The sequence below is a fragment of the Candidatus Pelagibacter sp. HIMB1695 genome (assembly GCF_052047655.1).
Taxonomy (GTDB): domain Bacteria; phylum Pseudomonadota; class Alphaproteobacteria; order Pelagibacterales; family Pelagibacteraceae; genus Pelagibacter.
The window spans coordinates 343263-400933 of record NZ_JBNAJT010000001.1 but is presented as its reverse complement, the minus strand read 5'-3'; the positions used below and the strand labels follow the sequence as shown (position 1 = coordinate 400933).

Here is a 57671-nt window from a genome sequence, read left to right as displayed (position 1 = left end):
TTTAAGACTTTTCAAGCATTTTACAAAGCTGGAGTAAAAATTGCTATGGGAACAGATATGGGTTTTGAACCAGATATTGGATCTAACGCTGATGAACTAAAAATTTATGTTGATCTAGGTATGAAGCCAATGGATGCAATTATGACAACGACTAAAAATGCTGCTGAAGCACTTCATATCGATGATGAGCTAGGTACCCTTGATGAAGGAAAATTAGCTGACATCGTTTTGGTTAAAGGTAATCCGGCAGAAAATATCGAAGTTTTAGGAAAACGTGAAAATATTTTAATGGTATTAAAAGAAGGAAAAATTTGCGTTGATAGATCCGAAGGAAACGATGTTAAACCATTCCCAACCGACTATAGGGAATGGAAAGTAATGGATTAAAATTGCCAAAAAGAATTCCAACTTCAATCATTACTGGTTTTTTGGGTAGTGGTAAGACAACGATTTTAAACGATATAATAAATTATAAAGAGTTTAAAAATACACTTTTAATAATTAATGAATTTGGCAAAATAAGTATTGATCATCATTTAATTAAAAAAAAAAGTGATGATAAAATAGTCCTAAATAACGGATGTTTATGCTGCTCATTTTCAGGAGATTTAGTAAAGACTCTAGATGATACTTTAAAGCTTAAGAAAAAATTTGATAGAATTATAATTGAAACAAGTGGATTGGCTGATCCAATACCTATTGTTCAGACTATAGTCTCAGATCAAATAATTTCTGAAAAAATAAAATTTAAATCATTGATTACTGTTGTTGATACTGTAAATTTTCAAAATGATTTACATAATCATTTAGAAAATTTTAAACAAATTACTTCAGCAGATATAATTTTACTAAGCAAAACAGATATTAGTGAAAATGATAAAAAAAAAGAAGTCATTAAAGAATTAAAAAAATTAAATCTACATGCAGAAATTTTAGACAAAAACTTACTCAAATTAAATGAAATAAAAAAATTATTTACAAATTTTAATATTAAAAAATTGACAATTCAAAAAATAGACAACACTTTGAAAAACAAACCAAATTTTTTACACAAAAAAAATTTTGTTAATGAAACAAAAAAAGTTAAGTCAATATCTGTTAATATTAAACATAATATAACCAAAGATGGACTTAAATTGTGGCTTAATGCGCTAGCAAGATTTAAAAGTAATAACCTTTTAAGAATGAAAGGTATTATTAAAGTAGAAAAAAAGGTTCTTTTAATTAATGCTGTACAAAAAGTATTTCATGAACCAATAAAATTAGATAAGTGGCCATTTGATGATAGGCAATCAAAAATTGTATTTATTACTAAAAATTTAGATGATGAAGATTTAAAAAAAACTATAAATGTTCTTAATTTTAAAAAAGAGAGTAAAAATAAAATAAATAAACTTTCTTTTTCACAAAAAGATTATTCAAATTTTGTTAATGCAATGTCAAAATTTGATGCCCTTACCACGTTAGATCGTTAATTAGAAAAATTAGAAATTTCGTAAAAAGCTCTAATAGAAATAATAATTAAAACAATTCCAAATATTTTATTTAATAATTCTTTTTTAATTTTAGAGGTAGTAATTGCTCCAATACGAGCCATAATAAATGTTGATGGTATAAAAATTACTAAACTTAAATAATTAATATATCCCAAAGTATAAGGTTCATTTATTTCTGCAAAAAAACTTCCACTAATTATCATTGATATAAAACCAGTGAATGAAATTATTATTCCAAAATGTGCAGAGGTTCCAATAGCTATCTTTATTGAGTAATTATAAAATTTCATAATTGGAACCATGATTGAAGCACCTCCAATTCCTAAAGGAACTGATATGAATCCTGTAATTAATCCAAATATAATCTTAAAAAAATTTGATATTTCTTTTTTTTCTTTCTCTAATTTTTCTTTCTTAATCAGAATAAATATGCCTGATATAAGTGTATAGCATGCAAATATTGTTAATAAATTAATAGTATTTATTATTGAGGTGAATATAGCTCCAAAAAAAATTCCAATTACAATAAAAAAACTACAAAATTTAAAAAAACTTTTATCTAAATTTCCTGACTTATAATGTGTGTAAGCTGAAATAATTGATGTGGGAAATATTATTGCTAAAGAAGTTCCCACTGCTAAGTGCATTAAAATTTCATTACTATAATCCATTAATTTGAAAACGTAAAACAATGCAGGAACTATTATCATTCCACCTCCAGCTCCCAACAGACCAGCAAAAAATCCTGACAAACATCCAAAAAAAGTAAGTAGTAAAATTATATGAATATCAAACATCTAGTTGAAAAATTTTAATTTAAAAGTTTAATTTTGATAAAATGAAAGAGTGACTTATTTTTAAAGTCATTAATAAATATTTAAATGTTGATTAGTCAACTATACCATATTGACATTTTCTATCAACAATATTTAATTATATTTAAAACTTAACTAGGAGAAAAAAAGTCATGTTTAAAACTTTATTTAAGAAAATAACTTTGATTATTTCAGCAATGTCACTTTTGATAAGTTCATCATTAGCTGCTGATTTTCCAAAAGGACCTGTTGAATTAATTGTTCCATGGAAAGCTGGAGGTGGTACGGACAGAAGTGCTAGAATATTTGCACCGTTTTTAGCTGAAGAGCTAGGGGTGCCTGTAAATGTAGTAAACATCGCTGGTGGTGGCGGTTGGGTAGCTTGGGGTCAAATGGCTCAATGGGATCCAAAAAAAGATGATCATAAAATTGGTTTAGTAAATTTACCACATGTATTTGCTTATCTAGATCCAAAAATGAAAAGAACAGAAACTGTTGGAGACTTTAATTTTATTGGAGGTCAAACTTATGATCCATGTTTATGGTTGGTAAGAGCTGATGATGAAAGGTTTACTGGCGGTCTTAAAGATGTACTTGCTTATACCGAAAAAAATCCAAATAAACTTTTAGTAAGTACAACAGCAATTGGATCTGATGATTATCAAGGTTTAGCTTTTGCTGAAAAAAAACTTGCAGGATTTAAAGTTGGAAAAGTTTATGCAAATAATGATGCTAAAAAAGTTCAAGAATTGTTAGCGGGAACTACAGATATGATAGCTGGAAATGTATCTTATTATGTAAATTATATTAGAGAAGGTAAAATGAGACCTGTTGCAGTTTTAGATACTGTAAGATCTGAATATTTACCATCTGTTCCAACATTTGGAGAAGTTACTGGAGTAGAAAACTTAGGCTTTGCAGCAAGAACTTTAATAGCTGCTAATGGGTTGCCTCAGGATAAATATGATGTGTTCAAGAACGCAATTAATAAAGCTCAAGCTAATCCAGGCTATCAGTTAGCAGAAATGTCTAAATCAAGTAGAATTTGGACTGCTGCTGGAGGTGATTTGAAAAACTTTATAACTAATACTGAAGAAATGGTAAAAGTTGTAGAGTATTGGAATCAATAATTTATAAAACAATATTAAGAGGCTAACAAAAAAAATGTTAGCCTCTTACATAATTCCAAATGATAAATATTTATTTTTTAAGAAATATTTTTATTTTCTTAGTATCATTAGCAGTAATTTTTATTTCGACTGAATACACTGATTATGCAAATTTACTTCCAACTTTTTGTGCAATTTTAATTATTATTTTTACTATATTAGATTATTTTCAAAATAAAGAGGTTTATAAATCAAAAAAAAAAATTTTAATTAATTTTAGACCTTACGTTATTTTATTTATTTCTTTTTTATATGTTTTTTCTATCTTATTTTTAGGTTTTTTTGTTTCAACAATATTATTTTTTATTGTTTCAAGTTATTATTTAGGAGTTAAGAATTTTAAACACATCTTTGTTACATTAGTTATACTAATTCCATTCATGTATATTTTTTTTAGTTTATTTTTAAAGACTAATTTGCCTAAAGGATTGTTGATTTAATGTATATTTTTGAAGCATTAAGTTATTTTGGGAATTTGTTTTCAATAAGTGTTTTGTTTTGTCTTTTTTTAGGTGTTTTAATTGGCTTGGTAATTGGAGCTATTCCTGGCTTAAGTCCACCAATGGCCATTGCTCTACTTATACCAGTTTCGTTCAACTTCCCACCGACCGAAGCTCTTATACTTATGGTCTCTTGTTATGCTGCCGGCATGTACGGTGGATCTTTCTCAGCTATTTTAATAAGAGCACCAGGTACCTCTGCATCTGCTGCGACAGCAATTGAAGGTTATGAGTTAACAAAACAAGGAAAAGCAATACAAGCAATTAGAATTTCGACTTTTGCAAGTGTTTTAGGTGGATTGATAAGTGGTTTGGTTTTACTTTTATTGGCACCTCCATTAGCTGAGGTAGCTTTATTGTTTGGTCCTGCAGAATATTTTCTGATGGCTGTTTTAGGTTTAACTGCTATCGCATCAATATCATTTGGACATATATTCAAAGGTTTAATTGCAGGTTTCTTTGGAATTTTTTTATCTACAGTTGGAATTGATCTTTATTCTGGTATACCAAGGTTTTCATTCGGATCAGCTACTTTATCCTCAGGTATAGGAATAATGCCTGCAATAGTTGGATTGTTTGCTTTTGCCCAAGGTCTTGAATTATCTTTATCTAAAGCAGAAGATACCATTGGAGGTAACTCCAAATTAAGTTGGAATATTTGGCCTAAATTTGAAGAAATAAAAAAAGTTAAAAATTCATTATTTAGAGGTTGGGGTTGTGGTTTAGTCTTAGGAATAATTCCTGCAGCAGGTGGAAGTATTGCTCAGTGGATAGCCTATGCATGGGAAATACAAAAAAGCAAATTAGGAGATAAATTTGGTAAAGGAGAGATTAAAGGATTAGCTGCTACCGAGGGTTCAAATAACGGCTCAACAGGCACTTCTTTAATACCTATGTTTACACTTGGTATACCTGGGGGTATTTCTGCTGCAGTAATACTCGGCGCTCTTGTTATACACGGATTACAACCAGGTTTAAGTTTATTTAAAAATAATCCACAAGTAGTTTATACAGTCATGTGGGGTTTTTTAGCTGCTAATATATTAATGGGTTTTATTGCAGCTATAATGGCAAGAGGCATGGCCCACCTAACAATTATGCCTAAGGGGCTTTTGGCTCCTTTAATAATTATTTTTTCTATAGTTGGGACTTATGTGAACACAAATAACATCGCTGATGTTTGGATAATGATGGGTTTTGGAGTTTTAGGTTATTTGATGACTAAATATAATTTTTCTACGGGTGCTGCTTTATTGGGCTTGATTTTAGGTCCTATTGCAGAGAATGGTCTAAGAGATTTAATGGTAGTTTCAAGAGGAGACCCAATACTTTATACATTACAACGTCCTCTGTCTGTAAGTCTAATTTTATTGACTTGTATTATTGTGTTTTATTCATCAAAACAATTTAATTGGGAAAATAAAAATAAAAAAATAATAAAAAAATGACAGAAAAAATTTTTAGTAAATTAAAAATTAATGAGGTTACATTTAAAAATAAATTTGTTGTTTCACCTATGTGTCAATATTCATCAAAAGACGGCAATCCAATAAATTGGCATTACAAGCATTTAGAAAATTTAGCAAATTCAGGAGCTGGATTGTTGATGATAGAAGCAACAGCAGTTGAAAAAAAAGGAAAAATAACTCATTCTGATATGTGTTTAGAAAACAGCAATAATTTAAAAAACTTAAAAAAATTAGTCTCTCATGTTCAAAAAAACTCAGATATTAAAATTGGTCTTCAAATTTCACATTCTGGAAGAAAAGGTTCCACAGAATTGCCATGGATTAAGCCAAATTCAACTTTAAAAAAAAAATCTTGGAAAACTTTATCTCCCTCACCAATCAAAAGAGAATACGATTGGCCAACTCCAAAAGAAATGAATCTTATAGATATAAAAACTGTCAAAAGAAAATTTTCAATTACTTCCAAATTAGCAAAAAAATTAAATATTGATTGTTTAGAATTACACATGGCGCATGGATATTTGTTGCATCAATTTTTTTCCCCAATTTCAAATAAAAGAAACGATAAATATGGTGGAAACTTAAAAAATAGATGTCGATTTTTAATCGAAGTAGCAGAAGTAGTTAGAAAAAATTGGCCAAAAAATAAAGTCTTAGGTGCAAGGATAACTGGAGTGGATTGGATTAAAAAAGGCATAAACTTAAAACACTCAATTTATTTAACTAAACAGTTAAAAAAAATTGGATTTGATTATGTTTGTGTTTCTAGCGGTGGATTGATTTCAAAAACAGACTTTAAACCAAAACCAAATTTTAATTATGCTTTAGCAAAAAAAATTAAAAAAAGCTGCAAAATAAAAGTTAGGGTTGGTGGTATGCTAGATGATATTAACTTTGCAAAAAAAATAATTAACAACAACGATGTAGATTTAATTTCTAATGCAAGAAAGTATATTTATGAACCAAACTTTATTCTTAAAGAATTATCAAAATTAAATCCAAAAAATAAAATCGTTCCAAATCAATACAGAAGATGTTATAAAATATAAATCATGAAAACAGTATTAATCACAGGTGCTAATAGAGGAATTGGACTTGCTACTTCTAAATTATTAAAAAAAAGAAAATATAATATTATTGGAGTTGCAAGATCTAAAGTTAAAAACTTTCCTGGTAAATTTATTGAATGTGACTTATCAAATGAAAATGAAATTGAAACATTAATTAAAAAAGTAAGCAAACTTAATGTTACATGCATTGTTAATAACGCTGGAGCATCTTTTGGCCAATCGATTGATAATTTGGATTTAAAAACTTTTGATAAATCAATTAAATTAAATTTGAGACCTGCAATCCAACTATCTTTAGGTTTAGTTAAATATATGAAAAAAAGAAAATTTGGTAGAATTGTAAATGTAGCAAGTAGAGCGGCTTTAGGTAGAGAGCTTAGAACAAGTTATTCCTCGGCAAAAGCAGGTTTATATGGTTTTGCTAGAACCTGGGCGTTAGAGCTTGCTAAATATAACATCACTATTAACACGGTTTCTCCTGGACCTATTCTAACTGAATTGCAAATTAAAAATAATAGTCAAAATAAATCTTATCAAAGAAAATACATGACTCAAAATCCAATGAGAAGATTTGGTAAACCGGAAGAAGTAGCTAGCGCAATATCTTTTTTTATTTCTGATGAGGCGTCATTTATAACTGGTCAAACACTATATGTTTGTGGTGGTATGAGTGTTGGCCATGCTCCTATCTAATCTAGAGTTAAAGCTCTAATAATCATTATAATACTTCCAGAAAGCATAAAAAATTCTATTAAAGTTTGATGTACTTTTTTGCCAATTTTATCTACAATTTTTTTTCCAACATAAGTTCCAAAAAGACACATTATGCCCAAAAAACTTCCAATTGTGAAAATTTCTAAATCAATTACACCTAATTTATAAAAGTGAATAGATCTGACTATAATTGTAATTAAATCTGCAACAGAACTTGAGGCTACTAAATTAGACCCAGTTAATCCACTAGCAGACAATCCTGTAAGTATCATCAATCCAGGTCCTAAAATGACACCTAATGACAAACCTGTAAAAATTGCGTAAAGAGCTAACAGCTGATTATTTAAATATATATTTAAATTTAAAAAAAATTTTCTTAATATAACTAAAGCAAATATCGAAAAACCAACAATCAAGGTTAAAGTTTTTGTAGATGCTACTGAAAAAAAATAAGTACTAAAATATAAACCAGGTGCTGCAAAAGCAGAAAAGTAAAGAGATTTTCTCCAGTTTATATGCTCCCAGTATAAAATTATTCTCCAAAAATTTATATAAAAGGTAAGGATTGTTACAATGGGCACAATTTTTTTAACACCAACCATAGGCATCAAAACAACTCCAATTAATATTCCAGCTCCATATCCAGACATTCCGGCTACAATTGAGCCTATTAATGTTAAAACTATAATTAAAATTAGACCAATCGTATCAAAAGAGGATATAAAATTTTGAAGTATTATTAAAATTTCCTGCATGCAAATAAAAGGTAATTATAATATTTAAATAAAATATAGGAATTAATTAAATATTGTTAACTAGTCAACATAATATATAAAATTATTTAAAAATACTATGGAAAAAAAAATTTTTGAGAATTTATCCAAAATTTGCAAAACAATAAACTATATAGATGATGAGTCTGATATAATAAAATACAGTAAAGATTGGCGTAGAAGAGTTAATGAAAAGGCTTTATGTGTTGTATTCCCCAAAAATGAAAATGAAATTTCCAAAATTTTAAAATTTTGTTTCGATAATGAACTAAAAGTTATTCCCCAAGGTGGGAATACAAATCTTGTAGCAAGTGCATCTCCATCAAAAGAAAAAGAGGAAATAATAATTAACTTGGAAAAAATGAATCAAATTCATCATATTGATACTATAAACAAATGTGTTGTGGTAGATTCAGGAGTTGTAGTTGATGATTTAAATTCAAACCTTGAAAAAAAAGATTTTTTGTTCCCACTAGAAATGGCTTCAACAGGATCTAGCCAAGTGGGTGGTGTAATATCTACTAATGCAGGTGGTATTAATGTTTTACACTATGGTTCAGTAAGAAATAATTTGCTTGCTTTAGATGTAGTTTTATCAAATGGCGAGATTTTAAGACTTGGTTCAAAAGTTGGCAAAGATAATACTGGATATAATTTAAAAGATTTATTTTGTGGTTCTGAAGGCACATTGGGAATTATCACAAAGGCAACTTTAAAAATTTATCCTAAATCTCAAAATTATTTTACTTTCATGGCTTCATTTGAAAATTTAAAAAATATTATTAATTTTTATGAATTTATATCTCAACAAATTAGATTTCCTATTACAGGATTTGAAATGATACCTCAAATTTCATTTGATTTATGTATCAAACATAAATTTATGAAAAAAAGTTTTTTTCAAGAAACAAAAAATTATTATGCTTTAGTTAAAATTCAATTACATCATTTAGATGAAGCAATAATTGATTTATTAGAGGAAAAATTGTCTGAATGTTCAAATCTTTATAGTGAAATAATAATTGCTCAAAATGAAAAGCAAAATAAAGAATTTTGGAAATTTAGAGAAGATTTGACAGAAGCGCAAAAGTTAGAAGGTAAATTAATTGGTTTTGACGTCTCAATACCATTAGATAAGTTAGATTATTTTTTTACAGAGGGAAAAAAATATATAGATGATATATTAAAAGATATTAAATTCCATACTTTTGGACATTTAGGTGACTGCAATATCCATTATAATTTAATTGAACCTGATAATTTAAAAAATAATTTTTATGATTATGAGATTAAAATTAAACATGTAGTAAATAAGCTTATTAAAAATGTTACAGGATCTATCAGTGCTGAACACGGAATTGGTTTACTTAAGAGAGATGATTTTTTAAAAACTAAAAAAAATTTGGAAATTGAGTTAATGAGGAGTATAAAGAGAGTAATGGATCCAAAAGGTATTCTTAATCAAAATAAAATTTTTAGAAATTAAAATGGAAAATATATTCAAAAAAAAATTATTAGAAAAAAAGCAACAGATAGGATTGTGGTCAAATTTATGTAGCGAAATAACCGCTGATATAATTGCAGGAGCTGGATATGATTGGATTTTGCTAGACATGGAACACTCTGCAAATGACACTAAAAGCGTATTATCTCAAGCACAAGCTATCCAGGCTAAAAACAAATCAGAAGTGTTGGTAAGACCTCCTTGGAATGACCCAGTTAAGATTAAACCGTTACTAGATTATGGTTTTAATTCTTTAGTAATTCCAATGGTTAATAATCAAGAGGATGCACAAAAGGCTGTAATGGCATGTCATTATCCTCCTAAGGGAATTAGGGGAGTTGCTATGTCACAAAGAGGTAATGATTATACAAGAGATAAAAACTATTTTAAAAATATAGAAGAAAATATATGTCTTATTCCACAATTGGAGACAGTTAATTCAATTAAAAATATATCAAGTATATCAGCTGTAGAAGGTGTAACGGCATTATTTATAGGGCCTGCAGATTTATCAGCTGACATGGGAATACTTGGTCAATTTGATAACAAAGAACTATGGTTATTAATAGAAAAAGCAGTGTCTGAAATAAAAAAAAACAATAAATCAGTAGGAACTTTGATTGGTAGAAAAGATTTAGTGCAAAGATCAATAGATATAGGTTTTGATTTTGTAGCATGTGGTACTGATTCAAACTTACTAGCTAAAGGATCAGATGATCTATTAAGTGTTTTTAAAAAATAAATTTTTTAATTAAATTATATTTTCTAAATTGTGCAACTAATTAACGATACTTCATGTGCTTGGATTAATGATTTAGAAGCAAGGACAGAAATAAAAATTTTAAATAAAAACACTAATTGTGATTGGTTAATAATAGGAGCAGGTTATACGGGTTTATCAGCAGCAAGGAAATTAGGTCAATTAAATCCAAATCAAAGAATTATAATAGTTGATGCTCAACTAGCAGGCGAGGGTGCTAGTGGAAGAAATTCAGGTTATTTGGTTGATACAACTTTGAATGATGGTTTTACATCAAATAAAGAACTGCAAAATTATAAAAAGAAAGCTGATATTTATTCATTAGGAATAAATGTAGTAAAAAAATTTATTAAAGAACATCAAGTAGATTGTGATTGGAATGAAAGTGGTAAATATTTTGCTTCCTCAAAAATTGAAGATAAAAAAATTTTAAATAATTTTTCTAATACATTATCAAAATTAGGTTTCAAACATAGCCTGTTGGGTAACAAGGAACTGTCTAAAAAATTAGGAACAAATTTTTATAATATTGGACTTTATACAAAAGGTGGTATTTTATTGCATCCAGGAAAATTAGTTAGAGCAATGATCGATGCTTTACCTTCCAATGTTTTTTTGTATGAAAATTCTTGTTTATTAAATTGGTCTAAAAATAAAGATTTTATTTCTTGTGATTTCAAAAATGGAATAATTAAAACAAAAAATATTATTTTTGCTACGAATGGTTTCTTAAAATCATTAGGTATAAAATCAAATTATAATTTTCCTATTACTTTAACTGCCAGCATGACAAGAAAATTATCTGATAAAGAATTTAAATCTATTGGAGAACCAAAAGAATGGGGCGTACTACCAGTAAGACCAATGGGTGCAACAATTAGAATGACAAAAGATAGAAGAATTTTGATAAGAAATACTGCGGAAGTTCACAATCCATTTAGCATGTCAAATTCCACTCTTAAAAAAAGGTCTTTAAATCAGAAAATTGGAATTCAAAAAAGATTTCCACAATTACCTAATGATATAATTAAATCATCTTGGTCTGGAATTGTATCAAGAACAAGGAATAGTTCTCAAATATTTGAAAAAATTGATAGTAATATATTTGCCGCTGGTTGTTATAACGGTTCAGGTATTGGTGTAGGAACTTTATTCGGTGAACAAATTGCTCTTAAGGCAATTGGTGAAAATAGTTTAGAAATAGAGACTATAGAAAAAAGAAATAAACCAACTTGGTTACCTCCTGAACCATTTTTAAGCTTGGGAGTTAAATCAAGACTTATTTACGAACGTTTTAGAGCAAAATATGAAATTTAAATTATATTCGCCTTTACAGATCCAAGCTTTTCAATCTTTGCAGAATATATTCCTTTTTTAATTATTGGAACAACTCCAACTGTAGATCCTGTAAAAACATAAAAATCTTTGTCTAAAGTAATTTTATCTTTTTTAACTTTATTTAAAACAAATCTTAATGAATTTATTGGATTTACATAAACAGCATTTGTGTTTCCATCTACACTTTGCTTAGCTTTTTTATTTGAAATATTTGTTTTTAAATTACCTATGTTAATTTTTTTAAATTTTTTCTTTTGACCAATTAAAAATTTAATATTACCTCCAAAGTCACTACTTAAATCTCCAAAAGAAGTAATACCTTTTCTTTTTTGCCTATATCCAACTACTTCGATACAGGGTGCCATGTGTGAAATATATTTAGTTACATTACTATTTGTGAGCTTACCTTTTGAAGTGAAAAAAGTTTTTTTGATTAAATAACAAACTTCAAGTTCAATCCCTAAAGTATATTTATTTATTTTTACTTTCTTTCCACTTTTTATTAAGTTTTTTTTGAAAACAGATGCAATAAAAGGCTCTTTTTCTTTTAATTTTTTCATTAACGGAATGCCAGTTCCACCAGCTTTAAAACCTATTGTTGGATCTTTTATTTTGCTTTCACATAATTTTCTAAATTTGTCCGCCTCAGTAATTTTTTTGGTAAATCTACTAGGTATAGGAGAGATAATTTTATTATTAAGAAAAGCATTAACTAATTTATCTGAAATTTTATCTTTAAGTGTTTTTGTCATAAGAATTTTTAATTTATTTTTTTGATGTTTGATTAATAACAAATATTCCTGAAGTTGTAATTATTATTGCACCTATAATAGTAAATAAATCTGGAACATCATTATAGAAGAAAAATCCAAAAATTATTGCCCAAAAAATTAATGTATAATGAAATGGTTGTATTATGCTAGCTCTTGCGTTTTTCAAAGCTAATATTTGAAAATAAATACCTAATGAAAAAAACAGACCAATTGGTACAAATAAGTATAGAGATGTAACATCTACTGGTTGCCAAAAACTAAATGCCAATATTGAAGTTATAAAAATTCCAACTAAAGAAGAATAGAATAAAGATACTTCTGGCGCATCATACTCAGTAATTTTTTTTGTAGCTATTTGATAAAGACCTAGAAAAAATGCAGCTAATAATGGAATGAAAGAATTGATATTAAATACATCAGATGCAGGTCTAATTATTATCAATACTCCTATAAAACCAATAAAGATTGCTACCCATGTTTTGATTGAAACTTTTTCATTCAAAATGAATACTGACAAAGCAACTATAATGATAGGAGCTAACGCACCTATACTATGTGCATTTGCTAAAGATAAATATTTAAATGATAAGACAAAAAAACCAGACTCTAAAATTGATAATAAACTTCTGACAATTTGAAGCTTTAAATTATTTGATTTATAAAAATTATTATTTTTAGCTCTTTTTGCTTCTATCAAACTTAACAATATTACAAACGTATATTTAATAAATAACAATTGAAATATAGAGTAGTGTATTACGGCAGTTTTTTGAATTGCATCTAAAATTGAAAATGAAAAGTAAGCAATTATTCCAAAAATAATTCCTATTGTTTCTTTTGATTTATAATTCATTTTTATTTTGTAAAAATTATTTTAAGACAGACATTGGATCCAATCTTGTTTGAAACCAATTTATTCTAAAATCTAAATGAGGTCCCGTAGATCTTCCTGTTGATCCTACTGTTCCAATAATATCACCTTGATTTATTAAATCACCTATAGAAACCAAAACACTTTCTAGGTGAGAATAAATAGTAGAAATCCCATGACCATGATCCATAATTACTGTTCCTCCAGTATAGTACAAGTCATCTTCTGCCATTGTAACTACTCCTGATGCAGAAGATTTTATCATCGTTCCTTGTTTAGCTGCTATATCGATACCGTAATGTGGCCATCTAGGTTTACCATTTAAAATTCTTTGACTGCCATAAACGCCGCTAATTATACCTTCAACAGGCATTATAAATTTTTGCTTAAAAAACTGTAATTCAGAATTAATTGCTCTTGCTTCACCAATTGTATTATTTTCTTTTTTAATTCTTTTATAGACTGACTCGGGTGGGGTTACTTTGCTTTCTTCTAATCCATCTATTCTTTGAATATTGTATTTTCTTTTTAAAACTTTTTTGGTTATTGTAGATTTTTTTTCATCAAAGATTTTTGTAAATGTAAGATCATATTTTTGATCTCTATCAATACCAAAAACGAAAAAACCATCCTTTGATACTCTTACTTCTTTTTTTCCAACAATTATCTTTGCACCAGGATTTGTTTTTCCTAAGATAAAATGGCCTTGTAAGAATTTACCTTGAAATTCTATTGCGTTTGCAGTTGAAAAAAAAAAGAAAAATATTAAAAAAAATCTATTTATTACTGAGCTGTCCATCCACCATCTATTATAATTGATGTTCCAGTTATCATTGAGGAAGCAGGTGAGGCTAAGAAACAAACTGTTGTTGCTACATCACTTTCAGTTGCTGCTTTTCCCATTGGAATATTTCCAAGTGCTAGTTTTTTAAATTTTTTATTTTTAAAGAAATTTTTAACCATTGGAGTTTCAACAAACGTAGGAGCTACTGTGTTAACTCTTATATTCCTTTTAGCTAACTCTACACCCATACCTTTTGTCAAACCTTCAATCCCAAATTTAGTCATATTATAAACATTTCTCCCACCCATACCGACATGACCTAATTGAGAAGACATATTAATAATAGAGCCATGTCTCTTTTTATTTTTAAGCATTTTCTTAACTACTAATTGTGCAACATTAAATGCAGCTTTTAGATTTAAATCTACCAAGTAGTTCATACTTTTTTGTTTAATTTTTTCAAAAGGTTCAGGAATATTAGTTCCAGCATTGTTTACCAACACATCAATAATTTTGATTTTTTCTAATTTTGACTTTAGATCTTCATAATTCATTACATCACAAGGAACTTTAATTACTTTGCCTTTAATTTTTTTAATATCTTTTTCTAATTTATTTAAATCAGATGGAGTTCTGCTTAATGCTATTACAGTTGCCCCAGCTTCTGCGAGTGCAATAGAACAGGCTCTGCCCAATCCTTTTCCAGCACCAGTAACTAGCGCGTACTTATTTTTAAGATTAATTTTTTGAAGATACATTAAAAGAATATTATTTTAATATCTGTATAAATCAACTCAACAGCTACTATTAATATTGCCAATAACCCAACCCATGCAATCCATTTGTATTTTTTTATCCATCCAGAAATTAATGTTGCAGCAGTTGCCATTAAAACAATCGATAGAACCAATCCAAATACAAGTAATCCATAATGATCACCTGCAGCACCAGCAACCCCTAAAACATTATCTAAACTCATTGTAAAATCAGCAATTAAAACAGTCCAAATTGCTTTTAAAAAACTTGAGTTGTCTACTTTAATGTCTTCTTCTGAGTCCGATCCTTTAATTACATCAACATAGAGTTTGTAGACAATATAAAGAAGTAAAATTCCACCAATAAGTCTTAGTCCAGTAATTTGTAGCAAATAAGCTGTTAGTAAAGTTAATATTATCCTTAATATTACTGCACCACCAATTCCCCAAAATATAACTTTCTTCCTTTGTTCAACTGGAAATTTAGAAGCTACCATTCCAATTATAATGGCATTGTCACCAGCTAGTACTAAATCAATAAAAATTATTTGTGTTAAAATAGCAATTTGTTCAGGAGTAAAAAATTCAGCAAACATTATTGTTCTAGTATCATGTCAGCACCTTTTTCTGCAATCATAATCGTAGGTGCGTTAGTATTTCCTGAAGTAATGTTAGGCATTATTGATGCATCAATAACTCTAAGATTTTTTATTCCTCTTACTTTTAATTTTTCATCAACTACAGACATATCATCTTGTCCCATCTTACATGTACCAACAGGATGAAAGATCGTTTGTGCAAAGTTTGATGCTTCTTTTACTAATTCTTCATCATCATCAATATGGATACCAGGTCTATATTCTTCAGGTGTATATTTCTTAAAAGTTTCAGACTCCATTATAATTTTTCTGGTCAATTTTAATCCTTTGGCAGCAATCATTCTATCGTGATCAGTTGATAGGTAATTTTGTTTTATTTTTGCGTAAACGCGTGAATCTTTATCAATAATACTTACGTGACCTCTACTTGTAGGTCTTATATTTGAAACAGTTGGAGTGAATGCGTGAAAATCGTGATTTTTTGTAGCTCCCAATGTATCCATACTCATTGGTTGAACGTGCCATTGTAAATCAGGTAATTCTAAAGAAGGATCACTTTTTGCAAACATACAAAGCTGACTCGCTCCCATAGTCATTGGACCACTTCTTTTAAAAACATATTCTAATCCGATTAGTAAATTTCCAAACAAGCTATTAATTTTTTTGTTAAGAGATTTTAAACCATTAATTTTATAAATAGGTCTTAACATTAGATGATCGTGTAGATTTTCACCGACACCATTTAAATTATGAACCATATCAATTCCTAAATTTTTTAGTTTTTCTGGATTTCCAATTCCTGATACTTGCAATATTTGAGGAGAACCAATTGCTCCTGAAGAAACTATAACTTCTCTGTTTGCTTCAGCTGTTTTCAGTTCATTATCTTGCCAGTATTCGACTGATTTTGCCTTTTTATTTTCAAAGTTAATTTTATTAACATGAGCGTGAGTAATAATTTTTAAATTTTTTCTATGCTTAACAGGATTTAGATATCCAACAGCAGTACTGCATCTAAATCCATCTTTTTCTGTTACCTGAAAATAACCACAGCCATGATTATCACCTGTGTTAAAATCTTTTGTTTTAGGTATACCAAATTCCTTAGCAGCATTTTGAAACTCATCTAATAAAGGAAGTTGTATTCTTTGATCTGAGACAGAGAGAGGTCCGCCAACTCCATGATATTCACTTTTACCTCTTTCTTGATTTTCAGCTTTTATAAAATAGGGCAGAACATCATCCCAACCCCAACCAGTATTTCCAAGCTGTCTCCAAATATCATAATCTCTGTGTTGTCCTCGTATATATAAAAGTCCATTAATAGAAGAACTTCCTCCTAAAGTTTTTCCACGGGGATAACGTATTGAAATATTATTCATACTTTCGTCTGGTTCTGTCTTGTAACACCAGTCAGTATTAGGATTGTGCATCGTTTTAAAATAACCAACTGGTATATGGATCCATGGATAATTATCTTTACCTCCAGCTTCGACCAAAAGGACTTTGTGTGAAGGGTTTTCTGATAATCTATTTGCTAAAACACAGCCTGCAGATCCAGCTCCTAATATAATGAAATCAAAATTATTCATAAATTAGAACTCTTATAAATTAAAAAAATTATATTTCTAACAAATCTGTTAAAAATTTTAAAATATACCAATATTAACACTTGTTTTAGTTTTCATTATTTGACAGAGTTTCCACTTTAAAAATAAAGAGAGGGAAACAAATGAAAAAAATCATTTCAATGTTATTTGCAGTTGCCATGGTGTTTGGATTTATTTCAAATGCTAATGCTGCAAAAACACTAAAATGTCAGACAGTTCTTAACACAAAAGCTGATGAAGTTAAGATGTTAAAGGACTTTACTGACACAGTAACAGCGTTAACTGGTGGATCTCTTAAGTTTGAAATTATGCCAGCAGGAGCTGTTGTTGGTGTAAAAGAAACTTTAGATGCAGTTGACAAAGGCCTAATCGATTGTGGTTTCGCTTGGACTCACTATTGGTCAGGTGACCATCCTGCAGCTATGCTATTTGGATCTCCAGTAGCTGGTGGTGGTGTTGGTATTGACAACATTGCATTCTTATCATGGTTCCAGTATGGCGGTGGAAAAGAGCTATACGACAGACTATGGAAAGAAATGGGAAGAGATATCAAAGGATTTATGATTCAACCAGTTGGGCCAGAAGCTTTAGGTTGGTTTCCAAAACCAATTAAAGATATGGCTGACTTTAGAAGATATAAGTTCAGAACTCCTCCAGGAATTCCAGGACAAACATATAAAGACATCGGTATCGCATCTGTAGCTATGGGTGGTGGAGATATTCTACCAGCTTTAGAAGCAGGAACAATTGATGCTGCTGAATGGTGTTGTCCAAAACCAGACTTAACGTTTGGTTTCCAAAAAGTATTAAAGCACTACTACCTACAAGGTTTACACCAAGTAGTCGTAAATGCTGACTTTTATATCACTGGAAAAACGTACAATGCTATGAGCGATCATGAGAAGAAGTCTCTTGAAGTTGCAGCTAATGCATCATTAGCTAAATCTTTAAGTTACAGAATCTATGAAAATGGTAAAGCTTTAAGAGAGCTTACAGAAGTTCATGGAGTTAAATTAGAGGATACACCTTCTGATTACTTCACAGAATACATGGCTGCAGCTAAGAAAAGTTTAGAAACAAACGCTGCAAACAATGCATTCTTTGCAGAAGTATGGGACTCTATGAAAGAATTTGCTGATATAGCAGTTCCTTTCTGGAGTGGTGCTCAAATGTCTAATGCGAAGCTAGGAATGGCTCACGCAGCAACATTAAAGTAATCCAATAATTAATCTATAATTCAATTAGAGCGGACTTAATTGTCCGCTCTAATTTTTCTAACAAAATTTTTATGGCTGAAGAACCAACTAAACTAGATATATCAGATGAAATGATAGCCGAAAGGCGAGGTGGTTCAGGAAAGATGCCAAATGAAATGCCATCATGGATGGCTAGCTCTATTGTAAATATTGATAAATTTAGCAAATGGATAGGTAATGTTGTTTGCTGGATACTGATGCCGCTTATTTTTGCTATGACTTATGAAGTTTTGGCAAGAAAACTTTTTCATGCACCTACAATATGGGCTTACGACATAAGTCGATTTTTATATGGCGCACTATTTATGTTAGGTGCGGGTTACGCACTTTCAAAAGGTGTTCATATCAGAGCAGACTTTTTATACAGAAATTTCAAAACAAAAAACCAAGGAATAATTGATTTTTGGTTATATTTATTATTTTATTTTCCAGGACTAATCGTCTTTCTTTATATGACAATTGGTTATGTAGGTGAATCTATTCAAAGAGGTGAAAGAGGAATGGATACTACATGGATGCCTTACATGTGGCCGATCAAGAGTTGTTTATTGGTTGGTATAGTATTTTTATTAATACAAGGTATCTCAGAGTTATTAAAAAGTTATTGGGCCGCTACTAGAGGAAAATGGCCAGGAGAAGATGAATAATGTTAGCTGAATTTATAGATCCAGCATACTTAGGTTTTATTTTAGTAGGAGTAATGCTTTTTGCGATTTTCGTAGGATTTCCTATTTCATTTACACTTATATTTTTAGGTTTTGTATTTGGATATTTAGGCTTTGGAAAATTGGTCTTTTATTTAATGACACTCCAGTTTTCGATGGTCATGACCGAACAAACCCTCGCCGCCGTACCGCTCTTTGTCTTTATGGGTATTATGATGGAGCAGGCAGGTTTGATGGAAAGATTATTCTCATCATTTCAAATGATGTTAGCAAGAGTTAGGGGCGCATTATATTATGCTGTTCTTTTTGTTTCAGTTATTTTTGCTGCAGCAACAGGAATTGTTGGTGCTTCAGTAACCATACTCGGTATCATGGCAGCAAAATCAATGAATAGATCTGGCTATGACGTTAGACTTGCTGCAGGAACAATAACAGCAGGCGGTACTTTAGGAATTCTAATTCCACCAAGCATCATGCTAGTTGTAATGGGGCCAATTATGGAAATTCCAGTTATTGATTTATTTGCGGCTGCTATAATTCCAGGAATTCTTCTTGCAAGTTTATACGCTGGTTACACAACAATAAGATGCATGATCAATCCTAAATTGGGACCTGTAATTCCTGAAGAGATGAGAGCTGCCAGTATGAAAGAAGTTTGGATTGAATTCTTTTTAGGTTTAGTTCCACCAGCAGCTTTAGTTTTCGCAGCATTAGGAAGTATCCTTTTTGGTTTTGCAACTCCAACAGAAGCAGCTGGTTGTGGTGCAATGGGAGCATTATTACTTTCTTTAGCATACAAAAAATTAACTCTTTCAAAACTACAAGAGGCTCTTGTTAAAACTTTAGAGATTACCGCATTAATAATGGTTTTAGTTGCTGCATCAAACTTTTTTGGTGCTGTTTTTGCAAGATTAGGTACTCCAACTTTATTAACTGAATTTTTGTTAGGTTTAGAAATGAACAAATATTTAATATTAGCGATTGTTATGGTTGCAATATTTTTATTGGGTTGGCCTTTAGAGTGGGTACCAATTGTAATGATTATTGTGCCAATTATTTTACCATTGATTGAAGCTCTTGGCTTTAATCTTACTTGGTTTGCAATATTAGTTGCCGTTAATCTCCAGACCGCCTGGCTGTCTCCTCCAGTGGCATTGTCTGCGTATTTTTTAAAAGGGGTAGTGCCTGAATGGGATTTAAAAGATATTTATTATGGAATGATGCAATTCATGGTTCTTCAAATAATCGGTTTAGTTCTAATCATAATATTTCCAAAAATTGCACTATGGTTACCAACTCTCTTATATGGACAGTAGAAATTATTAGTTTAAAGTAATTTTTAGTGAATCAACCAAAAGTTAAATACTCACTCTCAAATTGGGATCTAGTTTCAGTAAATCCAAATTATAAAACTTGGAATTGGAAAGACCTTTTTTGTTACTGGGGAGTAAATGTACAAAGTGTAATTGGTTTTTCCCTGATTGCCTCTCTTTATATAATGTATGACCTTAATTCTTTTGTGGTTTTACTTGGAACTTTATTAGGCTCATTTTTTGTTTATTTATTTGCTAATTTTATAGGAAAACCTTCGCAAAAATTTGGATTACCTTTTGTGGTTTTGTTGAGATCTTCTTTGGGAGTTAATGGAGCTAAATTTTTTGGATTAATTAGAAGTTTGGTTGGAATTTTCCTATTTGGAATTCAAACCTATTTTTTATCAAAAATTTTAACTTATCTTATTAGAATATTGCTTTTTACAATTGATGAATCTTTATTAGTTCAAGATATATTTATTTTTTACTTTTATGGCCTAAATATAATTGATTGGTCGTCTATTATAATTGTAATTATTTTGCAAACATTATTGTTTAGTATTGGTGCTCAATATAATAAGAAAATTATTAATTTTTCAGCAATTAGTGTTTATGTAGGGATTGTTCTTTTTTTCTTTCTTGTTTTATTAAGTGATGTCAAATTAACATCAAAAGCATTTGTAAATATTTTAAATACCAAAAACTTTTTAGATTTTAATAATTTAGCGCCACTGTTAACTGTAGCAGGAACTGTCTTTGCTTATTTTTCAATATTAATAATTAGTTTTGGAGATATTTCTAGGAATGTTAAAAATACTAAGGAGCTAGATAAAGGGAATTTGAGTTTACTAATTAATTTAATTTTTTTCTCTTTTTTTTCTATTTTTATTGTTGCTGGATCAGATGCACTTCTAAATCAAAAATTTTCAGATATAGACAGAATTTTTACAAATCCTACTGATATAATAGGCAAATATGACAATATTCAAATAACTACATTAGTACTTTTTTTTATCGTAATTGCTTCAGCATCTACGAACTTAGTAGCTAATTATATTCCATCTCAATATTCACTAATTAATTTTGTTCCAAGTAAATTATCTTTAAGAAGTGTAAGTTATATAATTTCTTTCCTAGGTTTGTTGGTTGCTATTTTTTGGCTTACAATTTTAAGTAAAATAGGTATTTTATCTTTTATAGATACATTTGGTGCATTTTTTGGACCATTGTTTGGAGTGATGGTTGCTGACTATTATTTGATTAAAAACCAAAACTTGAGTAACAAAGATTTGTATTCAGTAGAAAAAGAAAGTAGTTACTATTATACAAGAGGGTGGCATATCAAAGGTGTTTACTCAGTATTTCTAGGTTTTATTTTTTCAGCATCAACAATTTGGAACACAAATTTAATGTTTTTACAGTCTTATGCGTGGTTAATTGGTGCATTTGTAGCCTGGATAACGTATTACTTATTGTCAAAAAAATAATATGAAAGCTTTAGTATATACTGGAACACAAGAACTAGTTTACAGGGAAGAACCTAATCCAATTGAAGTTACAGGTGAAAGCATTTTAAAAATTCATGCTTCAGGAATATGTGGTTCGGACATGCACGCGTATCATGGACATGATGAGAGAAGAATTCCTCCGTTAATATTAGGCCATGAGGTTAGTGGTGAAGTTCAAAATGGTAAATTTAAAGGTAAAGACGTTGTTTTAAATCCTCTAATAACTTGTGGTAAATGTGAATACTGTACAAGTGCAAGAGAACATCTTTGCCCTCATAGAATTATATTAGGAATGAGCAAACCAATTGAAAGACAAGGCGTTTTTGCAGAGTTTGTATCAACACCTGATAAAAATATTTATGAAATCCCAGATGGATTAGATAAAAATGAAGCACCAGTAGCAGAGCCAACTGCAGTTTCTCTACATGCAGTATTAATTGGTGAACAATCTTTAAAAAAACCTTTGTCTGAGTGTAAAATTTTAATCCAAGGTGGTGGTGCAATTGGATTATTATGTGGTTTAATTTTATCTAAAATTAAAAATAGTAAAAATATAATTCTCTCTGATCCTAATAAATTGAGATTGAATGAGTGCTCAAAATATTTAGATGCAAAATATGTTGCACCAGACCATAACGAAATAGAAAGTAATAAGTTTGATATTGTATTTGATACAGTGGGCTTAGAAATTTCAAGACAACAGGCTATTGAAGTAGTTAAGCCGGGCGGTTCAATTATTCACATAGGCTTAACTCAGCCGGCTGGAACCTTTAATTTTAGAAAAATGACACTTCAAGAGGTGACCGTTATAGGAACTTATTGTTATACAAATAAGGATTTTGAGCAAACTTTAGCAATATTAGCTAATAAAGAGATAGGTTCTCTAGATTGGATTGAATTTAGAGATTTAAAAAATGGTGGTGATGCTTTTAAACAAATTCATGATGGCACATGTGTTGCACCTAAAATTATACTGATACCTTAAAATTGGGATTTAATTTTATAGCTCTAGAACTACCCATTTTGAGGTCATTAGACATAATTGGTGCAGATATCATTATTGACCAATAAATTAAAAGTAAAAAAATTGAAATTGTCTTCATATCAATTACATAAAAATTAATTCTGATTTTTGCATGTTTAAATCTTGTCAAAATAATGTATTAAGAACTTAAATTATGAAAATATTTTTTAAACTCATTTCAATTTTTTTAATTTCAATCAGCTCAGTTGTTGCAAATGAAGTTTTAGTATTTGAGTTTACAGAAGCAGAACTTTCAGATTTAACTGTCAGAAAAGTAAGAGGAGCAAAGAACGAGACAAGCTATACTGTTGGTAAGAATGAAAATGGAAATTTCCTAAAGGCGGTTGCTGATAATGCAGCATCTGGTCTTGGAAAAGAAGTTAAAATTGATCTTAACAAGACACCTTTTATAAATATTACGTGGAAAATTGAGAAAGATTTATCAGGAATTAAGGAAGACACTAAAAAAGGGCATGATTTTGCTGCTAGAGTTTTTGCGGTAAAAAAAACAGGTGCAACACCATTATCTAACAGAGCGGTTAACTATGTGTTTTCAAGCAACAGTGATGTTGGACAAAGTTGGCCAAGTCCTTACACAAAAAAATCTATAGATAATGTAATGGCAACAACAAAAACTAATTTAAATGAATGGGTAACAGTTAAATCAAATGTAAAAGAAGATTTTAAGAGATTCCACGATTTAGATTTAGATGAATTAGATGGCTTAGCAGTTATGGCAGATACAGATAACTCTAAAATGAAATCTATAGCCTATTTTCAGAACATTTATTTTTCAGCAAATTAATTAAAGTTTGGTATATTTTTTTAGCCCTATACTCAGAAATGATAGTATGATTGCTACAATTACGTCCTCTGTTGGTGTAGCATTAGGGACACCAAAGTTCCATAAAATTACTCCAATCAACCAAATTATATAAACTTTCATTGATGTTATTATATCTTAGTTTGTATAAAAATTTCTCATTATTTGATATTAATGAACGATGCATAAAACTTTTAGCCATAATGTTAAAATTTACTATGAAGATACCGATTCTGGAGGAGTAGTTTATTATGCAAATTATTTAAAATACTTTGAAAGAGCTAGAACAGAAGCATTATTAGCCATTGGTTTAAGTAATTTGAAAATTAAAGATGAGTTTAATTCTTTAATAATCGTCAAGTCATGCAATATTGAATATAAAAAATCAGCATACTTAGAAGATAATTTAACAATAAAATCTTTTATTTCTTCTTTGTCAAAAACCTCTTTTGTAATGGATCAGTCAATTTACAGAAATGATTTATTAATTGTGTATGCAAAAATACATTTAGTATTTGTAAATACAATCGGAAAACCTACAAAAATTCCTGAGATAGTTTTAAATAGCTTTGAGCCTTATATTTTAAAATCTAAATAGCTGTTACTCTTTTTATTTTTTTGAAAAAATTAACTATCATTTTTTCAGATATTAATTTTGTATTTACATTTCTAGGACTTGGATGATAACAAGCGTATAATCTGATTTTGTTTGATAAATCATAATATTTCCCGTGCTTAAAAATATACTTTCCATTTAATTTATTTTTACTTTTGTAATATTTAATACAATTATCAAAAGCAACTTTACCTAAAGCAACAATTGTTTGGATTTTGCTTAAAGTTTCAATCTCATTTTGAAAATGATTTGAGCAATTTGATAATTCTTCATTTGTTGGTTTGTCACTAGGAGGAACACATTTCAGTATATTGGTTATAAAAGTTGATTTTAATTCCAATCCATCATTTAAATTTTCTGAATAAGGTAGATTAGAAATTTTTGCTTTTTTTAAACAAGAAAACAAGAAATCACTTGATTTGTCTCCAGTGAAAGGTCTTCCTGTTCTGGTTCCTCCATGAGCTGCTGGTGCTAATCCTAAAATTAATAATTTTGAATTTGCCTTACCAAATCCAGGAACTGGTTTACCCCAATAAGTTTCGTTAATATTTTGTTTTCGTTTTACAGTAGATATTTTTTTAATAAAATTAATTAATCTAGGACATTTTCTACATTTAATAATTTTCTTATTAAGTTTTTTTAATTTATTATTCATCTATGAAAATTTTAAAATATTTTTTAATTATATTTATATTTTTAAGTTCTCCAATTAAAGCAGATTCAAATGAAGCTATGATTGGTGAGCTTCAAAAAGGTGGTAAATTAATATTTATTCGTCATGCTTATGCACCGGGAGGAGGGGATCCTTCTAATTTTGATGTCAATAATTGTGAAACCCAAAGAAACTTAAATGACGAGGGAAGAGTACAATCAAAAAAAATTGGAAATTTTTTTTTACAAAATGATATTTTAATAAACAAAATTTACTCTAGCGAATGGTGCAGATGCAAAGAAACTGCAGAAATAGCCTTTAAAAATTATGAAACAAAAAATTTTTTGAATTCATTTTTTAGTGCAAAATTTGCTAAAAATAGAAAACAACAAGTTATTGATTTTAATAAATTCTTAAACACGTGGGATCAAAAACAAAATATAATTTTTGTAACACATTACGTGGTAATATCTGAGCTTTTAAACTACGCACCATCATCAGGTGAGATTGTTATTTCAGATAAAAATTTAAAAGTAATTGATACTTTAGAAATAGAATATTAAATTAGAATTTATGTCTTCAAAAAGAGCTATGCGACAAGCACAAAAACAAGCATTCGCTAAACATAGATCTAATATTTCAAATAGTAGATTTAATTTTAAAAAAAAAAATTTAGATAAACTTAAAGAAAATAAAAAAAAGAAAACCTAACTTTGGTTTGCAAATTTTTCTATTTTTTTACATGTAGAAATTTTTGAAATCCCTTCGATATCGTTCATAACACTTTTAATAAAAATCTCAGGCTTGTTCTTTTCAATTAATATTTGAGTATAAAATTGAGGATAACCATGTTTTAAAGTAAAAATTTTACCATCCTCTTCATAAATATTTCTTACATAGGAGTTTGATTTTTTTACACTTAAATCAGTAATTCTATATTTTTGATAAGTTTTTTCTGCATAAACATAATTTCTAGTCATAATTAATTCATTAAGATTAAATATGTATTCATTTTTTAAATATTTATCTTCTTTATGATCACATTTACTTAAAATTATAATTTCTGAAAATGAATGATTTATAAATGAGAAAGAAAATAAAATGAGAGAAAAAAAAAATAATTTATTTTTTTTCATTTTTTTCAGAAAAAAATAATCCAATTAAAAAAAGTGCTGTCCACCCAATACCCAGTAATGCTTTAGGGCTAGTCTCAGCGCTCCACATATCTAAAACTAAAGCACCAAAGATTAGTCCTATAATATAAATTATAACTACAATTGTTGATTTACTCATTTTTAAGATTTTTTTTGAATAGAGATATTCCGTTATTTATTTTATGCTTATAAGACTCGTTAAAACTATCTAATTGCCAACCAGTTAATCTTTTTCTGATACTTTCTAAATTATTTTGTTTCCATTCATCTGTAGTTTCTTCATGTTTCCACAGTTTTTTTTCATCATTATTTCTTCCACATCCATAACAATAACCTGTTGAGGGATCTGTTTTGCAAATACTAATACAAGGCGAAATAATCATATTATTTATATTTTTATATCCTTTTACACTATTATTCGGATTGGACAAATGAGCTCAATAATATATAAAGCACCTAATTTAACTGGGGCGATGGCGGAATTGGTAGACGCGCTGGTCTTAGGAACCAGTCGAGCAATCGGTGAAGGTTCGAGTCCTTTTCGCCCTACCATTAAATGATTATGAAAGTTACTGTAGAAAATAAAAAAGGTTTAAATAAAGATCTAAAAATTTTTATCGATAAAGAGACTATGAACTCTTATATGGATGAAAAATATGATGAGATTAAAGGAACAGTAAATTTAAAAGGTTTTCGACCAGGAAAAGTACCAAAAGAAATTTTAAAAAGACAATTCGGCAAAGCTGTATTTGGTGAAGTATTAGACAAAGTTTTAAAAGATACATCTACAAAAGCGTTAGAAGAAAACAAAATTAAACCAGCGGGTCAGCCAAAATTAGATCTAAAGACATATGGTGAAGATAAAGAATTAGAATATGTTTTATCAGTTACAGAATTACCTAAAGTAGAGATTAAATCATTAGAAAACATTAAATTTGATGAATACACAGTTAAAATTGATGATAGTGAGACAGATAAAAGAATAAAAGAAATTGCTAAGAACCAACCAAATTTCAAGGAAGGTGCTCCTGATACAAAAGCAAAAGAAGGTGATCTAGTTGCATTAGATTACAAAGCAACAATTGATGGAAAAGAATTTAAAGGAAGTGAAGGAAAAAATACACAGCTTACATTAGGTAAAGATTTATTTTTGAAAGGTTTTGATAAGCAGCTAATTGGTGTTAAAAAAGATGATGAGAAAGTTGTTGAAGCAACACTTCCAGAAAATTATCCTGAAAAAGAATTAGTTAATAAAAAAGCTAAATTTAATTGTAAAATTTTATCAGTTAAACAACCACAAGAGGTGAAAATAGATGACGATTTTGCAAAAAATTTAGGAGCTAAAGATTTGAAAGATCTTAAAGCTTTAATTTCAAAACAAATAAATGATGAATATAGAAATTCTTTAGATCAACTTTCAAAAAATCAAATTTTAAAAGAAATTGAAAAAATTAAAGTTGAAGAAGTTCCAGGAAACTTAATTGAGGAAGAAGTCAAAATTCTTTCACAAGGTATGTCAGAGGATGAGGCTAAAAAGAATAAGAAATCTTTTGAGGAAAAGGCAAAAACAAGAATTAAGACTGGATTAATCTTAAATGAATTTGGTGAAAAAAATCAAATCAAAGTTAGTGAACAAGAAATTCAAGCAGAAGTTCAAAAACAATTAAGAATGATGCCAGGACAAGAGAAAATGGTTATGGATTTTTATCAAAAAAATCCATCTGCTTTGGCAAGTCTAAGAGGGACAGTCTACGAAGAGAAAATTTTAAATCTTATAAAAGAAAAAGGTAAACCAAATAAAAAAGAAATTTCAAAAGATGAGGCGGAAAAAATCTTAAAAGAAGCTCATAAACGTGATCACGATCATGACCATGATCATTCACATGATCACGAACCAAAAAAAGAAACAAAAAAGAAACCTGCAGCAAAAGCTTCAGAGAAAAAAAAACCTTCTGCAAAAACAGCAAAAGCAAAACCAGCCGCTAAAAAAACAAAAAAAGTTAGCAAAAAGTAATCACAAGTTGTATAAGTAGAAAGAATCAACTTATGACAACAAAATTATCAGAACATATGAGCAATCTAGTGCCGATGGTTGTAGAGCAATCAAGCAAAGGTGAGAGAGCTTATGATATTTATTCAAGACTTTTAAAGGAAAGAATAATTTTTTTAACGGGTCAGATAAATGACAATATTGCATCCTTAGTAACAGCTCAGTTATTATTTTTAGAAGCTGAAGATCCTAAAAAAGAAATTTATTTATATATCAATAGTCCTGGTGGACTGGTTACAGCTGGTCTAGGTATTTACGATACTATGCAATATGTAAAACCTGACATATCAACTTTATGTATTGGCCAAGCTGCATCAATGGGATCATTTTTGTTGGCTGCAGGAACTAAGGGCAAAAGGTTTTCGTTACCAAACTCAAGAATAATGGTGCATCAACCCTCTGCAGGTTTTCAAGGACAAGCTACAGATATAGAAATTCATGCCAATGAAGTCTTGTCATTAAAGAAAAGATTAAATGAAATTTATTCAAAACATACAGGTAAAACTGTTGATGAAATAAAATCTGCTTTAGAAAGAGATAATTTCATGACTGCTGATGTCGCAAAATCATTTGGTCTTATTGACGAAGTAGTAGAAAAAAGATCATAATACACAATATATTGATAACTTACTAATCCAAACTTGATTAGTATGAGTCATTTATAATAAAGTCATGAAATTGATTCGTTTAAAAAATTATGAGTACAAATAATAAAAATATTCTTTACTGTTCTTTTTGCGGAAAGAGCCAACACGAGGTTAGAAAATTAATTGCAGGTCCAACTGTATTTATTTGTGATGAGTGTGTTGAGCTTTGTATGGATATTATAAAAGAGGAAAGCAAAGATACTTTTGTTAAACATCAAGACGGCCTTCCTTCACCAAAAGAAATTTGTACAGTGCTAGATGATTATGTAATTGGTCAGGCGCATGCCAAGAAAGTTCTGTCAGTAGCTGTACATAATCACTACAAAAGACTTAATTATGAAAACAAAACTAGTAAGAATGTAGAATTATCTAAATCCAATATTTTATTAGTTGGCCCAACTGGTTGTGGTAAAACTTTATTAGCACAAACTCTTGCTAGAATTTTAGATGTTCCATTTACAATGGCAGACGCAACAACTTTGACAGAAGCAGGATATGTTGGTGAGGATGTTGAAAATATAATTTTAAAATTACTTCAAGCTTCAGATTATAATGTTGAAAAAGCACAACGTGGAATAGTTTATATCGATGAGGTTGATAAGATTAGTAGAAAATCTGAGAATCCATCCATTACAAGAGATGTATCTGGAGAAGGAGTTCAGCAAGCTTTATTAAAAATAATGGAAGGAACTGTTGCAAGTGTTCCACCTCAAGGAGGTAGAAAACATCCTCAACAAGAGTTTTTACAAGTGGACACAACAAATATTCTTTTTATTTGTGGAGGTGCTTTTGCTGGATTAGACAAGATTATTTCTCAAAGAGACAAAGGTACTTCAATTGGTTTTGGAGCAGACGTAAAAAACACTCAAGACAAGAAAACAGGAGAGTGGATGAAGGGACTAGAACCTGAGGATTTATTAAAATTTGGATTGATACCAGAGTTTATTGGAAGACTACCAATGATAGCAACTCTTGAGGATTTAGATGAAAAATCATTGATCAAAATTTTACAAGAACCTAAAAATTCTTTAACTAAACAGTATCAAGAACTATTTAAGTTAGATGGAGCGAAATTAACATTTAAAGAAAATGCTCTTAAAGAAATAGCTCAAAAAGCAATTAGCAAAAAAACAGGTGCAAGAGGTTTGAGATCAATATTAGAAAATATATTATTAAAAACTATGTATGATCTCCCAAGTCAAGACAACATTGAAGAAGTAATTGTTGATGCAGCAGCAGCAAAAGGTCAATCACAACCAATTTTAGTTCATTCTAAAGGCGAAAATAAATCTAAGTCTGGCAAAACATCAGCGGCTTAATACCCTTAATAAGTAACAAAAACCTATTGCAATATAATATATAATATCCATATTAACCCTATGGACGTTAAAATATCATTGCCGTTGTTACCTTTAAGAGACATTGTAGTCTTCCCAAGCATGGTAATACCTCTCTTTGTAGGAAGAGACAAATCTATTTCTGCACTTAATGAGGTGATGAAAAAAGATAAGAAGATTATTCTTGTAACTCAAAAAAATTCAGAGATCGATGATCCTAAAAAAACAGACGTATTTATGTATGGTTGTGAGGGAAGTATCCTACAATTATTAAAATTACCAGATGGAACTGTAAAAGTTTTAGTAGAAGGAATTAAAAGAGTTAAAATTTTAGACTTTAAAGATAATGAGAAATTTATTACGTGTGACTATACATATTTCAATGACATCTTACCAAAAGATGAGGATTTATTTCCTTTAGCTGCTACTGCTTTAAGAAGATTAGAGAAATTAACTTCAATAAACAAGAAAATTTCGAACGAAACAATAAATACAATTAAGCAGTTAAAAGATCCTTCTCAAATAGCTGATAATATTGCTTCACATATCACAGCTACAATTTCAGAAAAACAACAAATTTTTGAAACAGTTGATGTTAAAAAGAGATTAAACGCCATAATTAAAATTATGGAGAATGAAACAAGTATAATTGGTGTAGAAAAAAGAATCCGAGGACGAGTTAAAACTCAAATGGAGAAAACTCAGAGAGAATACTATTTAAACGAACAGCTTAAAGCTATTCAGAAAGAACTTGGTGAGATTGAAGACGGCAAAGACGAAACTACAAGTCTAAATAAAGCTATCACAAAAGCAAAAATGCCAAAAGAAGTTGAAAAGAAATGTCTACAAGAGCTTAAAAAATTGAAGAACATGAGCCCAATGTCAGCTGAAGCTACTGTGGTTAGAAACTACCTTGATTGGATGACGGAACTACCTTGGCACAAGAAAAGTGAAGTTGATATCGATTTAACGAAGGCATTAAATATTCTTGATAAAGATCATTTTGGACTAGAGAAAGTTAAAGAAAGAATAATAGAATTTTTAGCTGTTCAAAAAAGAATGGAAAAAATTAAAGGCCCAATATTATGTTTAGTTGGTCCTCCTGGTGTTGGTAAAACATCTTTAGGTAAATCTATCGCAAAAGCAACTAACAGAGAATTTGTTAGAATGTCCGTAGGTGGGATGAGAGACGAAGCAGAAATAAGAGGGCATAGAAGAACTTATATCGGATCATTACCAGGTAAAATAATTCAAATGATGAAAAAAGCTGGAACAAAAAATCCTCTAATTTTATTAGATGAGATAGATAAAATTGGAAATGATTATAGAGGTGATCCGTCCTCAGCATTATTAGAAGCGCTAGACCCAGAACAAAATACAACTTTTAACGATCACTATTTAGAAGTTGATTATGATTTATCTGATGTAATGTTTGTAACAACGGCAAATACTTTAAATATATTGCCTCCATTATTGGACAGAATGGAAGTAATTAGATTAGCTGGTTATACTGAGGATGAAAAAATTAGTATAGCTAATAAATATCTACTTCCTAAACAAATTAAAGATAATGGTGTTAAAGAAAAAGAAATGAAATTGGAAGACGACATCATAAAAGAAGTAATTAGAGGATACACAAAAGAGTCAGGAGTTAGAAATTTAGAAAGAGAAATTTCTAAACTTGCTAGAAAAGTTGTTAAGAAAATTGTGGCGGGTGAGGAAAAAGAAGTTCAAATTAATAATAAAAACTTATCTGATTTTCTTGGTGTAGCTAAATTTAAATTTGGAGAATTAGAATCTGAAAATAGAGTAGGTATTGTAACTGGACTTGCTTGGACTGAGTATGGTGGGGAAATTTTAAAAATTGAAACAGTAACTATGCCTGGCAAAGGAAGAATGCAGATTACTGGTAAGCTAGGTGATGTGATGCAAGAGTCTGTAAAAGCTGCAAAATCTTTTGTTAGATCAAAATGTTTAGAGTATGGAATTATTCCACCTCTATTTGAGAAAAAAGATTTTCACATTCATGTACCTGAAGGAGCAACACCAAAAGATGGTCCATCTGCCGGAATAGGAATGGTTACTTCAATTGTTTCATCGATTACAAATATACCTGTAAGAAGAGATGTTGCGATGACTGGTGAGGTAACATTAACAGGTCAGGTATTGCCAATAGGCGGTCTTAAAGAAAAATTATTAGCTGCTCATAGGGCTGGAATTAAAGAAGTTTTGATTCCAAAAGAAAATGAAAAAGATTTAGTGGATATGCCTAAAAAAATTATAGATGATATTAAAATTACGCCAGTTGAATATGCAGACCAGGTAATTAAAATTGCTTTAACTAAAGAACTTAAACCTACGGAATGGGTTGAGGTAGATTTAGCTAAAAAAGATGATAAATCTCAAGCTAGTATTCAATAATAATTAATTTACTTTATTTAAGTGTTGATGTAATAAGTAGCTCTGTTTTGGGGCGGTTAGCTCAGTTGGTAGAGCATCTCGTTTACACCGAGGGGGTCAAAGGTTCGAGTCCTTTACTGCCCACCAAACAAATTAAGTGGGGGTGTAGCTCAGTTGGTTAGAGCGATCGCCTGTCACGCGATAGGTCGAGGGTTCGAGTCCCTTCACTCCCGCCACTTTTTACCCAATAAACTGTCTGTTAATATTAATAAAATGTGACTTATCTTCCCTTCAACATCAGATAAAAACTGATATATAGATTTTCATGTTATCTGAATTTTTAAAAGATTACCTACCGATTATTCTATTTTTAGTTATTGCTCTTGGTTTGAGTGTTGCTTTTGTAGTGTTAAATTTTTTACTTTCTCCAAAAAAACCTGATCCAGAAAAGTTGTCTGCGTATGAATGTGGTTTCGAACCATTTCAAGACTCTAGAATGGAGTTTGATGTAAGATTTTACTTAGTTGCAATTCTATTTATTATATTTGATCTTGAAATTGCCTTTTTATTTCCATGGGCAATATCATTAGGAAACATTGGTCTATTAGGTTTTTCATCAATGATGATTTTTCTATTCATACTAACAGTTGGTTTTATTTATGAATGGAAAAAAGGTGCTCTAGATTGGGAATAAAATTAATTTAATGAACGATAAAATAGAACAAGTTCCTGAAGAGTTTAAACAACTTGCTAAAGATTTTAGTAAAAATGGTTTTATAACGACATCGTTGGATAATTTAATTAATTGGTCCAGATCTGGCTCTTTGCATTGGATGACTTTTGGTCTTGCATGCTGTGCAGTTGAAATGATGCAAACAGCAATGCCAAGATATGACTTAGAAAGATTTGGAGCTGCTCCGCGTGGATCACCAAGACAATCAGATGTGATGATTGTTGCCGGAACATTGACCAACAAAATGGCACCAGCATTAAGAAAGGTCTATGATCAAATGCCAGAACCTAGATATGTAATTTCTATGGGTAGCTGTGCTAATGGTGGAGGTTATTATCATTATTCATATTCAGTTGTTAGAGGGTGTGATCGTATAGTTCCAGTTGACGTTTATGTTCCAGGATGCCCTCCTTCTGCGGAGGCATTATTATATGGAATTTTGCAATTACAAAAAAAAATTAGAAAAAAAGGATCTTTTATAAGATAGTCATGAATAGTTTAGAGGATCTAGAAAAAAAAATTAATTCTGAATTAACTACGAAAATTAATAATTCAGAAATAAAACATAATCAAATTTATCTAGAAACAGATAAAGATGATTTTTTAGATGTAATTTTATTCTTAAAAACTAATCTTGATACAAAATTTCGGCAGTTAATAGATATTACTGTTGTGGATTATCCTGAAAATAATCAAAGATTTCAAGTAGTTTACTTATTTTTAAGTCATGAATTTAATCAAAGACTAGTTCTAAAATACTCCATTTCTGAAAATGAAGTTATACCTTCTTTAACAAGTGTTTTTCCTGCAGCAAATTGGATGGAAAGAGAAGTTTTTGACATGTATGGTGTAAATTTCAAAGATCATCCCGATTTAAGAAGAATACTTACAGATTATGGATTCGAAGGACATCCTTTAAGAAAAGATTTTCCTTTAACTGGTCATTCTGAAGTTAGATATAGCGAAGATCAAAAAAAAGTTATTAGCGAACCAGTTAAACTAGAGCAAAATTATAGAAATTTTGATTATGAGAGTCCTTGGGAAGGAACAAAATACATTAAAGAAGAAATTGAAAATAATGACAAAAAAAATTAAAAATTTAAATCTAAATTTTGGTCCTCAACATCCAGCAGCTCACGGTGTATTAAGATTAATATTAGAATTAGACGGTGAGGTTGTTGAAAAAGCAGACCCACATATAGGTTTGCTTCACAGAGGCACTGAAAAATTAATTGAAAACAAAACATATATGCAGGCTGTTCCTTATTTTGACCGTTTGGATTACGTAGCTCCAATGAATCAAGAACATGCCTTTGCTCTTGCTGTAGAAAAAATTCTTAAAATAGATGTGCCGATCAGAGCTCAGTATATAAGGGTTATTTTTTGTGAAATAGGACGAATATTAAGTCATATTCTTAACGTAACAACTCAAGCACTTGATGTTGGCGCTTTAACTCCATCACTTTGGGGTTTTGAAGAACGAGAAACATTAATGACATTTTACGAACGAGCTTCTGGATCAAGATTACACGCCAACTACTTTAGAGCAGGAGGTGTTCACCAAGATTTACCAAAAGGTTTAGAGGAAGATATCTCAAACTTTTGCGATACATTTCCAAAAGTGATTAATGATTTGGAAAGTCTTTTAACAGACAATAGAATTTTCAAACAAAGAAATGTTGATATTGGAATTGTAAGTAAAGAGGATGCTTTAGATTATTCTTTTTCAGGAGTTATGATTAGAGGATCAGGAGTACCTTGGGATTTAAGAAAGTCTCAACCTTATGATTGTTATGAAGATTTAGATTTTAAAATACCAGTTGGAAAAAATGGTGATTGTTACGATAGATATTTATGCAGAATTGAAGAGATGAAAGAGAGTGTTTCTATTATCAAACAGTGTTTATCTAAAATGGAAAAAGGTCCAATTAAATCATTAGATGGTAAAATTAGTCCACCATCAAAAAAAGATATTAAACAATCAATGGAAGCGTTAATTCATCATTTTAAATTATTTACAGAGGGATATAGAGTACCTAAGGATGAAATTTATACAGCTGTTGAAGCACCAAAGGGAGAATTTGGAGTATATTTAATTTCTGATGGTTCGAGCAAACCCTACAAATGCAAGATTAGAGCACCAGGATTTTCACATTTGCAATCAATGGATTATTTAATTAAAGGACACATGTTAGCAGATGTACCAGCTGTTCTAGGTTCATTAGATATTGTTTTTGGTGAGGTGGATAGATGAGTTTAAGGAAACCAGCAAAAGATCAACCAGAAAGTTTTGAATTTAATGCTTCATCTTTAGATGCAGCAAATAATATTGTTGCTAAATATCCAAAAGGAAAACAACAAAGTGCTGTGATGGCCTTACTTTATATTGCTCAAAGACAAAATAATAATTGGATACCATTAGCTGCAATGAAGTATATCGCTAAGTTTTTAAACATGCCTTATATAAAAGTTTATGAGGTAGCTACTTTCTACACAATGTACAATTTATCACCTGTTGGAAAATATTTTGTTCAAGTATGTACCACAACACCATGTATGATTAGAGGTGCAAATAAATTGGTTGAAGCTTGTAAGGAAAAAATTTCTGAAAATGAATGTGAATTATCAAGCGATAAGAGTTGTTCATGGATGGAAGTTGAATGCTTAGGTGCTTGCGTGACTGCTCCTATGATGCAAATTAATGATGATTATTACGAAGATCTTGATAAAGAAAAAACATCTGAGATTTTGGATAAAATTTTAAATGGAGAAACTCCAAAACCAGGTTCATACAGAGGAAGAATTAATAATGAGCCAGAGAACAATAGAAAAACATTAACGGATTTAAAAAATGCTTAAAGATCAAGATAGAATTTTTCAAAATTTATATAATGATAAAGGCTCTGATGTAGCAGCGTCACAATCAAGAGGTGATTGGGTAAATACTAAAGAAATTACTGAAAAAGGAAGAGATTGGATTATTAATGAAATTAAAGAATCTCAGCTTAGAGGTCGAGGTGGAGCAGGATTTCCTACAGGTTTAAAGTGGTCATTTGCACCAAAAGAAGTTGGATCAAGACCACATTATTTGGTTATTAATGGTGATGAGTCCGAACCAGGCACTTGTAAAGATAGAGATATTTTAAGATTTGAACCTCATAAATTAATAGAGGGTTGTCTAATAGCATCATACGCAGTTCAAGCACACGTCTGCTACATATATATTAGAGGAGAATATTTTGTTGATGGTCAAAAACTCCAAGCTGCAATTGATGAGGCTTATGAGAAAAAACTATTAGGAAAAAATGCAGCTGGAACTGGGTGGGATTTAGATATTTATATCCACTATGGAGCAGGAGCGTATATTTGTGGTGAAGAAACAGCATTACTTGAAAGTTTAGAGGGTAAAAAAGGTCAACCAAGATTAAAACCACCTTTTCCAGCTTTGATTGGTTTATATGGATGCCCAACTATAATTAATAATGTTGAAACGATTGCTGTGGTGCCAACTATTCTAAGAAGAGGAGCTAAATGGTTTGCTTCTTTAGGAAGAGAAAAAAATACTGGTACTAAAATTTTCTGTATTTCTGGAAACGTTAATAATCCTTGTAATGTAGAAGAGGAAATGAGTATTCCATTAAAAGAATTAATAGAAGTTCACGCTGGTGGAGTGATTGGTGGATGGGATAATTTACAAGCTGTAATACCAGGTGGATCTTCTATGCCTCTAATTCCAAAAGATAGATGTGAAACATTAAAGATGGATTTTGATGCGTGTGTCGAAGAAAAAAGTGGATTAGGAACTGCAGGAATAGTGGTTATCAATAAAGATCAAGACATTATTAAATGTATGGCGAGAATTGCGAGATTTTACAAACATGAAAGTTGTGGACAATGTACACCTTGCAGAGAAGGTTCTGGGTGGATGTGGCGGATGCTTGAGCGTATGGCAAAAGGCGATGCAACTAAAGATGAAGTTGACATGTTAGGAGATGTAACAACCCAAATCGCTGGTCATACAATTTGTGCGTTTGGTGAAGGTTCTTCATGGCCAGTTCAAGGTTTGTTAAGACATTTTAAAAAAGAAATTCAAGAAAGAAACAATTTGGACCCAATTGTTCAGAAAAAAAATAATATACCTTATTTGGTTGATCAACATTTATTAGATAAAAAAAATGCTTAAATTAAAAGTAAATGACATTGATGTAGAAGTTGAAGAAGGACTAACAGTTCTTCAAGCCTGTGAAAAAGCAGGAGTTGAGATACCTAGATTTTGTTATCATGAAAAATTATCTATAGCTGGAAATTGTAGAATGTGTTTGGTGGAAATGGAGAAATCACCGAAACCCATTGCATCATGCGCAATGCCCGCTGCCGAAGGAATGAACATTAAAACAAACACAAGTTTAGTTGAAAAGGCTAGAAAAGGTGTAATGGAATTTTTACTAGCAAATCATCCTCTAGATTGTCCTGTATGTGACCAAGGTGGTGAGTGTGATCTTCAAGATCAATCAATGTTTTATGGGGTAGATAAATCAAGATTTAAAGAAAACAAAAGAGTAGTTCCTGAAAAAAATATGGGACCATTAATCAAAACTCAAATGACAAGATGTATACATTGTACAAGATGTGTGCGATTTGCCACTGAAGTTGCAGGAGTCCCAGAACTTGGTGCTATAGGTAGGGGTGAGGATATGCAAATTACAACATATCTTGAGCAATCAATGCAATCAGAATTATCTGCCAATGTAGTTGATTTATGTCCTGTTGGAGCTTTGACATCAAAACCTTATGTTTTTGAAGCGAGACCATGGGAATTAAAAAAGACTGAAACAATTGATGTTATGGATGCAATCGGTTCAAACATTAGAGTTGATACATACGATTGGGAAGTAAAAAGAGTTCTTCCAATAATTAATGAAGATATTAACGAAGAATGGATTTCAGATAAAACTAGATATGCGTGTGATGGCTTACTTCATCAAAGATTGGATACCCCATATATTAAATACAATGGTAAATTTGAGAAAGCTACGTGGCAAGAAGTTTATAAAATAATAAAATCTAAATTAGAAAATACATCAAAAGAAAAAGTATCTGGTTTTGTTGGAGATTTAACAAACATGGAAACTGCGTACATTTTTAAAGAATTTTTTGACCGAACACTTGAAACTGATAATTATGAATCAAGATCAGATAATAGATATATTAATATTTCAAAAAGAGAAAATTATTTGTTTAATTCCTCAATTAACGGAATTGAAGATGCTGATTTAATTTTATTGTTAGGCGCCAATCCTAGGTATGAAGCCACAATTTTAAATGCAAGAATTAGAAAATCTTATCTAAATAATAGTACGAGAATTGTATCATTAAATGATTGTGGAGATCTAACTTATCCTTATGAAAGCTTAGATGGACAAACTAAAACAATAAAAGAAATTATAGATGACACACATAAACTTTCAAAAGAAATAGAAAAAGCAAAAAAACCAATGATAATTATTGGTGAGTCTTTATTAAGATTAGAAAATGCACAATATTTATTTGATAATTTAAAAGATTTTTTGAATAAAAAAAACAAGTTCTCAGAAGAGTGGAATCCTTTGAATGTTTTATCATGTGACGCAGCAACTGTAGGAAATTTTGATTTAGGAGTTTTAAATAATAAAACAAATTTAATAGAAGATTTAAAATCAAATAAATTTGAAATAGTGTTTTTAATAGGTCAAGATAATTTAAATTTTGTTAAAAAAAATGAATTTGTTATTTATCAAGGGAGCCATGGTGACAAAGGGGCAGAGTGTGCAGATATAATTTTACCTGGCTCAGCTTATACAGAACAAGACGGTTATTATACAAATTTAGAGGGAAAAATTCAAAAAGCATTTAAGGCTTCTTATCCACCTGGAGATGCAAAAGAAGATTGGCAGATAATAAATGAACTAGCTGAATTCATGAATAATAGAAAATTGTTTAACGATAAAGAAGAGCTAGATAGCAGCATGTTAAATTATTTAAAATTGCAAAGTGAAAAACAAACTGAACAAAATAATAACAACTTGAATTCTGATTTTAATAATGAAAATTTAAAAATTGAAATTAAAGATTATTATTTTTCTAATGTTGTTGCTAAATCATCAAAAACAATGATCGAGTGCAATAATGCAAAAATGAATTTAAAATCAACAGGCACAGAAGGTTAAGATGGAATATTTGAATATAGTCTTTCAAGAGGTATACAAAATTCTATTTTTGTTAGTTCCAGTTTTGGTTTCTGTAGCTATGATTGTTTGGCTAGATAGACGAGTTTGGGCTTTTGTCCAAAAAAGACAAGGACCTAATGTAGTTGGACCATTTGGATTACTTCAATCATTAGCTGATGCGTTGAAATATATTTTTAAAGAAATAATCATCCCATCAAGCTCAAACAAAGTAATCTTCATATTAGCACCTATCGTTACTATGACATTAGCTTTGATAGCTTGGGCTGTTATACCATTTAGTGCAACACAGGTCTTAGCTGATATTAATGTCGGTATACTTTATCTATTTGCTGTTTCATCGCTAGGTGTTTATGGAATAATTATGGGAGGATGGGCTTCAAACTCTAAATATCCTTTCCTAGGTGCAATTAGATCTGCGGCTCAAATGGTATCATATGAAGTTTCTATTGGAGTTATTATCATCAATGTATTGTTGTGCGTAGGCTCATTGAATTTGAATGACATCGTAATTGCTCAACAAAATCTATGGTTTGTAATTCCGTTATTTCCAATGTTTGTAATATTTTTTATCTCTGCTTTAGCTGAAACTAATAGACCACCTTTTGATTTACCTGAAGCTGAAGCAGAATTAGTTGCTGGATACCAGACAGAATATTCAGGAATGATGTATGCAATGTTTTGGTTAGGTGAGTATGCAAACATCTTATTGATGTGTGCTATGGGAGCTGTATTATTCTTAGGTGGTTGGTTATCTCCAATAGATATTTATCCATTTACTTTAATTCCAGGTGCAATTTGGTTAATTTTAAAAATTTTACTTTTATTTTTCTTATTTGCTTTAGTAAAAGCAATTGTACCAAGATATAGATATGACCAATTAATGAGATTAGGTTGGAAAGTATTTCTTCCTTTGTCATTAACTTGGGTTGTTTTAACTGCGAGTTATTTATTTTACTTTAACCTTTTACCAACAAACTAATTATGAATTTATCTAGATTTTTTAAAACTATTTTCATGGTTGATTTTGTAGGCGGCTTGTTCATTGCAATAAAAGAATTGTTTAAACCAAAAAAAACAATCAATTATCCTTTTGAAAAAGGAAAAATTAGCCCAAGATTTAGAGGTGAGCACGCTTTAAGAAGATATCCAAATGGAGAAGAAAGATGTATAGCATGCAAACTTTGTGAAGCTGTATGTCCAGCTCAAGCAATTACAATTGAATCTGCTCAAAGAGAAGATGGCAGTAGAAAAACTACTCGTTATGACATTGATATGATGAAATGCATTTATTGTGGTCTATGTGAAGAAGCTTGCCCTGTTGATGCTATAGTCCAAGGTCCAAATTTTGAATTTTCGACTGAGACAAGAGAAGAATTATATTACACAAAAGAGAAATTATTAGATAACGGTGACAGATGGGAGAATATTCTAGACGCTAATATTAAAGCGGATAGTTCACATAGATAAATGATTGCTCACGCTATTTTCTTCTACACTTTTTCTATAATTGCAGTTGTGTCTGCAATAATGGTTACAGTATCTAAAAATACTGTCCACTCAGTTTTCTTTTTAATATTAGATTTTATCAGTATTTCTTGTCTATTTATTATGATTGGTGCCGAGTTTTTGGGGATGATAATGTTAATTGTTTACGTTGGAGCCGTAGCAGTTTTATTTCTTTTTGTTGTAATGATGCTAAATGTTGCTCAACAAAAAAATCAATGGTTTGCCTCTGCTGCTAGCTCAAAACATATTCCTGTTGGATTAATTATTAGTACAATCATTTTCTTTGAACTAATTATTGTAATTGGTGGATGGAAATACAAACCAGAGATTTTTGATATTAACAATTCATCAAAAGTTTCAGACTTAAGTAACACACACTCATTAGGTCAAATATTATACACTGATTACATACATGTATTTCAAATTAGTGGTATGATTTTGTTAGTTGCAATGGTTGGAGCAATCGTTCTGACTTTTAGACAAAGGTCAAACGTCAAAAGACAAAGTTATATAAAACAAATTTCTCGTGAAAGAGCTGAAGGAGTAAGTGTTGTAGAAGTTGCTTCTAACAAAGGAGTTAAAATAGATGACTGAGATAGGTTTAGGACACTATTTAACTTTAGGCGCTGTTATATTTTCAATAGGAGTTATTGGAATTTTTCTTAATAGAAAAAATATTATTGTTATATTGATGAGTATTGAGTTGATTTTATTAGCTGTAAATATCAATTTAGTTGCTTTTTCAATTTTTCTCGGAGATTTAGCTGGTCAAGTATTTACCTTATTTATTTTAACTGTAGCAGCTGCAGAAGCTGCGATCGGTTTAGCTATAATCGTTGTTTACTATAGAAACTCTGGAACTATCAGAGTTGAAGAAATTGATGAGTTAAAAGGATAATAATGGAACTTTCAATTTTATTTCTTCCACTAATAGCCTCAATTATTTCAGGTTTTTTTGGGCGTTACATTGGTGATAGAAATTCTGAAATAGTAACTAGTGCATTAGTTTCTATATCTGCAATTTTATCAATAATTGTATTGTATCAGGTAATTGTTAATCAATATGAGGAAAATATTGTTATAGCAACTTGGATTAATTCAGGTTCACTTGATGTTAATTGGTCAATGTTAATTGATCCTCTATCAGCTGTGATGTTGGTTGTAGTTACTTCTGTATCAGCATTAGTCCATATTTATTCTATCGGATACATGTCTCACGACCCACATAAACCAAGATTTATGGCTTACCTATCATTATTTACGTTTGCAATGTTAATGCTTGTAACGTCAGATAATTTTATTCAACTATTCTTTGGTTGGGAGGGAGTTGGTCTCTGTTCTTACTTCTTAATTGGTTTTTGGTTTAAAAAAGAGAGTGCTAATGCAGCTGCAATTAAAGCTTTTGTTGTTAATAGAGTAGGTGACTTCGGTTTTGCATTAGGTATTTTTTTAGTCTTTTATTTGTTTGGGACTGTCAATTATGATGAAGTTTTCCAACAAATTCCAACTGTTGTAGATAAAAATTTATCCTTTTTAGGTTTTGAGGTTAAAGCGATAGATTTGGTTTGTTTACTGTTATTTATCGGAGCTATGGGTAAATCAGCTCAAATCTTACTTCATACTTGGCTACCAGATGCAATGGAAGGACCAACACCAGTTTCTGCTCTAATTCACGCTGCAACAATGGTAACTGCAGGCGTGTTTTTAGTTGTTAGATGCTCACCTATATATGAATTTTCTCCAGTAATTTTAAATTTGATTACTGTAGTTGGAATGACAACAGCTTTTTTTGCTGCAACGGTTGCTTTGGTTCAAACAGATATTAAAAAAATAATTGCTTATTCAACTTGCAGTCAGTTAGGTTACATGTTTTTCGCAGCTGGTGTAGGAGCTTACAATGTTGCTATGTTTCATTTATTTACGCATGCTTTTTTTAAAGCTTTATTATTTTTAGGATCAGGATCAGTAATTCATGCTTTTAAAGATGAGCAAAATATTAATAACATGGGAGGTGTATGGAGAAAATTACCTTACACTTATGCTTTAATGATTATAGGAACTCTTGCTTTAACAGGTTTTCCTTTTTTATCAGGCTTTTATTCAAAAGATGCGATTATTGAATTTGCATATTTGAAAGGAAATACAACAGGTTATTATGCAGCTGGTATTGGAATAGTTACTGCGTTTTTAACGTCAGTTTATTCGTGGAGACTAATATTCAAAACATTTCATGGCGAATATAATAATAAAGAGATTAAAATTGAGGAAACGCACGAGTCACCTTTGGTAATGCTTGTTCCGTTATTTGTGCTTTCTATTGGTGCAATTTTTGCAGGTGCGTTATTTAAAGATTTGTTCATTGGACATGGTGGTGAAAATTACTTTTGGTCAGAATCAATCAAATTTTTAGAACCTCTAAGCACAGATCATCCACCAACATGGTTTTTACTTTTAACACCTAGTTTAGTTATCCTATCAATACCTATTGCTTATTACTTATTTGTTAAGAATAAAGAGTTGCCAAATGAAATAGCTTCAATGAACAAACCTTTATACAATTTCCTTGTCAATAAATGGTACTTCGATGAGTTGTATGAAGTTATTTTTATTAAATCATCGAAAAAACTAGGGACATTTTTATGGAAAGTTTGTGATGGAATTATAATAGATGGATTTGGTCCTGATGGAATTTCTTCTTTTATAAAAAAATGTTCAATTAAAGCAAATAAATTTCAAAGTGGTTTTATCTATCAATATGCTTTTGTAATGTTGTTAGGTTTTTCTGCTTTATTAACCTTCTTGATAGTTAAATAATGAGCTTTCCAATTTTATCATCTTTAATCTTGTTACCTACTATAGGAGCTCTTTTTCTTTTTTTTACAAAAGATAAAGATGGAAATAATTCAACAGCTAAATATGTAGCTTTATTTACAAGTATAGTTAATTTTTTAATTTCTATTTATTTGTGGATATCATTTGACCAAAGTATATCTGATTTTCAATTTGTTGAAGACAGAACATGGATTGAAGGATTTATTAATTATAAAGTAGGTGTCGATGGAATTTCGATATTATTTATAATCTTAACAACTTTTATAACTCCACTTTGTATTATTTCAGTTAACAATTCAGTAAAAAATAGATTAAGAGATTTTTTAATTGCAATTTTAATCATGGAAAGTTTCATGATTGGTGTGTTTTGTGCACTTGATTTAGTTGTTTTTTATTTATTTTTTGAGGCTGGATTAATTCCAATGTTTTTAATTATTGGTATTTGGGGTGGTCCAAAACGTGTTTATTCAGCATTTAAATTTTTTCTATATACTTTGCTTGGATCAGTGTTGATGCTTGTTGCGATCATTTCAATATACTGGATATCAGGCACAACAGATGTAGTTAAACTTTATGAAATTGGAATTGACGCTAAATACCAAAATTTATTATGGTTAGCTTTCTTTAGTTCTTTTGCAGTAAAAACACCTATGTGGCCTGTTCACACTTGGTTACCAGATGCTCATGTTGAAGCTCCTACAGCCGGTTCAGTTTTATTAGCTGCTATACTATTAAAAATGGCAGGATATGGTTTTATTAGGTTTTCACTTGGGTTATTTCCAGTAGCTTCGGAAGTATTCACACCTCTTATTTATACTTTAAGTATTATAGCAATAATTTTTACATCTTTTATCGCTTTAATGCAGGAAGATATGAAAAAGTTAATTGCATACTCGTCTGTTGCACATATGGGTTTTGTAACTTTAGGTATTTTTACACTTAAACAACAAGGTATAGAGGGAAGTATAATTCAGATGATTAGTCATGGATTAGTGTCTGCAGCTCTATTTTTATGTGTTGGTGTTGTTTATGACCGTATGCATTCAAGGATGATAAATTCTTATGGTGGAATAGTCGCTATAATACCAAAGTATTCGATTTTATTTATGTTATTCACATTAGCTGCTTTAGGATTACCTGGAACAAGTGGTTTTATCGGTGAATTTTTAATTTTAATGGGTGCCTTTAAGGATAATTTTTTAGTAGCTGTATTGGCAAGTCTAGGAGTTATTTTAGGGGCTGCTTATATGCTTTGGTTGTATAAAAGAGTTGTTTTTGGAAAATTAGTTAATGAAGATTTAAAGAAAATGTTGGATTTAAATAAATCAGAATATTTAATTTTAACATGCTTAGCTATTCCAACTTTATTTTTTGGTTTTTATCCAGATCCTTTGATTAATACGATTGAGGTTTCAGTTTCAGATTTAATAAATATGCATAATATTAATTTAGCGAGCAAATAATATGGAAAATTTAAATTTAGTTTTACCTGAAATTTTTATCTCATTATCAATAATGTTTTTACTTGTATTGGGAGTGTTTAAAAAAAATAGCTCAGGCATTACTTTTAACTTGTCTTTATTTGTATTTTTAATTGCTGCTATAATAGCTATTAACGAAACTTTCTCTGTGAATAGAGAAACTTTGTTTAATGGTAGTGTTGTAATAGATAAGATGTCTTCATTTATGAAGATAATAACATTGCTAGGTGGTTTTCTAGTATTAGTTATCTCTTCTAGTTATTTAAAAATATTTAAAATTTTTAATATTGAATATCCAGTTTTAATTTTGAGTTCTGTACTGGGAATGATGGTCATGATTAGTTCTAATGATCTAATTGTGTTTTATATGGGTCTAGAGTTACAATCATTAGCTTTATACGTTTTGGCAACTTATAATAGAGATCAATTAAAATCATCTGAAGCGGGTTTAAAATATTTTGTATTAAGTGCATTATCATCAGGATTATTACTTTATGGATGTTCTTTGATTTATGGTTTTTCAGGATCTACAAACTTTGATGTGATTTCCACACAACTTAATTCAAATGAGTATGTGCTGACTTTTGGGATAGTTTTTATTTTAGTAGGTCTAGCATTTAAAATTTCAGCAGTGCCATTCCATATGTGGGCACCAGATGTATACGAGGGATCCCCAACTACAGTTACTTTATTTTTCACGATGGTACCAAAAATTGCTGCGTTAACTGTATTTATCAGATTTTTATATGTTCCATTTTTAAACCTAATTGATCAATGGCAAATGATAATTGTATTTTTATCTATTGCCTCAATGCTATTTGGTGCAATTGCAGCAATTGGACAAACAAATATTAAAAGACTAGTTGCTTATAGCTCTATTGGACACATAGGCTACACATTGGCTGGTCTTGCCACTGCTTCTAATGAAGGAATTCAAAGTTCAATAATTTATATTTCAATTTATGTTGTAATGAATTTGGCTCTTTTTTCTTGTTTGTTAATGCTTAGAAGAAATAATCAATATTACGAAGATATTGAAGACTTATCTGGTTTATCGAAAAATCATCCATTATTATCACTTTCTTTACTTGTAATATTATTTTCATTGGCAGGGATACCACCATTAGCAGGATTTTTTGCTAAGTTTTATGTTTTCAAAGCGGTTTTAGAACAATCAATGTATTTTTTAGCTATTGTTGGATTGTTATCTACTGTTGTTGCAGCTTTCTATTACTTAAGAATAATCAAGATTATGTACTTTGATAAAGAAAAAGATAAATATGATACGGATCATAGTTTATGGTTAAAATTTTCATTAACTTTTTCTACAATATTAATTCTTTTATACTTCATATTTCCAAGCCAATTAATTGAGGTAGTATCAAGAATTAATATTATTTAATGAAATTTAAGAAATTTAATTTTAAAATAATAAAAAGTACTAACGATACAGCTGCAAGAATAATAAAAAAAACTAACTATAAATTTGGAATGGTTGTTGCTGAAAAACAATTTAGTGGTCGAGGTCAGTATGGAAGAAAATGGATTTCATATAAAGGTAATTTATTTGCCTCTTTTTTTCATCCATTTGATGAAAAAAAATTCTCAATAGAAAGAGTTACAAAGTTAAATTGTAATTTAGTTAAACAAACACTCTCTAAATATATAAAAAATAAAATTAACTTTAAAAAACCAAACGATTTATTAATTAATAAGAAAAAGATTAGTGGGATTTTACAAGAAATTATAACGAAATCAGATAAAAAATTTTTAATTACAGGAATAGGAATTAATGTAATTAAAAATCCAAATATTAAAAATTATCCAGCTACAAATTTATATAGAATAACAGGAAAAAAAATTAATAAATCTGAATTAGAAAAAAATTTGAAAATAGTTTTTGAAAATAAAATATCAAAAATGTATAAAATAAATTAATTAATATGTATATTTTAGGTGATATAGGAAATACTGACACTAAAATTTTTTTAGTTTCCAAAAGAAATAAAATTTTAAAAAGAATTACTTTAATTTCAAAAAAAATAAGTAATAACCAATTAAAAATCTTATTTAAAAAAAATAAAATTCAAATAAATAAAATTGAAAAAATATTGTTTTGTAGTGTTGTCCCAAACACTTTTAAAATTATAAAAAACTACTTTTCTAAAATCACTAAAGTTAAATGTAATGAAGTAAAAAATTTGAATTTAAAATCAATGATTAAAATTAAAGTTGATTATAAGCAGGTAGGCTCTGATAGAATTACAAACGCTATAAGTTTATTGGATAACAAAAACAATTATATAATTTTAGATTTTGGTACTGCTACAACTTTTGATGTCTTGATAAAAAATATGTATATGGGGGGAATAATTGCTCCTGGAATTAAGTTGTCTCTTAATACTTTATCAGATAGAGCCACTTTAATTCCAAAAATTGAGCTTAAACGAATAAAAAAAGTAATAGGAAGCAACACGCTTTCTGCCGTTAGATCAGGTTTTTTTTGGGGTTATGCCGGTTTAATTGACAATATGATTAATTTAATTAAGAAAGAGACAAGAAAATCTTTTAAAGTTGTGTTAACTGGTGGATTTTCTGATTTATTTAAAAAATCAATCAAATCGAAAGTTAAACATAACCAAGATATTACAATTAAAGGTCTAATAAAGATTTCTGAGCAAATAAAATAATATGAAAGATGAGTTGTTATTTTGTCCACTAGGTGGATCTGGTGAGATTGGTATGAACATGAATTTGTTTGGTTACGGCCAGCCAAGCGATCATAAATGGATAATGGTCGACATTGGTGTAACTTTTGCAGATGACACTATACCAGGTGTTGATTTAATTTATCCTGATCCTGGATTTATTGTTGAAAGAAAAGATAACTTGCTGGGTATAGTTTTAACTCATGCACATGAGGATCACATTGGAGCAATCGCACATTTATGGCCAAAATTAAGATGTAAAATATTTGCTACTCCATTTACAGCAGTTTTGATTAGAGAGAAGTTTCGAGAAAAACAAATAGATATTACTAATGATTTACAAATTGTTGAATTAAATGGAACTGTTTCATTAGATCCATTTGAAATTGAATATATAACTTTAACTCATTCAATTTTAGAACCTAATGGCTTAAGAATAAAAACTCCAGCTGGTGTAATTTTACATACAGGAGATTGGAAAGTAGATCCCAATCCACTTATTGGTGCAAATATAAATGAGAAGAGATTAAAAGAAATTGGTGATGAAGGAGTATTAGCAATGATCTGTGACTCTACTAATGTTTTTAGTGCAGGCAAGTCTGGATCTGAACTTGATGTCAGAAAAAATATGTTAAATGTAATGTCGAGATTGAAAAAGAGAATTATAATTACTTCATTTGCATCTAATGTAGCAAGAATGGAGACAGCATTTTATTGTGCTGAGCAAACAGGAAGACAAATTTCATTAGTTGGAAGATCGATGCATCGTATTTACAAAGCTGCACGTCAATGTGGATATTTAAAAAATACAATTGAACCAATTGACCCTCGTGAAGCTAAAAATTTCTCAAGAGAAAAAATAGTTTATCTTTGCACAGGTAGCCAAGGAGAACCAATGGGAGCCATGATGAGAATTTCTAGTTATGTACACCCTGATGTTTTTATTGAAAAAGGTGATGCTGTGATATTTTCATCAAAAATTATACCTGGAAATGAAAAAAAACTTTATAAATTGCACAACCAACTTGTTAAAGATGGCATAGAAGTGATATCTGAAGAAACTGAATTTGTTCATGTTTCTGGTCATCCAAATAGAGAAGATTTAAAAGAAATGTATCAATGGGTTAAACCTAAATGTGTAATACCTGTACATGGTGAACATAGGCACATGATAGAACACATAAATTTTGCAAAAGAAATGCAAGTTCCATATCCTGTACAAGTAGAAAACGGTGATATAGTTAAGTTATATCCTGGTAATCAGCCTGAAGTTTATGACAAAGCTCCAAGTGGTCGATTATATTTAGATGGCAATGTAAGTGTTGATCCAGACTCACAGTCAATAAAAGATAGAAAAAATTTGAGTGCAAATGGATATCTTGAAGTAACTTTAATGATAACACCTAAAGGAAATATTCATAACAATCCTGTGCTTTCTTTTCGTGGTTTGCCTGTAGATGATAGAGAAGAATTTGTTTATGGACTAGAAGAAGAAATAGAAAAAACATCTAGGACATTTAAAATTGGAAGCAAGCAACAAGAGCATAATTTAATTGATGCATTGAAAATTGCCTGTAGGAAATTTTCTAAGGAAAGAACGGGCAAAAAACCTTTCACTAATATTAACTTAGTCAGAATTTAATGAGTGTAACTGGTTTAGCAATTATCTTTGTAATTATATGGTGGATAGTCTTCTTTGCTATACTTCCTATTGATGTAAACAGAGCAAAAACAGTAAAAATTGATGGTGAAGATCCAGGATCACCTGAAAACCCAAAAATGTTGAAAAAATTCTTGTATTGCACTGGTATAACAACTGTAATTTTTATCACTATTTATTTACTAATAAAATTTGAATATTTAAATTTAAGAAATATGATTAGTTAAGATGCTTTTATCAAATTCATTTATTCCTATATTAAAAAATAATCCTTCTGAAGCAAAAATTAAATCTCATCAATTAATGTTGAGAGTTGGTATGATAAAGCAAGCTTCTGCAGGAATATACTCATGGTTACCTTTAGGCTTTAAGGTAATGAAAAAAATAGAACAAATTGTTAGAGAAGAGCAAAATAAGATTGGAGCTCAAGAAATATTAATGCCAACAATTCAATCTAGTGAGATATGGAAAGAAAGTGGTCGATATGATGATTATGGTGAGGAGATGCTTAGAATAACTGATCGTCAAAATAGAGAAATGCTTTATGGACCTACGAATGAAGAGCAAGTTACAGAAATTTTTAGATCTTCAATTAAATCTTATAAATCATTACCCCAACTTATGTACCACATACAATGGAAATTTAGAGACGAAATAAGACCTAGATTTGGAATAATGAGGGGGAGAGAGTTTTATATGAAAGATGCCTACTCATTCGATGTATCAGATGAAGAAGCCTTTTTTTCTTATAATAAATTTTTTCTTTCATATTTAAAAACTTTTAAAAGATTAGATCTAACTGCAATACCTATGGCTGCTGACACAGGCCCAATTGGAGGAAATTTATCTCATGAATTTATTATCCTAGCAGACACGGGAGAAAGTAAAATTTTTACTGATAAAAGAATTTTTGACTTAAATAGTGATGATACTCAATTAGAAAAATCTTCGTTAGAAGAAATGAGAAAAAAATATGAGCAATTTTATGCTGTGACAGATGAAAAGTTTAACAAAGATGAATTTGAAAAAATAGTTTCAAAGGAAAATCAATTAATCACAAAAGGAATTGAGGTAGGCCACATATTTTATTTTGGTGACAAATATTCAAAACCTATGAATGCATCAGTAGATTTACCAGGTGGAAAAAAAGATTTTGTTAAAATGGGTTCTTATGGAATTGGTGTATCAAGGTTAGTTGGGGCCATAATAGAGGCAAAATATGATGAAAAAAATGAAATCATGAAATGGCCATTGTCTGTTGCTCCATATGATATTGCTTTAATACCGATGATAAATAAAAATGATAATTCAGCACTAGATAAGGCCAATAATATTAACAGTGAGTTATTAAAAAATAATATTGATGCTATTATTGATGACACTGATGAAAATTTTTCATCCAAAATCAAAAAAATGAATTTAATTGGGGCTCCGTACCAAATTATCATTGGAAAGAAAAGTGAAGGTGATTTATTAGAGTTCAAAGAAACAGGTGGTGAAACTCAAAACTTACCTTTAAGCAAAATTATAGAAATTATAAATAAACAAAAAAATTCAATTTGATTTCTACTTTAGAAAAAGAAATTACTTTAAGATTTTTAAAAGCTAGAAAAAAAGATGGCTTTTTAAATGTCATTTCAATATTTTCCTTCATTGGAATAAGTCTAGGTGTTGCTGTTCTTATTATCGTTATGTCAGTAATGAATGGTTTTAGAACTGAATTAATCAATAAAATTGTAGGATTTAATTCACACGTTACTGTTAAACCTTATTCAAATTCAATAGATGAAGATAAAATAAATAATAAACTAAAGTCAATCTCTAAAAATATTATTTTTAGTAATTCAGGAGAGGCTATTATTCTTAAAAATAATAATACTAAAGGAATTGTGTTAAGAGGCTATAAACATAATGATCTTTTAAATTTACAAGTACTAACAAATGAAAAATTAAAAGGGGACTTACGTCTATTTGATGAAAATTTTATATCAATTGGAAGCGAACTAAGTTTTTCTCTAAATCTTGAAATAGGAGATGAATTGACTTTAATGTCACCGTCTGGTGTTCAAACAATAATTGGTAGTATGCCGAAACAAAAAACTTTTATTGTTAATTCAATTTTTAATAGTGGTTTAGCAGAATTTGATAACAATATTGCATTTATTGAACTTAATGTTTTAGAAGAGTTCTTTGGATACGATCCCAACGAAAGAAATTTGGAAATTTATTTGAAAAATCCAAATAATATCGAGTCTCAAAAATTAATAGTAAAACAAGTTTTTGATGATGAGTTTGTCTTTAGTTGGGCAGATACAAATAGTTCATTATTTTCAGCTCTTAAAGTTGAAAGGAATGTTATGTTTATTATCTTGTCACTAATAATAATTGTTGCTGCATTTAATATTATTTCGGGATTAACTATTTTAGTAAAAAACAAAACAAGAGATATTGCTATCTTAAAATCTATTGGGGTATTAAATAAATCAATAATTAAAATATTTTTTTTAGTTGGAGTAATAATAGGTACTTCTGCAACAATTTTTGGTATTTTTTTAGGTGTAACTTTTTCTATTTATATTGAAAATTTTAGACAATTTTTAAGCTCAGTTTTCAATATAAGTTTATTTCCTGAAGAAATATATTTTTTAAGCAAAATGCCTTCTGAAATTAATCTGGCATCAATTATTATAATTTCAGTTTGTTCAATAATTATAACTATTTTAGTATCGATTTTTCCAGCTTTTAAAGCAGCTAGATTAGATCCAATCAAATCTTTAAAATATGAGTAAGTATTTAGAATTAAAAAGTATATCTAAAAACTTTGAGACTGAAAAAAAGATTAAAGTCTTAAAAGGTTTGTCGCAAAATTTTGAAAAAGGTAAAATCTATTCGCTCATGGGCCCATCTGGTTCAGGAAAATCAACTTTGTTAAATTTAATTTCTTTAATAGACAGACCTTCATCAGGTCAAATTATTTTTAATCAAAATCAAATTAATTTTAATGATACAGAAGAAAATGATATTTTTAGGTCAAAAAAAATAGGTATTGTTTATCAACAAAACAATCTTCTTTCTGATTTTACTGCTTTAGAAAATATTTATTTAGCGTCACTTGCTAATAATAATAACAAAGAATTAGCAAGTACAAAGGCTAAAAAATTATTAAAAAAAATTGGTCTTTCAAATAGATCAAATCACTTTCCTTCACAACTTTCAGGTGGTGAGGCTCAAAGAGTAGCTATAGCAAGAGCTATCGTAAATGATCCCGAAATAATCTTGGCAGATGAACCAACAGGTAGTTTGGATATGAATACAGCAAAAGAAGTTTTCAAACTTTTATATAATCAAAAAAAATCAGATAGATTAATAATATTTGCAACTCACAATAGATTTTTTGCTAATAAGGCAGATTGCCTATTGGAGATGAGAGATGGTATTATAAAATCATCTAATGTCTGAGTCATTAAATCAAAACTTTAATCATTTAAAAGTCCATACACAATATTCTATATGTGAAGGCGCAGCCAAGATTGATGATTTACAAGAATATTGTAAATCAAACAAAATTAAATCTTTAGGTATAAGTGACACTTCTAATTTATGTGGAGCTTTAGAATTTGCAGAAAAAATTTCTAAATCAGGAACACAGCCAATTATCGGTACTCAAATTAATTTTAAACTAAATGATACAACTGGATTATTACCTTTATTTGCCTTGAATGAAACAGGTTATAAAAATATTATTGAATTGTCCTCGAATTCATATTTAGAAAATGATGAATTAAGTGACCCTCATGTAAATTTTGATGAATTATTAAAAAGTTCTGATGGTGTTTCAGTTTTTTCAGGTACAGTTTTAGGTCTTTTTGGAAAATTATTTGATAAAGGAAAATTTACAGAAATAAATGAAATTTATTCAAAAATTAAAGAAGTTTTTGGAGATAGGTTTTATTTAGAAATTCAACGACACAACGACACTAATGAAAATGGGTTTGAAAAATTTAATCTAAAAAAATCTGTAGAATTAGAAATACCAATAATTGCTACTAATGAAGTTTTTTATTTATCAAAAGATATGCATGAAGCACATGATGCTTTGATTTGTATTGGTAACAAAACCTATATTAATGAAAAAAATAGATTAAAATTAAGCGATCAACATTATTTAAAAACTAACTCTGAAATGACAGAGTTATTTGCTGATATACCAGAGGCATTAGAAAACAATTATAACTTTCCTTTAAGATGTAATTTTAGACCATTATTCTCTAATCCTATATTGCCAAACATTAGTACTGATAAAGATGGTAATGCAGATGATCTTTTAACTAAATATTCTTTAGAAGGACTGCGAGATAAATTTTTAAAATTTTTTAATGTTAAAGATAGCGAACTTAAAAATGATAAAAATTTTCTTCTTTATAAAGAAAGATTAGATCATGAACTTTCAATAATTATTAAAATGAAATATTCGAGTTATTTTTTAATTGTATCTGATTATATAAAATGGGCTAAAGAAAATGATATACCAGTTGGTCCTGGTAGAGGTTCAGGTGCTGGGTCATTGGTTGCTTGGTGTATATCAATTACTGATGTTGATCCAATTAAGTTTAATTTAATTTTTGAGAGATTTTTAAATCCAGACCGAATTTCTATGCCTGATTTTGATATAGATTTTTGTGAGGATAAAAGAGATCTTGTTTTTGAATACTTAACAAAAAAATACAAAGATAGTGTCGCTCATATAATTACTTTTGGTAAACTTAAAGCAAGGATGGTGATTAGAGACGTTGGTAGAGTTATGGGATTACCCTATGGATTTATAGACAGTATATCAAAAATGATACCTTTTGATCCTTCTAGACCTCAAAACTTAACCCAATGTATAGCTGGGGAGCCAAGATTACAAAAGCTCATCAATGAGGATTCCAGAGTTAAAAAATTAACAGAGCTATCATTGAAATTAGAAGGTCTAAATAGAAATGTTGCTACTCATGCTGCAGGTGTAGTGATTGCAGATAAAAAATTAACGGAAGTAGTACCTTTATATAAAGATACTTCTGCAGATTTGCTTTTACCCTCAACACAGTTTGATATGTATTCAGCTGAAAATGCTGGTTTAATAAAATTTGATTTTTTAGGATTAAAGACACTTACAGTAATAAATAATACTCAAAAATTAATTAGAAAAAAAGATAAAAAATTTAACATTGAAGAAATAGATTTTGATGATCAAAAAGTTTTTGATCTATTATCATCTGGTAAAACTGTAGGTTTGTTTCAAATTGAAAGTGCTGGAATGAGAGAAGCTTTAATACATATGAAGCCAAATCATATTGAAGATATTATTGCATTGGTGGCATTATATAGACCAGGCCCAATGAGCAACATACCAACTTACAATGATTGCAAACATGGAAAGCAAAAACCAGATTATTTACACCCATTACTGGAAGATATTTTAAAACCTACATATGGAGTAATTATTTATCAAGAGCAAGTAATGCAGATTGCTCAAAAATTATCTGGATTTACTGCAGGACAAGCTGATCTTTTGAGAAGAGCAATGGGTAAAAAGAAGAGAGCAGAGTTAGAGAGACAAAAACAAGGTTTTATTGCTGGGGCAGTTAAAAATGGAATTGCTAAAGATGTTGCAGCTGGAATATTTTTAAAAATCGAACCTTTTGCAGAATATGGTTTTAACAAAAGTCACGCTGCTGCTTATGCAATAATTTCTTATCAAACTGCATATTTAAAAACTTATTATCCTAAAGAATTTATTGCTGCATCAATGTCTATGGATATTTCTAATCAAAATAAATTAAGTGAGTTTTATGAAGAATTAAAAAGACTTGATGTTGAAACAATCAGACCTGACATAAATGAGTGCTTTGCAGACTTTAGGACTATTGATGGAAAATTTTATTATGCATTAGGTGGAATTAAAGCTGTAGGTTATGAGGCAATTTCTAATATCGTTGAAGAGAGAGAGCTAAATGGAAAATTTAAGTCTATTAATGACTTTGTAAATAGAGTCAATCCAAAAGATATCAATAAATTACAATTAGAAGGATTAGTAAAAGCTGGAGCATTTGATAATTTAAACTCAAATAGACAAGCAATCTTTAATTCAATACCAAATTTAATTTTAAAAAATAAAAATATTTCTGAAAATAAATTAACCAACCAAATTGATTTGTTTTCTGACAATATTGAAGAAGAGGATATTATAAACAATATAGAAGATTGGAAATTCGAAGAAAGATTATCAAAAGAATTTGAAGCAATAGGATTTTTTATATCTGATCATCCATTAAATCAATTCACAGAAATATTCAAAGATTATAAAATTAATGATTACTCAAAATTTATATCAGATGATAATTCAGAAAATGTTAATGTAGCTGCAACATTGCTAAAGGTTCAAGAAAGAAAAACTGCAAAAGGAAATGCATATGCTGTTTTAAAGTTAACAGATTTAAATAGTGTATTTGAAATATTTATTTTTTCAGATTTGTTAGAATTAAATAGAGAAATCCTAAAAGAAGGTAACTCATTAATTTTGACCTTGGTTAAGAATATTTCTAATGATGAAAACCGTTTTAAAAGAATTAATGTTCAAAAAATAGCTTCTTTAAAAGATTTATTTAATAGTCCAATTAAAGAAATATCATTTAATATTGAATCTATAGAACAAATCCAAAAGATATCAAAATTTTTAAATCAAGACGGCAAAACCCAAGTAAAATTTAACCTTTTAACAAAAGATAAAATTTTAAATTTTCAATTAAAAAAATCAATGAATCTTGATAGAAAATCTTTAAATCTTCTAAGAAAACAACAAATTCAAGCAGAAATTAATTAAATAAAACTTGTCAATTTTAACAAATATTTGTAAATAGATCCTAATTTTAAATTAACACGCACACAGTTGTTGGTTTTATACCTCCGGTCCTTAATTGGAAATTACTGTGGTGGCTTAACCGGGAATAAATATGAAAATACCTAACGTTACAATTCAACAATTATTAGAAGCTGGTGTTCATCTTGGACATAAAACTTTGAGATGGAATCCAAAAATGAAAAATTACATTTTTGGAAAAAGAGATTCAATTCACATTATAGATTTAACCCAAACACTTGAGTTAACTAAAGTAGCTTTAGAAAAAGTCTATAATACAATAGCAAATAATGGAAAAATTTTATTTGTTTCAACTAAAAAACAAGCATCAGAAGCTATTGCAGAAGTTGCAAAAGAAACAGATCAGTACTTTGTAAACTACAGATGGTTAGGAGGAATGCTAACTAATTGGGGAACAATATCTAATTCAATAAAAAAATTAAAAAAATTAGAAATTGATTTAGCTGCTGAAAATAGAGGTTTTACTAAAAAAGAACTTCTTAAGATGAGCGTTAAAAAAGACAAACTTCAAAGATCATTGGGTGGAATTGCAGAAATGAAAAAAGTTCCAGAACTAGTTTTTGTAATTGATACTAATTATGAGTCATTAGCTATAGCTGAGTCATCAAAATTAGGTATTCCTATAATTGCTATTTTGGATAGTAATTCTAATCCAGATAATATTGATTATCCAATACCTGGAAATGATGATGCAAGAAGAGCAATAGATCTTTATTGTAACTTAATTAAAGAAACGATTAATAATGCAAAAAGTTCAATCCAATCATCTGATCCTAAACAAGAAAAAGTAAAAGCAGATAATAATGATGATAAAAACAAAACAATTCAAGAAATTGATAGAGAAAAATTAGAAAAAAAATTCTCAAACGAAGATAAAGGAAAGTTAAATTAAAATGAGTGATATAGAAAAAGTAAAAAAATTAAGAGAAGCAACAGGTGCAGGATTCAAAGATTGCAATTTAGCAATCAAAGAGTCTGGTGGTGATCTTGATAAAGCAATTGAAATTTTAAGAGTAAAAGGTATTTCAAAAGCTTCAAAAAAGATGTCTAGAGATGCAAAAGAAGGAGTAGTTGTAGTATCAGGTGATGAAAATAAAACTTCTGTGATAGAAATAAATTGTGAAACTGATTTTGTTGCTAAAAATGATGACTTTATA

Annotated in this window: 60 protein-coding genes and 3 tRNA genes (2 of these 63 cut by a window edge); 50 read left to right on the top strand and 13 right to left on the bottom strand. The window is 29.4% G+C overall.

The genetic code is table 11. The features are described from left to right. Together ACTTAX_RS02250 and ACTTAX_RS02245 are read left to right on the top strand one after the other, a co-directional pair. Positions 1 to 387 carry the 3' end of an amidohydrolase family protein gene (locus tag ACTTAX_RS02250; protein WP_440692522.1) on the top strand. The gene continues 936 nt to the left of window position 1, outside the view, so only the last 387 of its 1323 coding nucleotides appear in the window; its start codon lies beyond the left edge, outside the window; it ends in the stop codon at positions 385 to 387. Further along, a complete protein-coding gene (locus tag ACTTAX_RS02245; protein ID WP_440692520.1) occupies positions 369 to 1475 on the top strand; it encodes a CobW family GTP-binding protein in 1107 nt (368 codons plus the stop codon). Before ACTTAX_RS02250 ends, ACTTAX_RS02245 begins: the two co-directional genes overlap by 19 nt. On the opposite strand, the gene ACTTAX_RS02240 is transcribed toward ACTTAX_RS02245, so the two are convergent. Continuing rightward, positions 1472 to 2293, bottom strand: a complete 822-nt coding sequence (locus tag ACTTAX_RS02240) for a sulfite exporter TauE/SafE family protein (RefSeq protein ID WP_440692518.1) — start codon at positions 2291 to 2293, stop codon at positions 1472 to 1474. The two genes, ACTTAX_RS02245 and ACTTAX_RS02240, sit on opposite strands and share 4 nt — an antisense overlap. A gap of 170 nt (positions 2294 to 2463) precedes the next feature. Here ACTTAX_RS02240 and ACTTAX_RS02235 point away from each other — a divergent pair, with 170 nt between their 5' ends. From ACTTAX_RS02235 to ACTTAX_RS02215, 5 genes are read left to right on the top strand one after another with little or no spacing between them, the layout of a single operon-like run. Further along, positions 2464 to 3441 (top strand): tripartite tricarboxylate transporter substrate-binding protein, encoded by a 978-nt coding sequence (locus tag ACTTAX_RS02235; RefSeq protein ID WP_440692517.1) that lies wholly within the window; start codon positions 2464 to 2466, stop codon positions 3439 to 3441. A 59-nt stretch (positions 3442 to 3500) separates the two neighbouring features. Beyond that, positions 3501 to 3920 carry a tripartite tricarboxylate transporter TctB family protein gene (locus tag ACTTAX_RS02230; RefSeq protein WP_440692515.1) on the top strand — a complete coding sequence of 140 codons (420 nt, stop codon included), beginning with the start codon at positions 3501 to 3503 and terminating at the stop codon, positions 3918 to 3920. Beyond that, on the top strand, positions 3920 to 5428 hold the full coding sequence (locus ACTTAX_RS02225) for a tripartite tricarboxylate transporter permease (protein ID WP_440692513.1): 1509 nt from the start codon (positions 3920 to 3922) through the stop codon (positions 5426 to 5428). Before ACTTAX_RS02230 ends, ACTTAX_RS02225 begins: the two co-directional genes overlap by 1 nt. Beyond that, positions 5425 to 6498 (top strand): oxidoreductase, encoded by a 1074-nt coding sequence (locus tag ACTTAX_RS02220; RefSeq protein ID WP_440692511.1) that lies wholly within the window; start codon positions 5425 to 5427, stop codon positions 6496 to 6498. Before ACTTAX_RS02225 ends, ACTTAX_RS02220 begins: the two co-directional genes overlap by 4 nt. 3 nt (positions 6499 to 6501) lie before the next feature. Further along, complete coding sequence (locus tag ACTTAX_RS02215) at positions 6502 to 7212, top strand: SDR family oxidoreductase (RefSeq protein WP_440692509.1); 711 nt, start codon at positions 6502 to 6504, stop codon at positions 7210 to 7212. On the opposite strand, the gene ACTTAX_RS02210 is transcribed toward ACTTAX_RS02215, so the two are convergent. Continuing rightward, positions 7209 to 7988, bottom strand: coding sequence for a TSUP family transporter (locus ACTTAX_RS02210; protein WP_440692507.1), 780 nt, complete (start codon positions 7986 to 7988; stop codon positions 7209 to 7211). The two genes, ACTTAX_RS02215 and ACTTAX_RS02210, sit on opposite strands and share 4 nt — an antisense overlap. Positions 7989 to 8085: 97 nt before the next feature. Here ACTTAX_RS02210 and ACTTAX_RS02205 point away from each other — a divergent pair, with 97 nt between their 5' ends. Genes ACTTAX_RS02205 through ACTTAX_RS02195 form a run of 3 tightly spaced genes read left to right on the top strand, consistent with a single transcriptional unit; the run spans position 8086 to position 11587 of the window. Continuing rightward, positions 8086 to 9492, top strand: a complete 1407-nt coding sequence (locus ACTTAX_RS02205; protein ID WP_440692505.1) for an FAD-binding oxidoreductase — start codon at positions 8086 to 8088, stop codon at positions 9490 to 9492. A gap of 1 nt (position 9493) precedes the next feature. After that, positions 9494 to 10252, top strand: coding sequence for an HpcH/HpaI aldolase family protein (locus ACTTAX_RS02200; protein ID WP_440692503.1), 759 nt, complete (start codon positions 9494 to 9496; stop codon positions 10250 to 10252). A gap of 30 nt (positions 10253 to 10282) precedes the next feature. Then, positions 10283 to 11587: an NAD(P)/FAD-dependent oxidoreductase gene (locus ACTTAX_RS02195; protein ID WP_440692501.1), complete on the top strand. Its 1305-nt coding sequence runs from the start codon at positions 10283 to 10285 to the stop codon at positions 11585 to 11587. Here the strand turns inward: ACTTAX_RS02195 and ACTTAX_RS02190 are convergent. The 6 genes from ACTTAX_RS02190 to ACTTAX_RS02165 are packed head-to-tail and all read right to left on the bottom strand — an operon-like array spanning position 11584 to position 16982. Then, positions 11584 to 12360, bottom strand: coding sequence for a fumarylacetoacetate hydrolase (locus ACTTAX_RS02190; protein WP_440692499.1), 777 nt, complete (start codon positions 12358 to 12360; stop codon positions 11584 to 11586). The genes ACTTAX_RS02195 and ACTTAX_RS02190 overlap by 4 nt on opposite strands. A 13-nt stretch (positions 12361 to 12373) precedes the next feature. Beyond that, positions 12374 to 13234, bottom strand: coding sequence for a DMT family transporter (locus tag ACTTAX_RS02185; RefSeq protein WP_440692497.1), 861 nt, complete (start codon positions 13232 to 13234; stop codon positions 12374 to 12376). A gap of 16 nt (positions 13235 to 13250) precedes the next feature. After that, on the bottom strand, positions 13251 to 14051 hold the full coding sequence (locus tag ACTTAX_RS02180) for a M23 family metallopeptidase (protein ID WP_440692496.1): 801 nt from the start codon (positions 14049 to 14051) through the stop codon (positions 13251 to 13253). Further along, positions 14036 to 14794, bottom strand: coding sequence for an SDR family NAD(P)-dependent oxidoreductase (locus tag ACTTAX_RS02175; RefSeq protein ID WP_440692495.1), 759 nt, complete (start codon positions 14792 to 14794; stop codon positions 14036 to 14038). Before ACTTAX_RS02175 ends, ACTTAX_RS02180 begins: the two co-directional genes overlap by 16 nt. Then, positions 14794 to 15387 carry a TerC family protein gene (locus ACTTAX_RS02170; protein ID WP_440692492.1) on the bottom strand — a complete coding sequence of 198 codons (594 nt, stop codon included), beginning with the start codon at positions 15385 to 15387 and terminating at the stop codon, positions 14794 to 14796. Before ACTTAX_RS02170 ends, ACTTAX_RS02175 begins: the two co-directional genes overlap by 1 nt. Further along, positions 15387 to 16982 (bottom strand): GMC family oxidoreductase, encoded by a 1596-nt coding sequence (locus tag ACTTAX_RS02165; protein WP_440692488.1) that lies wholly within the window; start codon positions 16980 to 16982, stop codon positions 15387 to 15389. Before ACTTAX_RS02165 ends, ACTTAX_RS02170 begins: the two co-directional genes overlap by 1 nt. A gap of 140 nt (positions 16983 to 17122) precedes the next feature. Here ACTTAX_RS02165 and ACTTAX_RS02160 point away from each other — a divergent pair, with 140 nt between their 5' ends. The 6 genes from ACTTAX_RS02160 (at position 17123) to ACTTAX_RS02135 (ending at position 23571) form a co-directional block, all read left to right on the top strand. Next, the gene (locus ACTTAX_RS02160; RefSeq protein WP_440692486.1) at positions 17123 to 18217 is read left to right on the top strand and encodes a TRAP transporter substrate-binding protein; all 1095 of its coding nucleotides are present in this window, start codon (positions 17123 to 17125) and stop codon (positions 18215 to 18217) included. A gap of 71 nt (positions 18218 to 18288) precedes the next feature. Next, positions 18289 to 18903 (top strand): TRAP transporter small permease subunit, encoded by a 615-nt coding sequence (locus ACTTAX_RS02155; protein ID WP_440692484.1) that lies wholly within the window; start codon positions 18289 to 18291, stop codon positions 18901 to 18903. After that, positions 18903 to 20237, top strand: coding sequence for a TRAP transporter large permease (locus ACTTAX_RS02150; RefSeq protein ID WP_440692482.1), 1335 nt, complete (start codon positions 18903 to 18905; stop codon positions 20235 to 20237). Before ACTTAX_RS02155 ends, ACTTAX_RS02150 begins: the two co-directional genes overlap by 1 nt. Before the next feature lie 26 nt (positions 20238 to 20263). Continuing rightward, the gene (locus tag ACTTAX_RS02145; RefSeq protein ID WP_440692480.1) at positions 20264 to 21721 is read left to right on the top strand and encodes a cytosine permease; all 1458 of its coding nucleotides are present in this window, start codon (positions 20264 to 20266) and stop codon (positions 21719 to 21721) included. A 1-nt stretch (position 21722) separates the two neighbouring features. Beyond that, positions 21723 to 22727, top strand: coding sequence for an alcohol dehydrogenase catalytic domain-containing protein (locus tag ACTTAX_RS02140; protein ID WP_440692478.1), 1005 nt, complete (start codon positions 21723 to 21725; stop codon positions 22725 to 22727). Between the two features lie 193 nt (positions 22728 to 22920). Then, entirely contained in the window at positions 22921 to 23571 is a 651-nt protein-coding gene (locus ACTTAX_RS02135; protein WP_440692476.1) for a DUF3047 domain-containing protein, read from the top strand. Here ACTTAX_RS02135 and ACTTAX_RS02130 read toward each other — a convergent pair whose 3' ends face one another. Continuing rightward, positions 23572 to 23712 carry a hypothetical protein gene (locus ACTTAX_RS02130; protein ID WP_440692474.1) on the bottom strand — a complete coding sequence of 47 codons (141 nt, stop codon included), beginning with the start codon at positions 23710 to 23712 and terminating at the stop codon, positions 23572 to 23574. Positions 23713 to 23770: 58 nt separating this feature from the next. On the opposite strand from ACTTAX_RS02130, the gene ACTTAX_RS02125 reads away from it, so the two are divergent. Then, positions 23771 to 24187 carry a YbgC/FadM family acyl-CoA thioesterase gene (locus ACTTAX_RS02125; protein ID WP_440692472.1) on the top strand — a complete coding sequence of 139 codons (417 nt, stop codon included), beginning with the start codon at positions 23771 to 23773 and terminating at the stop codon, positions 24185 to 24187. Here the strand turns inward: ACTTAX_RS02125 and ACTTAX_RS02120 are convergent. Beyond that, a complete protein-coding gene (locus ACTTAX_RS02120; RefSeq protein WP_440692470.1) occupies positions 24180 to 24860 on the bottom strand; it encodes a uracil-DNA glycosylase in 681 nt (226 codons plus the stop codon). The genes ACTTAX_RS02125 and ACTTAX_RS02120 overlap by 8 nt on opposite strands. Before the next feature lie 2 nt (positions 24861 to 24862). Between ACTTAX_RS02120 and ACTTAX_RS02115 the strand changes: the two genes are divergently transcribed. Further along, entirely contained in the window at positions 24863 to 25420 is a 558-nt protein-coding gene (locus ACTTAX_RS02115) for a histidine phosphatase family protein (protein ID WP_440692468.1), read from the top strand. A gap of 10 nt (positions 25421 to 25430) precedes the next feature. Further along, the gene (locus ACTTAX_RS02110; protein WP_440692466.1) at positions 25431 to 25568 is read left to right on the top strand and encodes a hypothetical protein; all 138 of its coding nucleotides are present in this window, start codon (positions 25431 to 25433) and stop codon (positions 25566 to 25568) included. On the opposite strand, the gene ACTTAX_RS02105 is transcribed toward ACTTAX_RS02110, so the two are convergent. Genes ACTTAX_RS02105 through ACTTAX_RS02095 form a run of 3 tightly spaced genes read right to left on the bottom strand, consistent with a single transcriptional unit; the run spans position 25565 to position 26394 of the window. After that, positions 25565 to 25993 (bottom strand): hypothetical protein, encoded by a 429-nt coding sequence (locus ACTTAX_RS02105; protein WP_075506629.1) that lies wholly within the window; start codon positions 25991 to 25993, stop codon positions 25565 to 25567. The two genes, ACTTAX_RS02110 and ACTTAX_RS02105, sit on opposite strands and share 4 nt — an antisense overlap. After that, positions 25980 to 26150, bottom strand: a complete 171-nt coding sequence (locus ACTTAX_RS02100; protein WP_440692464.1) for a hypothetical protein — start codon at positions 26148 to 26150, stop codon at positions 25980 to 25982. The genes ACTTAX_RS02105 and ACTTAX_RS02100 overlap by 14 nt, the downstream gene beginning before the upstream one ends. Then, the gene (locus ACTTAX_RS02095) at positions 26143 to 26394 is read right to left on the bottom strand and encodes a DUF1289 domain-containing protein (RefSeq protein ID WP_440692462.1); all 252 of its coding nucleotides are present in this window, start codon (positions 26392 to 26394) and stop codon (positions 26143 to 26145) included. Before ACTTAX_RS02095 ends, ACTTAX_RS02100 begins: the two co-directional genes overlap by 8 nt. An 84-nt stretch (positions 26395 to 26478) precedes the next feature. Between ACTTAX_RS02095 and ACTTAX_RS02090 the strand changes: the two genes are divergently transcribed. From ACTTAX_RS02090 to tsf, 31 genes are all read left to right on the top strand, one after another. After that, positions 26479 to 26563 (top strand) — tRNA-Leu (locus ACTTAX_RS02090). A 10-nt stretch (positions 26564 to 26573) separates the two neighbouring features. After that, entirely contained in the window at positions 26574 to 28025 is a 1452-nt protein-coding gene (gene tig / locus ACTTAX_RS02085; protein ID WP_440692460.1) for a trigger factor, read from the top strand. Between the two features lie 32 nt (positions 28026 to 28057). Continuing rightward, entirely contained in the window at positions 28058 to 28669 is a 612-nt protein-coding gene (gene clpP, locus ACTTAX_RS02080) for an ATP-dependent Clp endopeptidase proteolytic subunit ClpP (protein WP_262589313.1), read from the top strand. 89 nt (positions 28670 to 28758) lie between these two features. Next, positions 28759 to 30027, top strand: coding sequence for an ATP-dependent Clp protease ATP-binding subunit ClpX (gene clpX / locus ACTTAX_RS02075; RefSeq protein ID WP_440692458.1), 1269 nt, complete (start codon positions 28759 to 28761; stop codon positions 30025 to 30027). Between the two features lie 60 nt (positions 30028 to 30087). After that, entirely contained in the window at positions 30088 to 32466 is a 2379-nt protein-coding gene (gene lon / locus ACTTAX_RS02070) for an endopeptidase La (RefSeq protein WP_075506633.1), read from the top strand. Between the two features lie 50 nt (positions 32467 to 32516). Then, positions 32517 to 32592, top strand: a tRNA-Val gene (locus ACTTAX_RS02065). A gap of 12 nt (positions 32593 to 32604) precedes the next feature. Beyond that, positions 32605 to 32681: transfer RNA gene (locus ACTTAX_RS02060), tRNA-Asp, on the top strand. 89 nt (positions 32682 to 32770) lie between these two features. Then, positions 32771 to 33139: an NADH-quinone oxidoreductase subunit A gene (locus ACTTAX_RS02055; RefSeq protein ID WP_075506634.1), complete on the top strand. Its 369-nt coding sequence runs from the start codon at positions 32771 to 32773 to the stop codon at positions 33137 to 33139. Between the two features lie 10 nt (positions 33140 to 33149). Next, positions 33150 to 33665, top strand: coding sequence for a NuoB/complex I 20 kDa subunit family protein (locus ACTTAX_RS02050; RefSeq protein WP_425321967.1), 516 nt, complete (start codon positions 33150 to 33152; stop codon positions 33663 to 33665). 2 nt (positions 33666 to 33667) lie between these two features. After that, a complete protein-coding gene (locus ACTTAX_RS02045; RefSeq protein ID WP_075506636.1) occupies positions 33668 to 34273 on the top strand; it encodes an NADH-quinone oxidoreductase subunit C in 606 nt (201 codons plus the stop codon). After that, positions 34257 to 35432 (top strand): NADH-quinone oxidoreductase subunit D, encoded by a 1176-nt coding sequence (locus ACTTAX_RS02040; protein WP_218836792.1) that lies wholly within the window; start codon positions 34257 to 34259, stop codon positions 35430 to 35432. Before ACTTAX_RS02045 ends, ACTTAX_RS02040 begins: the two co-directional genes overlap by 17 nt. Next, positions 35429 to 36037, top strand: a complete 609-nt coding sequence (nuoE, locus tag ACTTAX_RS02035; protein WP_440692456.1) for an NADH-quinone oxidoreductase subunit NuoE — start codon at positions 35429 to 35431, stop codon at positions 36035 to 36037. Before ACTTAX_RS02040 ends, nuoE begins: the two co-directional genes overlap by 4 nt. Then, on the top strand, positions 36030 to 37361 hold the full coding sequence (gene nuoF, locus ACTTAX_RS02030) for an NADH-quinone oxidoreductase subunit NuoF (RefSeq protein WP_075506639.1): 1332 nt from the start codon (positions 36030 to 36032) through the stop codon (positions 37359 to 37361). Before nuoE ends, nuoF begins: the two co-directional genes overlap by 8 nt. Further along, positions 37354 to 39384 carry an NADH-quinone oxidoreductase subunit NuoG gene (gene nuoG / locus ACTTAX_RS02025; protein WP_440692454.1) on the top strand — a complete coding sequence of 677 codons (2031 nt, stop codon included), beginning with the start codon at positions 37354 to 37356 and terminating at the stop codon, positions 39382 to 39384. Before nuoF ends, nuoG begins: the two co-directional genes overlap by 8 nt. Position 39385: 1 nt before the next feature. Continuing rightward, on the top strand, positions 39386 to 40384 hold the full coding sequence (nuoH, locus tag ACTTAX_RS02020) for an NADH-quinone oxidoreductase subunit NuoH (RefSeq protein ID WP_440692452.1): 999 nt from the start codon (positions 39386 to 39388) through the stop codon (positions 40382 to 40384). A gap of 2 nt (positions 40385 to 40386) precedes the next feature. Further along, a complete protein-coding gene (gene nuoI, locus ACTTAX_RS02015; RefSeq protein ID WP_075506642.1) occupies positions 40387 to 40872 on the top strand; it encodes an NADH-quinone oxidoreductase subunit NuoI in 486 nt (161 codons plus the stop codon). Next, complete coding sequence (locus ACTTAX_RS02010) at positions 40873 to 41505, top strand: NADH-quinone oxidoreductase subunit J (RefSeq protein ID WP_440618509.1); 633 nt, start codon at positions 40873 to 40875, stop codon at positions 41503 to 41505. It abuts the gene before it with no gap. Beyond that, positions 41498 to 41809 carry an NADH-quinone oxidoreductase subunit NuoK gene (nuoK, locus tag ACTTAX_RS02005; protein ID WP_075506644.1) on the top strand — a complete coding sequence of 104 codons (312 nt, stop codon included), beginning with the start codon at positions 41498 to 41500 and terminating at the stop codon, positions 41807 to 41809. Before ACTTAX_RS02010 ends, nuoK begins: the two co-directional genes overlap by 8 nt. Positions 41810 to 41811: 2 nt before the next feature. Further along, the gene (nuoL, locus tag ACTTAX_RS02000) at positions 41812 to 43725 is read left to right on the top strand and encodes an NADH-quinone oxidoreductase subunit L (protein WP_440692450.1); all 1914 of its coding nucleotides are present in this window, start codon (positions 41812 to 41814) and stop codon (positions 43723 to 43725) included. After that, a complete protein-coding gene (locus tag ACTTAX_RS01995) occupies positions 43725 to 45206 on the top strand; it encodes an NADH-quinone oxidoreductase subunit M (protein ID WP_440692448.1) in 1482 nt (493 codons plus the stop codon). The genes nuoL and ACTTAX_RS01995 overlap by 1 nt, the downstream gene beginning before the upstream one ends. A gap of 1 nt (position 45207) precedes the next feature. After that, positions 45208 to 46626 (top strand): NADH-quinone oxidoreductase subunit NuoN, encoded by a 1419-nt coding sequence (nuoN, locus tag ACTTAX_RS01990; protein ID WP_440692446.1) that lies wholly within the window; start codon positions 45208 to 45210, stop codon positions 46624 to 46626. Continuing rightward, positions 46626 to 47162: a biotin--[acetyl-CoA-carboxylase] ligase gene (locus ACTTAX_RS01985; RefSeq protein ID WP_440692444.1), complete on the top strand. Its 537-nt coding sequence runs from the start codon at positions 46626 to 46628 to the stop codon at positions 47160 to 47162. Before nuoN ends, ACTTAX_RS01985 begins: the two co-directional genes overlap by 1 nt. 5 nt (positions 47163 to 47167) lie before the next feature. Next, entirely contained in the window at positions 47168 to 47914 is a 747-nt protein-coding gene (locus ACTTAX_RS01980; RefSeq protein ID WP_440692442.1) for a type III pantothenate kinase, read from the top strand. A gap of 1 nt (position 47915) precedes the next feature. Continuing rightward, positions 47916 to 49574 (top strand): ribonuclease J, encoded by a 1659-nt coding sequence (locus ACTTAX_RS01975; protein WP_440692440.1) that lies wholly within the window; start codon positions 47916 to 47918, stop codon positions 49572 to 49574. Further along, complete coding sequence (locus ACTTAX_RS01970; RefSeq protein ID WP_440692438.1) at positions 49574 to 49819, top strand: DUF1467 family protein; 246 nt, start codon at positions 49574 to 49576, stop codon at positions 49817 to 49819. The genes ACTTAX_RS01975 and ACTTAX_RS01970 overlap by 1 nt, the downstream gene beginning before the upstream one ends. Before the next feature lies 1 nt (position 49820). Further along, positions 49821 to 51155, top strand: a complete 1335-nt coding sequence (gene proS / locus ACTTAX_RS01965) for a proline--tRNA ligase (RefSeq protein WP_440692436.1) — start codon at positions 49821 to 49823, stop codon at positions 51153 to 51155. After that, on the top strand, positions 51152 to 52381 hold the full coding sequence (locus ACTTAX_RS01960; protein ID WP_440692434.1) for a lipoprotein-releasing ABC transporter permease subunit: 1230 nt from the start codon (positions 51152 to 51154) through the stop codon (positions 52379 to 52381). Before proS ends, ACTTAX_RS01960 begins: the two co-directional genes overlap by 4 nt. Continuing rightward, a complete protein-coding gene (locus ACTTAX_RS01955) occupies positions 52374 to 53051 on the top strand; it encodes an ABC transporter ATP-binding protein (RefSeq protein ID WP_440692432.1) in 678 nt (225 codons plus the stop codon). Before ACTTAX_RS01960 ends, ACTTAX_RS01955 begins: the two co-directional genes overlap by 8 nt. Next, positions 53044 to 56457, top strand: a complete 3414-nt coding sequence (gene dnaE, locus ACTTAX_RS01950) for a DNA polymerase III subunit alpha (protein ID WP_440692430.1) — start codon at positions 53044 to 53046, stop codon at positions 56455 to 56457. The genes ACTTAX_RS01955 and dnaE overlap by 8 nt, the downstream gene beginning before the upstream one ends. Positions 56458 to 56587: 130 nt before the next feature. Next, positions 56588 to 57406, top strand: a complete 819-nt coding sequence (rpsB, locus tag ACTTAX_RS01945) for a 30S ribosomal protein S2 (RefSeq protein WP_440692428.1) — start codon at positions 56588 to 56590, stop codon at positions 57404 to 57406. 1 nt (position 57407) lies between these two features. Further along, positions 57408 to 57671 carry the beginning of a translation elongation factor Ts gene (gene tsf, locus ACTTAX_RS01940; RefSeq protein WP_440692426.1) on the top strand. 588 nt of this gene lie beyond the right edge of the window, so the window shows 264 of its 852 coding nt (coding positions 1–264); the start codon lies at positions 57408 to 57410; the stop codon falls past the right edge of the window.

Bases quoted from the DNA above. Each gene is read 5' to 3' on its own strand.
- ACTTAX_RS02245 (WP_440692520.1), top strand. From the start codon at position 369: ATGGAAAGTAATGGATTAAAATTGCCAAAAAGAATTCCAACTTCAATC.
- ACTTAX_RS02240 (WP_440692518.1), bottom strand. From the start codon at position 2,293: ATGTTTGATATTCATATAATTTTACTACTTACTTTTTTTGGATGTTTG.
- ACTTAX_RS02235 (WP_440692517.1), top strand. From the start codon at position 2,464: ATGTTTAAAACTTTATTTAAGAAAATAACTTTGATTATTTCAGCAATG.
- ACTTAX_RS02230 (WP_440692515.1), top strand. From the start codon at position 3,501: ATGATAAATATTTATTTTTTAAGAAATATTTTTATTTTCTTAGTATCA.
- ACTTAX_RS02225 (WP_440692513.1), top strand. From the start codon at position 3,920: ATGTATATTTTTGAAGCATTAAGTTATTTTGGGAATTTGTTTTCAATA.
- ACTTAX_RS02220 (WP_440692511.1), top strand. From the start codon at position 5,425: ATGACAGAAAAAATTTTTAGTAAATTAAAAATTAATGAGGTTACATTT.
- ACTTAX_RS02215 (WP_440692509.1), top strand. From the start codon at position 6,502: ATGAAAACAGTATTAATCACAGGTGCTAATAGAGGAATTGGACTTGCT.
- ACTTAX_RS02210 (WP_440692507.1), bottom strand. From the start codon at position 7,988: ATGCAGGAAATTTTAATAATACTTCAAAATTTTATATCCTCTTTTGAT.
- ACTTAX_RS02205 (WP_440692505.1), top strand. From the start codon at position 8,086: ATGGAAAAAAAAATTTTTGAGAATTTATCCAAAATTTGCAAAACAATA.
- ACTTAX_RS02200 (WP_440692503.1), top strand. From the start codon at position 9,494: ATGGAAAATATATTCAAAAAAAAATTATTAGAAAAAAAGCAACAGATA.
- ACTTAX_RS02190 (WP_440692499.1), bottom strand. From the start codon at position 12,360: ATGACAAAAACACTTAAAGATAAAATTTCAGATAAATTAGTTAATGCT.
- ACTTAX_RS02185 (WP_440692497.1), bottom strand. From the start codon at position 13,234: ATGAATTATAAATCAAAAGAAACAATAGGAATTATTTTTGGAATAATT.
- ACTTAX_RS02180 (WP_440692496.1), bottom strand. From the start codon at position 14,051: ATGGACAGCTCAGTAATAAATAGATTTTTTTTAATATTTTTCTTTTTT.
- ACTTAX_RS02175 (WP_440692495.1), bottom strand. From the start codon at position 14,794: ATGTATCTTCAAAAAATTAATCTTAAAAATAAGTACGCGCTAGTTACT.
- ACTTAX_RS02170 (WP_440692492.1), bottom strand. From the start codon at position 15,387: ATGTTTGCTGAATTTTTTACTCCTGAACAAATTGCTATTTTAACACAA.
- ACTTAX_RS02165 (WP_440692488.1), bottom strand. From the start codon at position 16,982: ATGAATAATTTTGATTTCATTATATTAGGAGCTGGATCTGCAGGCTGT.
- ACTTAX_RS02160 (WP_440692486.1), top strand. From the start codon at position 17,123: ATGAAAAAAATCATTTCAATGTTATTTGCAGTTGCCATGGTGTTTGGA.
- ACTTAX_RS02155 (WP_440692484.1), top strand. From the start codon at position 18,289: ATGGCTGAAGAACCAACTAAACTAGATATATCAGATGAAATGATAGCC.
- ACTTAX_RS02150 (WP_440692482.1), top strand. From the start codon at position 18,903: ATGTTAGCTGAATTTATAGATCCAGCATACTTAGGTTTTATTTTAGTA.
- ACTTAX_RS02140 (WP_440692478.1), top strand. From the start codon at position 21,723: ATGAAAGCTTTAGTATATACTGGAACACAAGAACTAGTTTACAGGGAA.
- ACTTAX_RS02135 (WP_440692476.1), top strand. From the start codon at position 22,921: ATGAAAATATTTTTTAAACTCATTTCAATTTTTTTAATTTCAATCAGC.
- ACTTAX_RS02130 (WP_440692474.1), bottom strand. From the start codon at position 23,712: ATGAAAGTTTATATAATTTGGTTGATTGGAGTAATTTTATGGAACTTT.
- ACTTAX_RS02125 (WP_440692472.1), top strand. From the start codon at position 23,771: ATGCATAAAACTTTTAGCCATAATGTTAAAATTTACTATGAAGATACC.
- ACTTAX_RS02120 (WP_440692470.1), bottom strand. From the start codon at position 24,860: ATGAATAATAAATTAAAAAAACTTAATAAGAAAATTATTAAATGTAGA.
- ACTTAX_RS02115 (WP_440692468.1), top strand. From the start codon at position 24,863: ATGAAAATTTTAAAATATTTTTTAATTATATTTATATTTTTAAGTTCT.
- ACTTAX_RS02110 (WP_440692466.1), top strand. From the start codon at position 25,431: ATGTCTTCAAAAAGAGCTATGCGACAAGCACAAAAACAAGCATTCGCT.
- ACTTAX_RS02105 (WP_075506629.1), bottom strand. From the start codon at position 25,993: ATGAAAAAAAATAAATTATTTTTTTTTTCTCTCATTTTATTTTCTTTC.
- ACTTAX_RS02100 (WP_440692464.1), bottom strand. From the start codon at position 26,150: ATGAGTAAATCAACAATTGTAGTTATAATTTATATTATAGGACTAATC.
- ACTTAX_RS02095 (WP_440692462.1), bottom strand. From the start codon at position 26,394: ATGATTATTTCGCCTTGTATTAGTATTTGCAAAACAGATCCCTCAACA.
- tig (WP_440692460.1), top strand. From the start codon at position 26,574: ATGAAAGTTACTGTAGAAAATAAAAAAGGTTTAAATAAAGATCTAAAA.
- clpP (WP_262589313.1), top strand. From the start codon at position 28,058: ATGACAACAAAATTATCAGAACATATGAGCAATCTAGTGCCGATGGTT.
- clpX (WP_440692458.1), top strand. From the start codon at position 28,759: ATGAGTACAAATAATAAAAATATTCTTTACTGTTCTTTTTGCGGAAAG.
- lon (WP_075506633.1), top strand. From the start codon at position 30,088: ATGGACGTTAAAATATCATTGCCGTTGTTACCTTTAAGAGACATTGTA.
- ACTTAX_RS02055 (WP_075506634.1), top strand. From the start codon at position 32,771: ATGTTATCTGAATTTTTAAAAGATTACCTACCGATTATTCTATTTTTA.
- ACTTAX_RS02050 (WP_425321967.1), top strand. From the start codon at position 33,150: ATGAACGATAAAATAGAACAAGTTCCTGAAGAGTTTAAACAACTTGCT.
- ACTTAX_RS02045 (WP_075506636.1), top strand. From the start codon at position 33,668: ATGAATAGTTTAGAGGATCTAGAAAAAAAAATTAATTCTGAATTAACT.
- ACTTAX_RS02040 (WP_218836792.1), top strand. From the start codon at position 34,257: ATGACAAAAAAAATTAAAAATTTAAATCTAAATTTTGGTCCTCAACAT.
- nuoE (WP_440692456.1), top strand. From the start codon at position 35,429: ATGAGTTTAAGGAAACCAGCAAAAGATCAACCAGAAAGTTTTGAATTT.
- nuoF (WP_075506639.1), top strand. From the start codon at position 36,030: ATGCTTAAAGATCAAGATAGAATTTTTCAAAATTTATATAATGATAAA.
- nuoG (WP_440692454.1), top strand. From the start codon at position 37,354: ATGCTTAAATTAAAAGTAAATGACATTGATGTAGAAGTTGAAGAAGGA.
- nuoH (WP_440692452.1), top strand. From the start codon at position 39,386: ATGGAATATTTGAATATAGTCTTTCAAGAGGTATACAAAATTCTATTT.
- nuoI (WP_075506642.1), top strand. From the start codon at position 40,387: ATGAATTTATCTAGATTTTTTAAAACTATTTTCATGGTTGATTTTGTA.
- ACTTAX_RS02010 (WP_440618509.1), top strand. From the start codon at position 40,873: ATGATTGCTCACGCTATTTTCTTCTACACTTTTTCTATAATTGCAGTT.
- nuoK (WP_075506644.1), top strand. From the start codon at position 41,498: ATGACTGAGATAGGTTTAGGACACTATTTAACTTTAGGCGCTGTTATA.
- nuoL (WP_440692450.1), top strand. From the start codon at position 41,812: ATGGAACTTTCAATTTTATTTCTTCCACTAATAGCCTCAATTATTTCA.
- ACTTAX_RS01995 (WP_440692448.1), top strand. From the start codon at position 43,725: ATGAGCTTTCCAATTTTATCATCTTTAATCTTGTTACCTACTATAGGA.
- nuoN (WP_440692446.1), top strand. From the start codon at position 45,208: ATGGAAAATTTAAATTTAGTTTTACCTGAAATTTTTATCTCATTATCA.
- ACTTAX_RS01985 (WP_440692444.1), top strand. From the start codon at position 46,626: ATGAAATTTAAGAAATTTAATTTTAAAATAATAAAAAGTACTAACGAT.
- ACTTAX_RS01980 (WP_440692442.1), top strand. From the start codon at position 47,168: ATGTATATTTTAGGTGATATAGGAAATACTGACACTAAAATTTTTTTA.
- ACTTAX_RS01975 (WP_440692440.1), top strand. From the start codon at position 47,916: ATGAAAGATGAGTTGTTATTTTGTCCACTAGGTGGATCTGGTGAGATT.
- ACTTAX_RS01970 (WP_440692438.1), top strand. From the start codon at position 49,574: ATGAGTGTAACTGGTTTAGCAATTATCTTTGTAATTATATGGTGGATA.
- proS (WP_440692436.1), top strand. From the start codon at position 49,821: ATGCTTTTATCAAATTCATTTATTCCTATATTAAAAAATAATCCTTCT.
- ACTTAX_RS01955 (WP_440692432.1), top strand. From the start codon at position 52,374: ATGAGTAAGTATTTAGAATTAAAAAGTATATCTAAAAACTTTGAGACT.
- dnaE (WP_440692430.1), top strand. From the start codon at position 53,044: ATGTCTGAGTCATTAAATCAAAACTTTAATCATTTAAAAGTCCATACA.
- rpsB (WP_440692428.1), top strand. From the start codon at position 56,588: ATGAAAATACCTAACGTTACAATTCAACAATTATTAGAAGCTGGTGTT.